General features: G+C 48.2%; 53 protein-coding genes and 1 pseudogene (2 of these 54 cut by a window edge). 28 read left to right on the forward strand and 26 right to left on the reverse strand.

What is annotated here, in order from left to right:
- Positions 1–729, forward strand: the 3' portion of a protein-coding gene (locus D4L85_RS30830; RefSeq protein WP_119757969.1) for a WG repeat-containing protein. The gene continues 357 nt to the left of window position 1, outside the view; the window shows 729 of its 1,086 coding nt (coding positions 358–1,086); its start codon lies off the left edge, out of view; its stop codon occupies positions 727–729.
- A 35-nt stretch (positions 730–764) separates the two neighbouring features.
- Here the strand turns inward: D4L85_RS30830 and D4L85_RS30835 are convergent, their stop codons facing one another.
- Entirely contained in the window at positions 765–4,550 is a 3,786-nt protein-coding gene (locus D4L85_RS30835) for a bifunctional metallophosphoesterase/BamA family protein (protein WP_119757970.1), read from the reverse strand.
- A gap of 504 nt (positions 4,551–5,054) precedes the next feature.
- Here D4L85_RS30835 and D4L85_RS30840 point away from each other — a divergent pair.
- From D4L85_RS30840 to D4L85_RS30860, 4 genes are all read left to right on the forward strand, one after another.
- The gene (locus tag D4L85_RS30840) at positions 5,055–5,870 is read left to right on the forward strand and encodes a DUF6268 family outer membrane beta-barrel protein (protein ID WP_119757971.1); all 816 of its coding nucleotides are present in this window, start codon (positions 5,055–5,057) and stop codon (positions 5,868–5,870) included.
- 281 nt (positions 5,871–6,151) lie between these two features.
- Entirely contained in the window at positions 6,152–6,919 is a 768-nt protein-coding gene (locus tag D4L85_RS30845; protein WP_335621970.1) for a helix-turn-helix domain-containing protein, read from the forward strand.
- 112 nt (positions 6,920–7,031) lie between these two features.
- Positions 7,032–7,925, forward strand: a complete 894-nt coding sequence (locus D4L85_RS34885; protein WP_228450682.1) for an SRPBCC family protein — start codon at positions 7,032–7,034, stop codon at positions 7,923–7,925.
- A complete protein-coding gene (locus D4L85_RS30860) occupies positions 7,922–8,362 on the forward strand; it encodes an SRPBCC family protein (protein ID WP_119757973.1) in 441 nt (146 codons plus the stop codon). Before D4L85_RS34885 ends, D4L85_RS30860 begins: the two co-directional genes overlap by 4 nt.
- Before the next feature lie 55 nt (positions 8,363–8,417).
- Here the strand turns inward: D4L85_RS30860 and D4L85_RS30865 are convergent, their stop codons facing one another.
- Positions 8,418–9,140, reverse strand: coding sequence for a class I SAM-dependent methyltransferase (locus D4L85_RS30865; protein WP_119757974.1), 723 nt, complete (start codon positions 9,138–9,140; stop codon positions 8,418–8,420).
- A gap of 182 nt (positions 9,141–9,322) precedes the next feature.
- Between D4L85_RS30865 and D4L85_RS30870 the strand changes: the two genes are divergently transcribed.
- The 9 genes from D4L85_RS30870 (at position 9,323) to D4L85_RS34890 (ending at position 20,205) form a co-directional block, all read left to right on the forward strand.
- The gene (locus tag D4L85_RS30870) at positions 9,323–10,126 is read left to right on the forward strand and encodes an SDR family NAD(P)-dependent oxidoreductase (protein ID WP_119759013.1); all 804 of its coding nucleotides are present in this window, start codon (positions 9,323–9,325) and stop codon (positions 10,124–10,126) included.
- A gap of 81 nt (positions 10,127–10,207) precedes the next feature.
- Positions 10,208–11,065 carry an RNA polymerase sigma factor gene (locus D4L85_RS30875; protein ID WP_119757975.1) on the forward strand — a complete coding sequence of 286 codons (858 nt, stop codon included), beginning with the start codon at positions 10,208–10,210 and terminating at the stop codon, positions 11,063–11,065.
- 83 nt (positions 11,066–11,148) lie between these two features.
- Entirely contained in the window at positions 11,149–12,027 is an 879-nt protein-coding gene (locus D4L85_RS30880; protein ID WP_119757976.1) for an alpha/beta fold hydrolase, read from the forward strand.
- Between the two features lie 37 nt (positions 12,028–12,064).
- Complete coding sequence (locus D4L85_RS30885) at positions 12,065–12,538, forward strand: GNAT family N-acetyltransferase (RefSeq protein WP_119757977.1); 474 nt, start codon at positions 12,065–12,067, stop codon at positions 12,536–12,538.
- Between the two features lie 136 nt (positions 12,539–12,674).
- Complete coding sequence (locus D4L85_RS30890; RefSeq protein WP_119757978.1) at positions 12,675–13,466, forward strand: restriction endonuclease; 792 nt, start codon at positions 12,675–12,677, stop codon at positions 13,464–13,466.
- 599 nt (positions 13,467–14,065) lie between these two features.
- Complete coding sequence (locus D4L85_RS30900; protein WP_119757980.1) at positions 14,066–14,281, forward strand: hypothetical protein; 216 nt, start codon at positions 14,066–14,068, stop codon at positions 14,279–14,281.
- A gap of 172 nt (positions 14,282–14,453) precedes the next feature.
- Positions 14,454–15,584: a flavin-containing monooxygenase gene (locus D4L85_RS30905; RefSeq protein ID WP_160144108.1), complete on the forward strand. Its 1,131-nt coding sequence runs from the start codon at positions 14,454–14,456 to the stop codon at positions 15,582–15,584.
- Between the two features lie 335 nt (positions 15,585–15,919).
- Positions 15,920–19,378 carry a two-component regulator propeller domain-containing protein gene (locus D4L85_RS30910; protein ID WP_119757982.1) on the forward strand — a complete coding sequence of 1,153 codons (3,459 nt, stop codon included), beginning with the start codon at positions 15,920–15,922 and terminating at the stop codon, positions 19,376–19,378.
- 209 nt (positions 19,379–19,587) lie between these two features.
- Positions 19,588–20,205, forward strand: coding sequence for a hypothetical protein (locus D4L85_RS34890; protein WP_228450683.1), 618 nt, complete (start codon positions 19,588–19,590; stop codon positions 20,203–20,205).
- 69 nt (positions 20,206–20,274) lie between these two features.
- Here the strand turns inward: D4L85_RS34890 and D4L85_RS30920 are convergent, their stop codons facing one another.
- Together D4L85_RS30920 and D4L85_RS30925 are read right to left on the reverse strand one after the other, a co-directional pair.
- On the reverse strand, positions 20,275–20,556 hold the full coding sequence (locus D4L85_RS30920) for a hypothetical protein (protein WP_119757983.1): 282 nt from the start codon (positions 20,554–20,556) through the stop codon (positions 20,275–20,277).
- Positions 20,557–21,090: 534 nt separating this feature from the next.
- On the reverse strand, positions 21,091–21,516 hold the full coding sequence (locus D4L85_RS30925) for a hypothetical protein (RefSeq protein ID WP_160144109.1): 426 nt from the start codon (positions 21,514–21,516) through the stop codon (positions 21,091–21,093).
- Positions 21,517–21,793: 277 nt separating this feature from the next.
- Between D4L85_RS30925 and D4L85_RS30930 the strand changes: the two genes are divergently transcribed.
- Positions 21,794–22,387, forward strand: a complete 594-nt coding sequence (locus tag D4L85_RS30930; RefSeq protein WP_119757985.1) for a dihydrofolate reductase family protein — start codon at positions 21,794–21,796, stop codon at positions 22,385–22,387.
- A gap of 163 nt (positions 22,388–22,550) precedes the next feature.
- Here the strand turns inward: D4L85_RS30930 and D4L85_RS30935 are convergent, their stop codons facing one another.
- Positions 22,551–24,404, reverse strand: coding sequence for an alpha-1,3-galactosidase-related protein (locus D4L85_RS30935; protein WP_228450684.1), 1,854 nt, complete (start codon positions 24,402–24,404; stop codon positions 22,551–22,553).
- 216 nt (positions 24,405–24,620) lie between these two features.
- Between D4L85_RS30935 and D4L85_RS30940 the strand changes: the two genes are divergently transcribed.
- A complete protein-coding gene (locus D4L85_RS30940; protein ID WP_119757987.1) occupies positions 24,621–27,215 on the forward strand; it encodes a T9SS type A sorting domain-containing protein in 2,595 nt (864 codons plus the stop codon).
- Positions 27,216–27,270: 55 nt separating this feature from the next.
- Here the strand turns inward: D4L85_RS30940 and D4L85_RS30945 are convergent, their stop codons facing one another.
- The 4 genes from D4L85_RS30945 to D4L85_RS30960 all read right to left on the reverse strand — a co-directional run bounded on the left by D4L85_RS30945 (position 27,271) and on the right by D4L85_RS30960 (position 33,413).
- Positions 27,271–27,738 (reverse strand): hypothetical protein, encoded by a 468-nt coding sequence (locus tag D4L85_RS30945; RefSeq protein WP_119757988.1) that lies wholly within the window; start codon positions 27,736–27,738, stop codon positions 27,271–27,273.
- Between the two features lie 227 nt (positions 27,739–27,965).
- Positions 27,966–30,185 carry a CRTAC1 family protein gene (locus D4L85_RS30950; protein WP_119757989.1) on the reverse strand — a complete coding sequence of 740 codons (2,220 nt, stop codon included), beginning with the start codon at positions 30,183–30,185 and terminating at the stop codon, positions 27,966–27,968.
- 53 nt (positions 30,186–30,238) lie between these two features.
- The gene (locus tag D4L85_RS30955) at positions 30,239–32,494 is read right to left on the reverse strand and encodes a CRTAC1 family protein (protein ID WP_119757990.1); all 2,256 of its coding nucleotides are present in this window, start codon (positions 32,492–32,494) and stop codon (positions 30,239–30,241) included.
- A gap of 376 nt (positions 32,495–32,870) precedes the next feature.
- Positions 32,871–33,413 carry a hypothetical protein gene (locus D4L85_RS30960; RefSeq protein ID WP_160144110.1) on the reverse strand — a complete coding sequence of 181 codons (543 nt, stop codon included), beginning with the start codon at positions 33,411–33,413 and terminating at the stop codon, positions 32,871–32,873.
- A 306-nt stretch (positions 33,414–33,719) separates the two neighbouring features.
- Here D4L85_RS30960 and D4L85_RS30965 point away from each other — a divergent pair, with 306 nt between their 5' ends.
- The 3 genes from D4L85_RS30965 to D4L85_RS30975 all read left to right on the forward strand — a co-directional run bounded on the left by D4L85_RS30965 (position 33,720) and on the right by D4L85_RS30975 (position 35,599).
- Positions 33,720–34,046 carry a hypothetical protein gene (locus D4L85_RS30965; protein ID WP_119757992.1) on the forward strand — a complete coding sequence of 109 codons (327 nt, stop codon included), beginning with the start codon at positions 33,720–33,722 and terminating at the stop codon, positions 34,044–34,046.
- 65 nt (positions 34,047–34,111) lie between these two features.
- Positions 34,112–34,705, forward strand: coding sequence for a Crp/Fnr family transcriptional regulator (locus tag D4L85_RS30970; RefSeq protein ID WP_119757993.1), 594 nt, complete (start codon positions 34,112–34,114; stop codon positions 34,703–34,705).
- A gap of 81 nt (positions 34,706–34,786) precedes the next feature.
- On the forward strand, positions 34,787–35,599 hold the full coding sequence (locus tag D4L85_RS30975) for an alpha/beta hydrolase fold domain-containing protein (RefSeq protein WP_119757994.1): 813 nt from the start codon (positions 34,787–34,789) through the stop codon (positions 35,597–35,599).
- Positions 35,600–36,019: 420 nt separating this feature from the next.
- Here the strand turns inward: D4L85_RS30975 and D4L85_RS30980 are convergent, their stop codons facing one another.
- Positions 36,020–36,559, reverse strand: coding sequence for a hypothetical protein (locus tag D4L85_RS30980; RefSeq protein ID WP_160144111.1), 540 nt, complete (start codon positions 36,557–36,559; stop codon positions 36,020–36,022).
- Between the two features lie 12 nt (positions 36,560–36,571).
- A complete protein-coding gene (locus tag D4L85_RS30985) occupies positions 36,572–37,153 on the reverse strand; it encodes a hypothetical protein (protein ID WP_119759015.1) in 582 nt (193 codons plus the stop codon).
- A 110-nt stretch (positions 37,154–37,263) separates the two neighbouring features.
- On the opposite strand from D4L85_RS30985, the gene pdxR reads away from it, so the two are divergent.
- Positions 37,264–38,736 (forward strand): MocR-like pyridoxine biosynthesis transcription factor PdxR, encoded by a 1,473-nt coding sequence (gene pdxR, locus D4L85_RS30990; protein WP_119757996.1) that lies wholly within the window; start codon positions 37,264–37,266, stop codon positions 38,734–38,736.
- A gap of 87 nt (positions 38,737–38,823) precedes the next feature.
- Here pdxR and D4L85_RS30995 read toward each other — a convergent pair whose 3' ends face one another.
- Positions 38,824–39,045 carry a hypothetical protein gene (locus D4L85_RS30995; protein ID WP_119757997.1) on the reverse strand — a complete coding sequence of 74 codons (222 nt, stop codon included), beginning with the start codon at positions 39,043–39,045 and terminating at the stop codon, positions 38,824–38,826.
- A gap of 707 nt (positions 39,046–39,752) precedes the next feature.
- Here D4L85_RS30995 and D4L85_RS31000 point away from each other — a divergent pair.
- Positions 39,753–42,827, forward strand: a complete 3,075-nt coding sequence (locus D4L85_RS31000) for a right-handed parallel beta-helix repeat-containing protein (RefSeq protein WP_119757998.1) — start codon at positions 39,753–39,755, stop codon at positions 42,825–42,827.
- Positions 42,828–43,048: 221 nt separating this feature from the next.
- Here D4L85_RS31000 and D4L85_RS31005 read toward each other — a convergent pair whose 3' ends face one another.
- From D4L85_RS31005 to D4L85_RS34570, 4 genes are all read right to left on the reverse strand, one after another.
- Positions 43,049–43,594 carry a dihydrofolate reductase family protein gene (locus D4L85_RS31005; protein WP_119757999.1) on the reverse strand — a complete coding sequence of 182 codons (546 nt, stop codon included), beginning with the start codon at positions 43,592–43,594 and terminating at the stop codon, positions 43,049–43,051.
- Positions 43,595–43,658: 64 nt separating this feature from the next.
- Positions 43,659–44,393 (reverse strand): helix-turn-helix domain-containing protein, encoded by a 735-nt coding sequence (locus D4L85_RS31010; protein WP_119758000.1) that lies wholly within the window; start codon positions 44,391–44,393, stop codon positions 43,659–43,661.
- A 254-nt stretch (positions 44,394–44,647) separates the two neighbouring features.
- Entirely contained in the window at positions 44,648–45,271 is a 624-nt protein-coding gene (locus D4L85_RS31015; RefSeq protein WP_160144112.1) for a fibronectin type III domain-containing protein, read from the reverse strand.
- Positions 45,272–45,711: 440 nt separating this feature from the next.
- Positions 45,712–46,029, reverse strand: a complete 318-nt coding sequence (locus D4L85_RS34570) for a hypothetical protein (protein ID WP_160144113.1) — start codon at positions 46,027–46,029, stop codon at positions 45,712–45,714.
- Positions 46,030–46,476: 447 nt separating this feature from the next.
- Between D4L85_RS34570 and D4L85_RS31020 the strand changes: the two genes are divergently transcribed.
- Genes D4L85_RS31020 through D4L85_RS34960 form a run of 3 tightly spaced genes read left to right on the forward strand, consistent with a single transcriptional unit; the run spans position 46,477 to position 47,321 of the window.
- Positions 46,477–46,857, forward strand: a complete 381-nt coding sequence (locus tag D4L85_RS31020) for a hypothetical protein (RefSeq protein WP_119758002.1) — start codon at positions 46,477–46,479, stop codon at positions 46,855–46,857.
- Between the two features lie 43 nt (positions 46,858–46,900).
- A complete protein-coding gene (locus D4L85_RS34955; protein ID WP_250645402.1) occupies positions 46,901–47,158 on the forward strand; it encodes a transposase in 258 nt (85 codons plus the stop codon).
- Positions 47,073–47,321, forward strand: a complete 249-nt coding sequence (locus D4L85_RS34960) for a transposase (RefSeq protein ID WP_250645399.1) — start codon at positions 47,073–47,075, stop codon at positions 47,319–47,321. Before D4L85_RS34955 ends, D4L85_RS34960 begins: the two co-directional genes overlap by 86 nt.
- Before the next feature lie 609 nt (positions 47,322–47,930).
- On the opposite strand, the gene D4L85_RS31030 is transcribed toward D4L85_RS34960, so the two are convergent.
- Positions 47,931–48,158, reverse strand: coding sequence for a SymE family type I addiction module toxin (locus D4L85_RS31030; RefSeq protein ID WP_160144114.1), 228 nt, complete (start codon positions 48,156–48,158; stop codon positions 47,931–47,933).
- A 79-nt stretch (positions 48,159–48,237) separates the two neighbouring features.
- On the opposite strand from D4L85_RS31030, the gene D4L85_RS31035 reads away from it, so the two are divergent.
- A complete protein-coding gene (locus D4L85_RS31035) occupies positions 48,238–49,497 on the forward strand; it encodes a hypothetical protein (protein ID WP_119758004.1) in 1,260 nt (419 codons plus the stop codon).
- Between the two features lie 20 nt (positions 49,498–49,517).
- On the opposite strand, the gene D4L85_RS31040 is transcribed toward D4L85_RS31035, so the two are convergent.
- A complete protein-coding gene (locus D4L85_RS31040; RefSeq protein ID WP_119758005.1) occupies positions 49,518–49,751 on the reverse strand; it encodes a SymE family type I addiction module toxin in 234 nt (77 codons plus the stop codon).
- Positions 49,752–49,847: 96 nt separating this feature from the next.
- Between D4L85_RS31040 and D4L85_RS31045 the strand changes: the two genes are divergently transcribed.
- Positions 49,848–50,174: a helix-turn-helix transcriptional regulator gene (locus D4L85_RS31045; RefSeq protein WP_228450685.1), complete on the forward strand. Its 327-nt coding sequence runs from the start codon at positions 49,848–49,850 to the stop codon at positions 50,172–50,174.
- A gap of 33 nt (positions 50,175–50,207) precedes the next feature.
- Positions 50,208–51,191 (forward strand): restriction endonuclease, encoded by a 984-nt coding sequence (locus D4L85_RS31050; RefSeq protein ID WP_119758007.1) that lies wholly within the window; start codon positions 50,208–50,210, stop codon positions 51,189–51,191.
- A gap of 170 nt (positions 51,192–51,361) precedes the next feature.
- On the opposite strand, the pseudogene D4L85_RS35185 reads toward D4L85_RS31050, so the two are convergent.
- The 3 genes and pseudogenes from D4L85_RS35185 to D4L85_RS35190 all read right to left on the reverse strand — a co-directional run.
- Positions 51,362–51,553: pseudogene (locus D4L85_RS35185) on the reverse strand (hypothetical protein); the annotation flags it as partial.
- Positions 51,554–51,558: 5 nt separating this feature from the next.
- Positions 51,559–52,452 (reverse strand): hypothetical protein, encoded by an 894-nt coding sequence (locus D4L85_RS31055; RefSeq protein WP_119758008.1) that lies wholly within the window; start codon positions 52,450–52,452, stop codon positions 51,559–51,561.
- A 158-nt stretch (positions 52,453–52,610) separates the two neighbouring features.
- Positions 52,611–52,736, reverse strand: coding sequence for a SymE family type I addiction module toxin (locus tag D4L85_RS35190; protein WP_119758009.1), 126 nt, complete (start codon positions 52,734–52,736; stop codon positions 52,611–52,613).
- A gap of 343 nt (positions 52,737–53,079) precedes the next feature.
- On the opposite strand from D4L85_RS35190, the gene D4L85_RS31065 reads away from it, so the two are divergent.
- Positions 53,080–53,727: a hypothetical protein gene (locus tag D4L85_RS31065; RefSeq protein WP_119758010.1), complete on the forward strand. Its 648-nt coding sequence runs from the start codon at positions 53,080–53,082 to the stop codon at positions 53,725–53,727.
- Positions 53,728–54,489: 762 nt separating this feature from the next.
- On the opposite strand, the gene D4L85_RS31075 is transcribed toward D4L85_RS31065, so the two are convergent.
- The 5 genes from D4L85_RS31075 to D4L85_RS31095 all read right to left on the reverse strand — a co-directional run.
- Complete coding sequence (locus D4L85_RS31075; RefSeq protein ID WP_119758012.1) at positions 54,490–55,119, reverse strand: hypothetical protein; 630 nt, start codon at positions 55,117–55,119, stop codon at positions 54,490–54,492.
- 37 nt (positions 55,120–55,156) lie between these two features.
- On the reverse strand, positions 55,157–55,843 hold the full coding sequence (locus D4L85_RS31080) for a hypothetical protein (RefSeq protein ID WP_119758013.1): 687 nt from the start codon (positions 55,841–55,843) through the stop codon (positions 55,157–55,159).
- 322 nt (positions 55,844–56,165) lie between these two features.
- Entirely contained in the window at positions 56,166–56,882 is a 717-nt protein-coding gene (locus D4L85_RS31085) for a DUF1266 domain-containing protein (RefSeq protein WP_119758014.1), read from the reverse strand.
- 14 nt (positions 56,883–56,896) lie between these two features.
- Complete coding sequence (locus D4L85_RS31090) at positions 56,897–57,586, reverse strand: hypothetical protein (protein WP_119758015.1); 690 nt, start codon at positions 57,584–57,586, stop codon at positions 56,897–56,899.
- A gap of 10 nt (positions 57,587–57,596) precedes the next feature.
- Positions 57,597–57,671, reverse strand: partial view of a hypothetical protein gene (locus D4L85_RS31095; protein ID WP_228450686.1) — the 3' portion only. 384 nt of this gene lie beyond the right edge of the window; 75 of the gene's 459 nt are visible here — the last part of the coding sequence; its start codon lies beyond the right edge, outside the window — the gene reads right to left on this strand; the stop codon is at positions 57,597–57,599.

Here is a 57,671-nt window from a genome sequence, read left to right on the forward strand (position 1 = left end):
TTGGGCCATGCGTTCGGCTACGGCGTAGATTATATACGAAACAACAAAAAGTATGGCCTCATCTCCAAAGATGGCGTGGAACTCGCGTCACCCCAATATGACTCCATGACCGTGGATTATGCGTGGAGGGAAAACAGGATCGGTGTAAGACTAAATGGAAAATGGGGATTTATAGACCTCGAAGGAAATCTAAAGGTACCGTGCCGGTATGATGCGGTCGAAGAATTCCAGGAAGGTCATGCCTTAGTGACCCTGAACACAAAAAAGGGATTTGTCAATCGCGAGGGCGTGGAAATTATCCCTCCGGTTTATGATGAAGCGACCACCTTCTACCGCTATGCGGCCGCCGTGAAACGCGATGGCAAATGGGGATTTGTCAATGAAAAGGGAGAAGTGCTTGGCAAAATCGAGTATCAATCCGTTGGTGAATTCAGATTTGACAAATTTGCAGCCGTAGAATTGGATGGCCATTGGGGTATGGTGGACACGGAGGGAAATGTGGTAGTCCCACTCCGATTTAGTAGCGTAAAAATTGTGTTTACCGATGACCAGAAAAATGTCTTTGTCGCCACCCGGCTCGGCGGCCGATGGGGCGTCGTGGACACAAAAGGAAACACGATCGCTCAACAAAAGTATGACGAGATCTACCTCGACTACGATAAGATTGCGTTTAAGCTAGACGGGAAACAAGGTTATATTGATAAGGACGGAAAAGAAGTGTGGCGATAGACGGCGCAGGACAATCATCATTCTCCTTTCATCCCTCAAAAACTAAATCCAACCCGAAACACCCCTCGCGGAGATTCTTCGTGTTCCTCTTTTGGCATAAACACACCTAAGGAAAACACCAAGGCATCTACCGGCGCAACCCAAAGCCCACCGCCATAACTGTTATGCCAGGCTTCGGATGATTCGCCGATCAGCCATACCCGGCCATAATCGAAGCCGCCAAACATACCCAGCGTAAACGGCAGGATCCGGTTGACACTGCTGCTGATCCGCCAGCGAACGTCGGTGCTTTGCCAGTAGGCGATGTCGCCATAGAACCGTTCGGTGCGATAACCCCGCAAGCCCAGCGATCCGCCAAGCGTCGGCATCTGAAAGAATTCATAACCCTTCCCGAAGTTCTGTCCATAACCAATCTGTGTTCCGATGATCAGATTCTCCTTCCGGTCGATAGCCTTGAAGACGGCGAGCTGTGAACGCAGCGACGTAAAACTTTTGGAATCCTTGATATTATCCATCCAACTCAAGGTCGTGTTGAACCGGACCCCGGCGTGCGGTGCAAACAAATTGTCGACGTTGTTGTAGTGAAATCCAAGCTCGGCCCCGGCGAAATATTTCCGGTCAAATATTTCTGCGTTTTCTCCCTGACCGTAGATCCGGATATAACGCCCGGCAGTATTCTGAATATTCGAAGCCGTAAAGGTGGGGCCGAGGGTGAAGTAGCCACCCACGCCTGCAAAACGTTTCTTAATGGCCGGATACAAGCGAATCAATCCTTGCCGCACCCGGTAGAAGTTGGGATTGTTTACCGGCCGCTGCGTTTCGTTGCCAAGGCCGGCAAAGTTGAAAGCAAAACTGGGTCCATGATACTGCGCGTCGAGATAGAAATCCCAGTTCTTCACCACGTTGAGGAAGTCGCCCTCATAGTTGGCCTTGAAGGCCAGCGTTCCCGTGGCAAACGAAGCCCCCATACGCTGAAGGGACGCATAAGGAATCTTCTTAAAGCCGTGCTTCACCAAATTCATAGTTCCTCCAAACAAGAGCTGATCGTCGGGGTTAAACCCGATGATGGGAAACGGTATGGCGATGTCATACTCGCTGTCGTAGCCGCGCCGGTCATAAATATTAAAGCGGGCGACATCGGTCCGTTTGTCGCGGGTCTCGGGTCCTGCATGGAGTGTGTTCTTGCGGAGGTCGTCATACACAAAGGTCTTCCTGCTGCCGCGTGCCACACGCGACTCGTCCGTAAATTCATCGTTCCCCAATCCACCAATGAGCCGCACGCGGATGCCCTTCGACACATCGCCTTTCACCACAAAGTCATCGTCGTCGCCGTTGCCATACACATCGATCTCGGGCGTGACGTCGTTCTCAAAGGTTCGCTGATAGAACTGCCGTTTGATCTCCCCTTTCTTGTTTATTTCATAGGCGGTGACTTTGGTATGGTCACTGTCAATGCGCTCCACTTCAAAACGTTCCCGTTCTTCCGTGCCGATGACATCAACTTTTTGCCCCAGGAACTCATAGTGTGTCCGCGCGATTTTCATCAGGTCGTTGCGGCGGGTCTTCAGGCTGGTGATGATCCCCGGCGCCGAAAGTTCACGTGCTTTTTGCGGCCAATCGCGGAACGCACCTTCGATGACTTCATCCGTGAGGTGTTCCTGTATAAATTTCACCTGCGCTTCCCACTGCGCCCAACTGAGCTCGTTCAGAAAGGTCCGGTCAAAAAGCCGCGCGCTCCACGTCGTCCATTTCATGCTGTTGATCTCCGGGCCATACGATTGAAGTTGACGAAGGAATGGCAGCGTTTGCCGGGCCATGGCCGAAACCAATCCGTCATAGGCCGAAAAAGCCTGATCGCGGTCGCGGGGAATGGGCCGGTATAGTTTTGAACCATCCTCCTGATCGAAACTCGCCCAGGTCCACTGATCATCGTGCCGGTCCCAATCGCCAAGGAGAAAGTCGAGTAGCCTGGTGCGCACCGCCCATTCTTCATCCACCTGGTACTTGCTGTCCTTCAAAAGATTGTCGACCATATCCGGCGTGCTCACGATCTTGTCGGGCGAACCAAAGAAGGGCGCTTCTTTCCAATGCTTTCCGGAAGCACGCTCTTCCACGAGGTGCATGCCTCCGCCAAAGAGCCTGTTATAAACTCCCAGTCGCGGCTGCGCTGGGATGTAGTACAATCGCGGGTTAGCGTGATAAACATCGATCGCATCCGCGAGGTAGGGAACCGCCAACGGTGCAAAGGGGTGTGTTGCCAGGAAGTTGTCCTCTACCAGGTATTTGGCCGCCACCATTTTATTAAACGGATAGGGCATAAAACGCGTGGCGTCCTTCGTCATCCCACGGAACGCGTAGTCGCGGCCGTTGGCATCTTGCACGCGAAGAGAGTTGGTCTGATTGCCCCCTCCTTGTTTGACCGGCGTGACACCCCCCTTAAACGTGTTCATGTCCAGCACGGGAAACTTATATTGCTCCAGATAAAGATCGCGGTGGTGGGCGCCGAGGAAGAATTTATGAAACCCTCCAATCGGCTTCACACTATTGCTCGTGACGGCCTGCGTCGTAGAGTCCTGGTGCTGATCGTATTCGGGAAAGGACGTCTGAAGCACTTCGTTGGCGAGCGGCAGGTTATCTTTTATTTTTTTCTGGAACACCAGTGTCTCCGTTGTCCCTTCTGCATTCACCTCATAAAACTGCACCCACGTCTCCCCTCCTTCGTAGAACGAAAGCGTACTATAGCCCAGAGCACCCGATGCAAATTCTGAACCCCGACCCAGATCGACCGGACTGGTCTTTGATGCACTTCCGCTGACAATAAACTGCTGACCGTCGCGGTCGATATATTGCAAGGCGTGTTCATGACCGCTGGCAAAGATGAAGCTTCCATTTTTATTCGCGCTGGCCAATAGTGCCGTGCGGAGTTCTTTGTAGTCCTGGTGCGCAAGATCTTGCTTCGATCCGATACTGGCTCTGAAAAAGGCGGCTAAACTGCCGATGCCCGGAAGGGGTACCCACCACTTGGGATTGATGTCGGTGAGTGGAAACAAGTGTTGCTTCACCGTAAACCCACCACCATGCGGGCCGTACGTGTAGGGCGGGTGGTGCAGGGCGATGATCAAATTCTGGTTACGGTATTTACGCACCATGTTTTCAAAAATAAAACGGAAGCTCGCCTTGTTACGGGCCGCACATCCATCATTCATTTTTGGTTCCACATCAGAATCTCCCAACCACCATTGCGAATCGACCACCAGGATCACGACGTTGTCGTTCAGTTCTATCGCTTCGGGACCCGAGCAGCCATCGTCGGGCAGGAAATAGTTTTCCCAATCGTCTTTGTCCTTCACGCCACGATGGGTGTTGAGATAGGATTCCACAAAATTCTCCTGGCTATGCAACCCGCTCTGACCCCAGCCGCGCCAGTCGTGATTTCCAGGGACAAAAACGGGGCGTCCTTTAAAATCGTCGAGCATCTGCAGTTGGGCGAGGATGCGTTGTTCCGCATCGGCGCGTTTTGCCTGCTCTTCCTTGGGCGGCATCCCGTATTCATAAATGTTGTCGCCCAGAAACAAAACGGAGCTATTGATGGATGCCGACCCGAGTTTGGACTTCAGGTATTTGATAACTCCCCCGCTGCCGGGTTCTGTTGCGTTTCCGGCATCGCCAAGCAAGTACATGGTATGTTTGAGTACCAGATTGGGAGATGGAGTTGCGTTTTTCCATTGCCGCGCTTCCTTTGAATATTGTCGTTTATAGGATGCGCAGGAGGCCAGGAACAACAGGAGTAAAAGCGTTTGGGAGGGTAGACTTTTGTTCATGTTACTTACCGTAGTCCTTAAATATGGGCTTTTTTAGTTGAATATGCAGGCTTTTCGTGTCGGCAAAAAAGCGATCAGAAGTTATCCATTCCGACCCGGTTATACAACCGGAGCAGCATTCGGCCAGCCCCGATGACAGGGCCGGGAACATCAGGCTAAAAACGGTTCGGAATTTGCCCGCACACTGGTGACTCACCAGGGGGACTTTGTTGTGAAGCTTTGTTGTGAAGCATAATTTTATCCACCGGGCTACGAAAAAACATCCGGCGGGTTGTCGTATATTGCAATTAATTCCCCTAAATATTACTCGATTGCTATTCGCGATATCTTCGCTCCGTCTCACGATCGACAGTAATATAACTTGAGGTTTTTCTGAAGGGCAAAAAGAATATGAACCGAACCGTCCGCCGATTTACGCAATGCACTTTGTTGATAAGCTTATGCTTGTGCTCGGGTCAAATAGCACGTTGCCAAAATCAAAAACGAAGACCGGGCCTTCCAGGGATGAGTCCTTCCAAATGGATCACGCTTCGACATACACAGGCGCCGGGAAAGGCATACCGGGTTGACGGTTCCCCCACGAAGACGTATACGCAAGAGGATTTCTATTTCAAGATGTGGATCCCGGTGGTTAACCTGTCGAAGTTCGCGCTGCTACTGGGTCCGCAATACCGCACCGAGCAACTTGAATTTCAAAGCGACGGAGAGAACCCCCTCCGCCCTCTGGGAGGCTGGAACCTTCGCTCGATGGGACTTGATGTACGCTCGTGCCTTAGTGTCGATAGCCTCGCCTGGCTTGCCTTTAACGCTAACATCAACCAAAGCGGAAATCTTCATGATCAACCGCATGACAACGTTCCCATCAACTATACGTTCTCATCCGTCTATCTCAAGCGCACCGCTCCGAACCGGGAGATCGGTTTTGGCTTTATGTTGAATAAGAGCTTCAACCGTTTCACCGTCCTCCCGGTTTTTATGTTTAACTACAATTATTCATCGAAAGGTGGCATTGAAATAAATCTGCCCTACAAGATCGCCTTGCGACGGAATCTTTCACCCACGGATATTCTTTATGTCAGGGCCGAAGCCGTTACGCGCGCGTATTGGATCAACAACGGCACGCAGCCCTATGCGTTCAGAAGAACGGAGGCCGATTTGGGCATTGCCTACAACAAACAATTCACAAAGTTGATCGGTGCCGAAGCCTTTGGAGGCTATCGCCGCAACATCAGCACGCACCTGCCCGGCGAAGTGACCGCGGTAAGAACCTCCGGATTTGTATTCCAACTGGAACTCTATTTGAGGTCGCCGTTCCAATAAACTTTAATCTTTAGAGCGAGAATTCATTCCTGACGATCTGGTCATCATCTTCAGTAGCCAGTAGTCAGTAGCCAGCAGTCAGAAAAGTAAATCTGCGGGTTTGGGTCTGTTGAAAGGGAATTTCGTTTCCAGGTATTCCCTGCGTATTGCAAAGACCTGGTCAATCCCTTAATTTCAGATTACCATTTTTAATTATCTGTAATCTTTCGCGAGAGACCATGCCAAATTTTCAATTCATTCCGGTCACGCCTCACCCACTGCTTCGGCCCTTCATTGCGAAGATGTGGGTCTTTGAAAGCGAGGGGCGGATGCCTGAACTGGATAAAAAATTGATCGTCCCCAATGCTAATTTCAAGTTAGCGTTTGGTTATCGAAAGGGGATCGTGAGCCACATTGGTGATCAGACGTTCACGTTAGGTGAGAATGAGATCAGGTTGTCGGGGATAATCGATTCTCCTGTCATTCTGGATTGTCAGGACGATGCGCCGACGGGTACGATCGGCGTTGAATTCAACCCGATGGGCGCCTATCGTTTCTTTCATTTATCCTACGCCGATTTCAAAAACCAAATCGTAAAGTTGTCTGACCTCATCGGCAACCGCGCCGAAGATTTGCAGGTGAGGCTCGCGGAAGCAAAATCCGTGACCCTGAAATTGCAGGTTCTCCAGGATTTTCTGATCAGGCAATTGGAAAAACACGCGGCGGACCCCATCTATGATTATTGCATCAACCGGATAGAGGACTCCAAAGGTTTAGTCACCGTGGCCCAGCTTGAAAAGGAAACCGGCTATAGCTCCCGTTGGCTCCATACGAAATTCTCGGAGCACCTGGGCACTGGACCGAAAAATCTTTCCGAGATCGTCCGGTTCAGACAATTTTACCAGGCCTTCGCGGCCGGCAGTAAACTTCAATACCTGAAGGAACAAATTTACCATCACTACCACGACCAGTCCCATTTTCTCAGGGCATTCAAAAGGTTTACCGGCACAACCCCTACCGAACTTCAAAACAGCTTAAATGAGCTGGGCACCAAGGCTTACCGGGCCTGACTTCCGATTCGTACAATACTTTTAGATCATCGCCGTAGCATCTTTACAGAAAGATCGTGCGAGGACGTACGCTCGCAATATCCGATCCATTATAAAATAAAAATTAAATACTATGAAAGGCCAAAGCTATTCGGCTACCATTGAAGTAGCATTATCGCAAAAAGATGTCTTCACGCGCATGAACGATTTCACAAAATGGTGGACCCGTCACATTGAAGGGCAGACCGCAAAACTGAATGATGAATTTATTCTCCGGTATGGAGACGCCCAGGGAGACATTCATTATTCAAAACATAAGTTGATCGAAGTTATTCCCGACAAGAAGGTCGTATCGCTGGTCACGGAGAGTAAAATCAACTGGATAGAAAAAGACAAGAACGAATGGACCAACACGAAGATGGTTTTTGAACTCACCCCGAAAGGCGACACGACCGAACTCAAGTTCACGCACGAAGGTCTTCTTCCGGAAAAAGAGTGTTATACCGAATGTGCCAAGGGCTGGGATACGATCATCAAGCAAAACCTGTATGCCTATTTGTCGGAGGGCAAAGCTCTGTCGCATGATTTTAAAGCCCGCATCGCTGCAAAGATCAGCCCGGACGAAGCCATCAAAAAGATCAGCGATATACCGGCGTGGTGGGATGTATCCTTTTCGGGAAGTGCCGAAAATCAAAATGATACGTTCATCGTAAAGATGGGCGGGGATTCCTTCTTCGACTTTACCGTCACAGAATTAATTCCCGGCAAAAGAGTGGTCTGGTTGGTGACCGATTGCCATATGCCCTGGTATTCGGATAAAAAAGAATGGGCCAACACCAAATTGATCTTCGATCTCGCCGAAAACAACGGCATCACCCACCTGACCTTCACACATGAGGGCCTCACACCGGAAGTGGAGTGTTTCAAAGACTGCGAACCCGGCTGGACCCATTGGATCAAAACAAGTTTGTTCTCCTATTTCACCACAGGAAAAGGTAATTTTAACCGCCCTTACGCCAAAAAATGAAAGATCAGAGTTACACGGCAACGATCGCGATAGCACATTCCCCGAAAGATGTTTTCGATCATCTCAAAGCCGTTTCAAAATGGTGGAGCGGCGAAGACTTTGAAGGAAAGAGTGCATCGCCAGGCGATGAGTTTACCATCCGGCATGGAGACGTGCATTACTCAAAACAGAAAGTAGTGGAGGTCATCCCCGACCGGAAAATCGTGTGGCTTGTTACAGACAGCCGATTGACATGGCTCGAAAAAGATCAGGGCGAATGGACCAATACTAAAATGGTTTTTGAGATCACGCCTAAAGGTGACCTGACTGAACTCAACTTTACGCATGAATGCCTCGTTCCGGAAAAAGAATGTTACTCCAGGTGCACACAGGGTTGGGAGACGGTGATCAAGATCGCCTTCGCTAAAGCTATGGCGACCGCGGGTCGCCCGGGATGAAGCACATTAAGTTGACCCCGCCGGGTTAGGATGGACATGACGGACGCACTAGTCACTATTTTATTGCGCCAAAGGCGGCGAAGCACGAGTGCTTGTGTAAGATATCGATCTTGGTGAATCCTACTTTTGCCAGCAAAGCAAGCTGAAAGTTCAGCGAGCGTGGGGTGTCCTCATAATTTACATAGTCCCATACTTTCTGACGGTACTCCGGCCCTCCCAGCGTCTCGAGGTAGCGGCTATACTTATCCTCAAATAACGTGGTGATGGTTTCGGAATGATGTGTGATGAAATCGGAAATCCAAAAGCTGCCTCCGGGTTTGAGTGCTTTATATATTTTGGCAAACATCAATTCCCAGTCATGGTCATCGCGCAAGTGGTGCAGGGTGGCCGCAGCGAGAATGATGTCAAAGTGATTGTCCGGCAGGTCCAGGTTTCGCATGTCGTCCTGGATCACGGTAACCCTGCCCTTTGTTTGTGGCGAGACCCTCTCCTTTGCTTTCTCCAGCATCGGCATGCTCAGATCATTCAGCGTGCAGTTCAGGCCGGGGATCTTGCCTAACATCTTCAGGGTGTAGTTGCCGGCGCCGCAGCCGATGTCCAGCAGTTCCGTTGCATGCGGGGTAGCATACTTTGCCGCCTCCGTGCACAGCTCCATGGTGAGCGGCGCGTCGATGGTGGTTTGCTGGCCGGTCTCGAGATTGGAAAAACGTTCGGTGTCCTTGTCAAATCTTTCCCGGATCTGTTGGTTGGTCGCTTTTTTTGAATAGTCCGTGTTCATGCTTAAAACTTTTTGATGGGTGCAATTACCCGGTTTAACCCCATATTTGAAAGCATCCATTTTATCCCGCCATTCTTGTCATTACGAACTGAGGATCAGTTTGTTATGAGATTGTTTCCATTTTCTTTGAAAATCCCGACCGTTTGACGGCGCTCAACCGTCAAAAGAGAAATTCAAACAAAATGAAAAATCTGAAAGACAAAGTAGCCGTCGTATTTGGCGCATCCGGTGAAATTGCCGGAGCCGTCGCACGATCGTTTTCCCAACACGGGGCAAAGGTGTACGTCACCGCCCGGAACCTCGACGCCGTAAAGGCATTAGCCCAGGAGATCAAAGCCACCGGCGGCCACGCGGAAGCCGCCAAAGTGGACGCCTTGAAGGAGATTGAAATCGACAACTTTCTGAAGAAAGTCATCGCTGACAACGGCAAGCTGGATGTCGTCTTCAATGGCATCGGCCTTAGCTATGCCGAGATGGGTGGGCGTCCACTCACCACGTTGGCAACGTTCGAACATTTTATGGCGCCCATGGAGAAGATCTGCGGATCGCAATTCCTCACTTCGCGGACAGCGGCAAAGTACATGATGCAAACCCAATCCGAGGGAACCATCTTACTGCTCACCGCTTCACTGTCCCGGTCCAAAATCCCCAACCTGGCCGGCATCACAGCCGCCAGCGCCGCCATAGAAGGGTTGACGCGCGTGATGGCCGCCGAATGGGGAGGCGACGGAATAAAGGTGATGTGCATTTGTTCCAACGCCCTCATGGAAACAACACGGATTTCCGGGGGGATCAATGCCACGGCGCAACAATACGGAGTGCCTACAGAACAGGTGGTGGCACAGTACAAGGCCTTCGACATCTTAAAGACGAGTCCGACCTTGAAACAACTCGGCGAAACAGCGGCCTTCCTCGCTTCTGAAACCGGCGTAGCATTCAACAGTCACATTGTCGACGTGGATTGCGGCAAGCTGAACATTTTATAGCACAGCAAATATTTTTTTTATAGTACATTGGTGGTTGCAGCCTTTCCCACGAAGGTTGCAATCCCATTTTAACGAAATCGAATGGAAAGAGAAGACGTCCTGAAATCGGCCATGGCCGGCGACATAAATGCGTTCCAAACCCTGTTTGCCGAATTTCAAAACCAACTGAAATCCTACCTGTACCGCTTGCTCACCGATCGCGACGATGTGGACGACCTGGCCCATGACGCTTTCATCAAAGCGTTTGCGAACATATCCACCTTCAACCAGGATGCTTCGCTAAAAACCTGGGTATTCAAGATCGCCACCAACCTTGCCTACGATCATCTCAGAAAACAAAAACGATGGCAACCCGATGCCCAGGACCGGGCGGCAGACCTGGCCATCAGCTCGGAAGAGATCCGGAAGGTCTTTTGGATGGTTCACGACACATCGCCCACCGGGGCCTACGAGATGAAAGAGCACATTGACTACTGCTTCACCTGCATCTCAAAGACCCTGCCCATCGAAAACCAGGTTGCCCTGATCTTGAAGAACATCTATGATTTTCAGGTAAATGAAATTTGCCTGATTCTCGAAAAAACGGAAGGCGTAATAAAACACTTGTTGAACGATGCCCGGAATACGCTAACCGATATCTTTGAACACCGGTGCGCGTTGGTCAACAAGAATGGCGTCTGTCACCAATGCAGCCATCTCAATGAAATTTTCAATCCCAAACAAAATCAGCAAGAAGAACTGATGAAGTTGGAATTGGTAAAAGCTTCAAAGAAATTTGACCGGGAGCAACTTTTTGCGCTACGGGAAGTATTGGTAAAGTCCATCGATCCCCTGCATGCCGCGGGCACCGACATCCACGCAGAAATGATGAAGTGTCTCAGAACGGCGATTGGTGAGAAGAGTGATTTCTTTGAGGAGCGGCAGGGCAAAGCAGAGTAGTTTGTTTTCGCGTAAGGAAAATTCTGGAGATCCGTATTTTGTAGTGAAACTTTACCTGTAAGAATATAAACCTCAAAAACACGATGAAAACCCCAGAGACATTTCATTCCGAGCCTGCCTCCCCTCCGGAAAACTTCAAACATCAAACCGCTTTCGTCAACGGCATTAATATTCACTATGTAATCGGTGGAGAGGGTCCCCCACTTGTGCTGGTCCATGGGTTCGGACAAAATTGGTTTATGTGGAATAGGTTGTTACCGGAATTTTCCAAGCACTTCACCGTCATTACCCCGGAGCTTCGGGGGCTTGGTGAATCGAACAAACCGGCCGACGGCTACAACAAGAAAACAATGGCCAGTGACATTCATCAACTCGTTGTTTCTCTTGGATTCAAGCGCATCAAGCTTGTCGGGCACGATATAGGTCTTATGGTTTCGTATGCGTATGCAGCACAGTACGGCGACGAAGTTGAGAAGCTGGCCTTGCTTGATGCATTCATTCCGGGTGTTGAACCGGTCTGGACCAGGATGTCAACGACGATCTGGCACTTTGGATTTTTCTCCAGACCGATTGCCGGTGATCTCGTCGCGGGAAAGGAAAAAGAATTCCTGTACGACTTTTGGCCCGAGCAATACGGCCTTAACAAGGCGCCCTTCACACAGGCGGAAAAGGACGAGTTTGTCAGGGCTTATGCAACCCAAGGATCGACGACGGGGAGCTTCCACTGGTTCGGCTCATTTCGCCAGGACGTAAAGGACAACCAGGAACTCACGAAGAAAAAATTAAAAATGCCGGTACTGGCCATGGGCGGAGAATTTTCCTGCGCCCCGTTCCTGGCCGATCACGCACGACTCGTCGCCGAAAATGTCGAGGAAGTGAGAATAGCAGGTTCGGGCCACTGGATGGTTCAAGAGCAAACCGAACAAGTGCAGAAAGGTCTGATGGACTTTTTACAGCGGTAACACAAATTTGAAAAGATATCCATAACTGATTTGATTCATGAAAATTGAAAAATGCACCATGCTTGAGTACGACGAAATCGTCAAAGATATCGTCGATTTTTGGGGAAGCGATAGAACACTTCATCTACATCACCCCTATTTGATCTATGAATTTGGGAATACAGCTTTTGTAATCAAGGAGCAAGGACAAGCGATTGCTTATTTGTTTGGATTTTATTCGCAGACCGAGAGTTTGGCGTATGTTCATTTGCTGGGCGTACGAGAAAAGTATCAAAGACAAGGATTGGGTGAATTATTATATGAGAACTTTATAAACATAGCGAAATCAAAAGGGATAGCGAAGATTAAGGCCATCACCACCGCATCAAACGCAAAATCAATAGCTTTTCATAAAACCCGGATTGGAATGACCTTGCTTGGACAGCCAAATGAAGCGGGGGTGAATGTTGTGAGAGATTATTCCGGGGCAAATAAACACGTAGTTGTATTTGAGAAACGAATAGACAAATAAAACGCGGCCGGGCGATAGGTTGCATTTGTGATATGATCGGCAGCGCAAGTAAAAACGCTAGAACGCGGCGGGTTTGTTTTTGGATCGTTTTTTAGAGCAAGGTTATTCAATATCTCGTATTCTAAAGAGAAATTATATGAGCATATGGATGTTCTCCGATCACCTGGACTTCGATAAAAGGGAGAAGTTTCCAAAGTATGAAAATTGCATTTATTGCAAGAGTAAATTGGAGATCCTTTCCCATGAGATCAAGCCCGCTATAAAAGGGGACTATTGGCATGGAGAAAAAATCAGAGTCAGCTTTTGCCCAATCTGCGGGTGGTGGACGGCACATCATGAACTTTATGCTCCGCCAGCTGTAGCAAATGTGGAAGGTGTTGAAAAGACCAGTGCAGCCATCTCTGTTCTCAAAAACTTGGATGTTGCAGACATCAACAGCCCAATTGACGAAGTGAAAAAGTTCTTATTGGTGAGGTACGAGTCCCGATTTTCTCTACACCCAAGAGTTTTTGAAGAAACGGTCGGCAGCGTCTTTAAATCTCTCGGGTATCACATCCAAGTCACCGGATACACCGGAGACGATGGGGTTGATGTTATCCTGGAAAATGAAAGTTCTAAAATCGGGGTTCAGGTCAAACGTTATAGGAATTCTATTAAGGTAGAACAGATCCGCTCTTTGGTTGGAGCCTTAGTCTTGAAGGGAATGACAAAAGGTATATTCGTTAGTACATCTACGTTTCAGAGTGGAGCGGCCAACACGGTTAATCGGTTCGAAGAAAAGGGTTATTCTATAGAATTGTACGATGCCAAAAGATTTTACGATGCTCTGCGATTATCACAGCGTCCCGAATACACATCTCTTGAAGATTTTCTGAGTGACCATCCAATAAATAGCTTGCCCGTTATTCACAGAGACAGCTATTACTAAGACTTAAAATCTAAGATCCCGGAAAGGAACGTAAGCTCGTCAAAACGCCTTATTAACTTCGCCATGCTCTTTCGCACTATTGAGAGAACCCCTAGTACAATTGTACTATATCCGCCAAGCCCCTCAAGTGGGGATTCTTTATTATCTTCAGTTCAAACCCCAAAACCTATGAAAATCAGGCTAGCAATTCTATTAACATTGTCTTTCTATCCTTCTCCAGGGCCAAGGAAGAGAATGGCCAGACAAAAATAAAGGATTAGGTCTCGTAGCTCATTTAGCATTCATAAAATTAAGCGCAGAACAAAAGGTAGTTTCGATCAATAGCGATGAGGCCTTTAAAAAAAGAATCCTTATCTCAAATAAAACTACGGTGGTACCCGACACCCTGGCCGTACTCAGCGTTCTAAATAAATACAACAAGTTAAAGACTGACATCGACCAATTGATCCTTCAATTAATTGTCGACTCAAAGCAAAAGAACCGGCTAAAACTTTACAGGCAGCTTGATGAATATATAAAAGGCTCAAGTTCTCAAATCCCAAAAGCTTACAAGCAAATCATGGCGAACATTGAGGATGATCTTTATGAATTAATAGCCGATGACAACCGTCCAGGGGTGTCCGCCCTTTGAATCAATTCTCTCCATAACAGAGCAAATCTCAACCGCCATCACCAGCGCACGGGATTTTAGGGAGAAGAAGGTAGGAAGCATCTGTGAAGTATTGGATAAACTCAGGCTACGTGACGTTTCAGAACTTGGCAAAAAAGAGGAAGATGACAGCGCCAAGGATGATGAAAAAACTAAGAATAAATGACTTTATCTGAAACGTTGCATGTTTCAATTATCAGGAAAGCTTTCAAACTCGACAGACTTGCGATAGATCTGGAATCATATTCACCCCATAGAATCATATTTCACCCCAAAATCGGCATGAACGCGCCCTGGAACTGGAGTTCGTATCGTATTTTAGATCTCACATGTCCACTATGGTAAAAGAAACACAAGTCCTCATTATCGGTGCCAGCATTTCCGGGTTAGCCAGTGCCGCCTCCCTTAAAAAAAGAGGAATAGCGTATAGCATTATCGAGAAGCAGCAACAAGTCGTTCCGGCCTGGAGGAATCACTATGAGCGGCTCCATTTGCATACCAGCAAGAAATTGTCCGGGCTGCCGTATCGATCTTTTGATAGATCCATTCCCCTCTACCCTTCCCGGCAGCAGGTTGTCGATTATTTAACCGGCTATCAAAAGGAGTTTGAGATCCATCCTGATTTCAACACCGAGGCGCTATCGGTCAGAAAGCAAGGCGACGATTGGATCACTGAAACGTCAAGCCATACCTATCAATCAAAATACGTCGTCGTGGCAACGGGGCCGTTTGGTAAGCCTAAGCCCATACATTTTAAAGGGATGGAAACCTTCCCCGGAAAAATTTTACATAGCTATGGCTATAAAACCGGCAAGGATTTTAAAGGCCAGAAGGTTCTGGTAGTGGGATTTGGCAATTCGGCCTGCGAGATTGCCATAGACTTATTTGAACAAGGAGCGACACCATCCATGTCCGTCCGGTCCGCAGTAAATGTGGTACCCCGCGACATCTTCGGGATTCCCATTCTGCAACTGGCGTTGCTGATGAACTTCCTCCCTCCGAGGTTGGCGGATAAAATGAATGCTCCGTTAATCCGATTGCTGGTTGGAGACATCACGAGGTTGGGTCTCAGAAAACCACCTTATGGTCCGCTCGAGCAAATTGAAAAACACGGGGCAGCTCCTGTATTGGATATCGGTACGATTGCTCTCATTCGAAAGGGGCACATCGCCATACGCCGTGACCTCGACCATATCCAGCATAAAACGGTTCACTTCGATGACGGCAGCCATGATAATTTTGATGCTATCGTGGCCGGCATTGGCTACTACAGAGACTATGCAGACATCATCGAAGTTGAGCACGCGCGGTTTGACGATCTGAAAGTCAGCCTCGACAAGCAAAAGTATTTTGGCAAAGACGGCCTGTATTTTTGCGGGTTCTGGATTTCACCCACGGGCCAGATCCGGGAAATTGCGCGCGATGCACAAAAAATAGCGCGGGACATTAGTCGGAAAATTATGTCCTGACCCACGACGAAGCCCTTTGGCTTGGTCATTCATGTTAGCAGCACGGAGAACAGAAGTGGGTGGCCAACTGTTAGAACAAAAAGCGCACATTCCCTGAGGCCGGCACGGTGGTAACATCAGACAAGGATAAGCGGTTGACGACAATGACCAAAAGGCGTTGTTGTGTTGCGGCGCTGATGGTGGCCCGGCAGGTGCCCTTCTGCCGTGACACCGGTCACATCCAGGAAGATCACATCGCTGCTCGTCAATGGTGTTACACAACGAGAAAATCGTGGCGGCGATTTTGGCGGTTTTTGACAAAAACTTGATAACTTCCAAAGCACAAACCCCCCTGTATGCCGCGCGTGTATTGCCATACATTGATCGTTGTTGCAATCATGCTCGGCGCGATGCACTCGCCGGCTGTGCGGGCACAACAGCCGTTTGTTCCCTTTCGCCATTATTCCAGTTTCCAGGGCCTGTCGCACGACAAAGTGATCTCCATCCTGGAGGACCGCCAGGGCTTCATGTGGTTTGGGACCGTCGAAGGGCTCAACCGTTTCGACGGCTACACCTTCACCTCATTCTACCACAAGAACGGCGACACCACTTCATTGTGTGACAACGCGGCCATCGCCATGCTCGAGGACCGCCACGGCGACTTGTGGATCGGCACGACCGGCGGCATGAGCCGATACAACCGTGCCTCCAACAGCTTCACCTCCTATGTCCCCGATCCGTCGCGCGAGGGCAGCATTTCCGATGGGCGCATCAACCAAATCCTGGAAGACGAAGACGGAAATTTCTGGCTCGCCTTCTCCAACGGCTACGTCGACTACTTCAACCGCGCCTCGGACCGTTTTCAACATTTTCTGATCGACGAAAACGCGCTCGACATCACATCGCTGGAATTCGACCGCAAGGGTAACCTTTGGATCGGTACGCGCATCGGTGTGGTCATCATGAACAAGGCGCGGCAAATCACCCAGCACTTCACGCACAATCCCGCCGATGCCGGCAGCCTCAGTCACAACAACGTGAACGATCTTCTCTTGGATCGCAACGGCGTGATGTGGGTGGGATCCGATGGGGGCCTGAACCGCTATGACCGCGATCGAAAAACATTCTCACACCATCGCCACCGCGCCGACGATGTCAGCAGTCTCGCGCTGGACGTGATCCGTTGCCTGGGGCAAGACAACGCCGGCAGAATTTGGGTGGGCACTGAAAACGGGGGCCTGGATATATTCGACCCCGTGGCCGGCCGCTTCTATCATTATGTAAACGACGAGCTCGACTCGCGCAGCATCAGCGACAATTCAATCTATGCGATCTATCGCGACCGGCAAAACAATGTCTGGGTGGGCACCAACAGCCGGGGCATCTGCCTTTACGATGCAAACCGGAAACCCTTTGTGATCTATCAGAAAAACCTGAGCCATCAACCCAATCTGTCCAACAACAAGATCTCGGCCATCGCAGAACAGCCAGGCGCCGGGTTGTGGATTGGGTCCGACGGCGGTGGAATAGGTTTCTTTGACGAAGGGCACGAAACGTTCACCGCCTACCGGCACGATCCGAAAGATCCCAACAGCATCCCGGGCGACTTTGTGGTCGACCTGGAGTGGGATGAAAAAGCCCAATGCCTGTGGATCGCGACGTGGGGTGGCGGACTTGGCCGGTTTGACCCTGTCACAAAAAAATGCCAGCGTTTTATGCCTCGTGAAGGCGACCCAACCGCAGTTGGGTCTGACAAGCTCTGGTGTCTTTACCTGGACGAAGAAGGGACACTTTACGTCGGCACCCTCGGCAGCGGCTTCAGCATCTACAACCGAAGCACCGGCACCTTTAGCACCTACAGTACCGACGACGGCCTGCGCGAAGAAAATGTGGTAGCCTTTTGCCGCGATGAAAACGGTTTGCTCTGGCTGGGCAGCTGGGGCAACGGTGTGAGCTGTTTCGATCCTGTGGCCCGAAAATTTGTAGCCCGGCCCGACGCCCTCCGTCTCAAGAATGCCGAAGCGATTTCAGCTGACTCCTTGGGCAGGCTTTGGATGATGGGGGCCCCGGGCTTCGAAGTCTATGACCCCGTCAGCGGCGTAGTGCAGCACTATGGCGACAAGGAGCACGTCCCCGAAACCACCATCAACAACTTTTTGCGAGACGGGCGCGGCAACCTTTGGCTCGCCACCAACAAAGGCATGGTCCGGTACAATCTCGCCACGCAAAAGGCAACCGTCTACACCGAAGACGATGGCTTGCCCACAAGCCAGTTTTACGGCAGACCCCTTTACGCCTCCAGCGGGAGAATGTACTTTGCCAGTGTTCAGGGCCTCGTCGCGTTCGATCCCGACAGCATCAAAGACAACGCGATCGTTCCGCCCGTGCTGATCACCGACTTAAAGATCTTCAATAAGTCGGTGTATGCCGATAGCAGTGACAGCCCATTGCAAGATGTGATCAGCGAAACAAAAGAAATCTCGCTATCGTCGCGCTACGATTTTATTTCGCTCGATTTTGTCGCCTTCAACTATTCGTGGCCGGAAGGCAATCAGTATGCCTACAAGCTGGAACCATTCGACAACGACTGGATCGCCGCTGCCGACGGGCAACGGTCGGCCACCTACACGAGCCTCGAACCGGGCGACTACGTCTTCCGGGTAAAAGCCTGCAACAACGACGGGATCTGGAACGAAACCGGCACATCACTGACCATCCACATCCTCCCGCGCTGGTACGAGACGGTGGCCTTCAAGCTCGCGGTGGCCGTGGCGATCGTGGCCGCGGCCTATGCTTTTTACCGTTACCGTGTCCGCGTGATCGCCAACCAGGCACGGAAGCTCAGCACGATCGTGAAGGAGCGCACGCATGAGCTGCAGGAAATGAACAAAGATATTACCGGGAAGAACCTGCTCCTGCAAGACCGGCAACAGGAAATCGAAGCGCAAAACGAAGAGCTGAAGCAAAGCGGCGACGAGATCATGGCCCAGCGCGATATCGTCTTTGCACAAAAGGAAAAGCTGGAAGAAGCATACGCCACCATTGCCCAACAAAACGAGGACATCCATGCCCGCAACGAAAACCTCGAGCAGGAAGTGCAGTCGCGTACCAAGGAGCTGCTGGCCTATAACCAGCAGCTGGAACAGTTTGCCTTCATCTCGGCCCACAATCTGCGCGCGCCTGTCGCGCGCATCCTGGGGTTGGGCAACATCCTTGGCCTCGGCGCCGTAAGCCAAGAGGAACGTGTTATGGTCTACGAAAAAATGGTTGCCACCGCACGCGAGCTCGACCGCGTGGTGCGCGACTTGAACACCATACTCGAGATCCGGAAGAACAACGAAAGCCCTCTAACAGAAGTGCGCTTCGACGAAGAACTCATGCTCGTGAAGCGCTATATCGAAAAGGAAATTGAAGATACACGCAGTGTAATCCGATCCGATTTTTCCGATGCACCTCGTATTTACAGCGTAAAGCCCTACGTAGAAAGCGTGTTGCAAAATCTATTGAGCAACGCCATCAAGTACCGTCACCCAGCCCGCACGCCGGTGATCAGTCTGAAAACAGAAACCGTAAACGGATACATACGCCTCACCGTGACCGACAACGGCCTGGGTATAGACCTCGACATGTTCCGGCATAAGATCTTCAGCCTATACCAACGATTTCACAGTCACGTCGAGGGCAAAGGCCTGGGACTTTACCTGGTGAAGAGCCAGATCCTCGCCCTGGGCGGAAAGATCGAAGTAGACAGCACGGTAGATGAAGGCACAACCTTCAAAGTATATTTCAAGAACCGCTGGACCACACCCAATTAACATGTTCCATCCCTGTCGCGAGTCGATCACCTATTTGGTGTGATTCTCACAAGCTTCAACCAAATACTGATGATGTCGCGAGGGATATTTACGAGCAAATTTTATCTTCGCCAAAAGCGCCACATAGGATTGACCGGTCTCGAAGCCGACGTTGAATCAGCTCTGGCGATCGCTCAATATGCCTTGCATAACTAAATAAAACAGAATCTATGAAAAATTTAAAATCGATACTATCGCTAATGACCTACGTGACAAGCCTGTTCTTGGCCAACTCAATTTACGGACAGACGAACACGAATTTATCAATAGGCGAATTGAAGTTTACCGCTGCCGGTGAACTTGACATTCACGCATCCGCCACTTCGTCTCAAAATGACTTTGATTATTTAGTGGGGAAATGGGTATTGAAAGACAAAAAACTTAAATCACGATTAACGAATAGCAAAGAGTGGATCGAATTTGAATCTACCGTCGAAATGCACAAGCTGCTCAATGGCATTGGCAATATGGATGTTTATAGAACGACGGTTGACGGTAAGCCCTTTGAAGGAATCGCCCTTCGATTGTTCAATCCGAAGACAAAACTCTGGAGTATTTATTGGGCAGACAGCAATGTCGGGGTAATGGATGTCCCCGTGGTAGGGTCGTTTGAAGGCAACATTGGCAAGTTTTTTTGTAAAGACAAATTCAAGGGTAAGGATATCATCGTCGTGTTTCTTTGGGACAAAACCGATCCAAACAATCCCGTTTGGAGTCAGGCCTTTTCTCCGGACAACGGCAAGACGTGGGAGGTAAATGCTACCAATACGTCCCACAGGGCAAAATGACGGACGTCTCAGTTTTTCACTTCACTATTCTACGCGAAGCGCTACCGCAAATTCTTAGCAAATCGATTATCATCGCCCCTCTTTAAAGTACCTGTTAAAATACATCAGTATCAACGTCACGGCGACAAAACTCACCGCAAACCGGAACAGGTGAGGCTCCGGTGTTTGACTATTCACCGCATACTGAAATCCCACAACAACCATATACCCCACAACCAACACCGACAAGATCATCATCATCACCGTAACGGCAGCATACACTTTCCGGATCACACTTCCTTTTTCGGAAAGTAGCGTCACGGTAAACACCAATACCAAAAGAACGATAGGCCAATATTCGATAGGGTCCACTGCGGTTACTGGTTAAGCTTTACCAATTAAAAAAATGGATCGAGGTCCGGAGATTGGTTTGATAATGGAGGGCAATCTCCGCTCCCATTTTGATCGGGAATTAAAAAAGATGTGACCCACCTGGTCACATCTTTTCCGATAAGAACTGTTTGGTGATGTCTAGAACAATGTGAATGTACGAGAATCGCACTTCCTGAATACGTTAAATCTCTCATTTAACGGTTAAAAGACTCAAAAGTAAGAGCGACTTTTTTAGCCGGTCATAGCGAATGGCGCGAGAGGTCTTTAGTTGCCGTTGCCCCTGGAGAAATTAAAAAGATGTGATCCGCCTGATCACATCTTTTCGGTTGAACTGTCTTCAGTGAAGCAAAGACGTTATATGAATCTATAGAAATTCTCCCTTTAGAATACGTTAAATCCTTCATTTAACGGTTAAACACGTACTCAGAAACGTCATATACATCCATCCCGGCCGTTAGGAACCCGGAACATTATGCTGGCGGACGACAATTGAGATGACGGGAAGTTGTTTATCTAACTAATGGGATCGGATTTATTTGCGTCTATCCTGCGATTGATGGGATAGATTTTATGATTCATAACATAATATTCAATTGCCTTTCTTAAATCACGGACTTTTATAACCAAGGCTTGTTCGCGTTCTCGCTTTGCGTCAATGGAGGATAGGATAGATGTTTCCATCAGTTCCACATGTAACAAATCGCATATGAGGTTCATTTTGCTCCGCACAGATGCCATCTGCCCGGAAAGTTCCTCACGTTCATGTTCGGTCAACATAGCCTGTTGTTTCAATGAAGATACCGAAAAATTTAAACGGTCAATCCCCCCATTATCAGGGTTTCTGAACCCTAAAGTCCAAATAAAAAAGCAGGTTGGGTCAAGGTATTTTCTGCTCAACAGCAACAATCGCATTTCCGATACTTCTTCCTTTGTCTTCACGGAGTCACCTGGTACTCCCGATCCATCCTTTTGCAGGACGCAGATGATAGGGGTCAACGGCACGCCTGGAGTGCACGGGGATCAATGACGATGGGTTGTGTATATTCAACGTCAATACCAATTAATGATCCCCTGAAAACACCAATGTTTGTCGGGATTCCCACCCAACGTTGTCGTTTTTACACAGCGTCAATCCTGAAAATGACTGTCATCTTTGTATTGTCAATAAGTCAAAAAAAAAAAAACAATTTCAATAAACTCTAAAAATTAGAAGCGTATGAGAAAGATAACGGTTATATCCATGATTTCATTAGATGGTGTCCTGCAAGCACCGGGTGGACCTCAAGAAGACACATCCGGCGGCTTCAAATATGGCGGCTGGACGGCATCCTATAGTGACGAGCTTTTTGGAAAGATCATGGAAGAAGAGCTGAAACAAACAGACTACCTTTTGGGCAGAAAAACATTTGATATTTGGACACCCTACTGGCCCCAACATGCTGACTTTTGGCCAGGCATCAACGAGGGCACCAAATACGTCCTGTCGCAGACCTTGGAAAAATCAGATTGGAAAAATAGCGTTTTCCTCAAAAGTGTGGCAGACATCGAAAAGCTTAAGCGTTCAGAGGGTGCCGACATTCAGGTCTGGGGTAGCAGCGAGCTCATTCACCTGTTGCTTCAGCATGACCTGGTGGACGAACTCCGGCTCAAAATTTACCCGTTAATTCTGGGCAAAGGAAAAAAGCTGTTCGATAACGGAGCGATCCCTGCAGCATTTACATTGACCGAAAGCCATGTGACAACAAAAGGGGTTATTATAGCCAATTACAAGCGGGATGGGAAAGTCATGACTGGCGATGTTACCATATAAAAAAAAACAATAGTTTTATTTTGGGGTGGATAAAACCATTCCAAAATAAAACGCTATGCACATCTCTATTTTGTTGATGACAAGCTCTCCAAGCTGAGGGTATTCATAATAACCCATGCCTTAGCTTAGGGCTACATGAGCCCTCTGGCCAGCTGCCTTCACATCATTCAATGACCAGTCCCTGTTTCTTATCAATTTTAACCGCCTTGCGACTGGTATTGATCAGTTTGATGTTTTTCCCCAACACATCGCCCACAAAAGAATTGCCCGTCACTTGAACATTCAAACAGTTTTCAAATGTAAAGGTCGACTGGCGTGTATGAAAAGGGTAGAAACGATGACTCCGGATAAGCGTGTTCCCGAAAAAAACCAATCCGTCAACAGACTTCGCATAAAGCACCGGGAAATCAAAGGGATGGAAGGTGTTATTTTCTATCCGGATGTTCCGATGAAAGGCATGACCCACCTGGGGCTTCGGCACTTCAGGATAAATCGAGATGATTCCTTCACAAAATTGGTACATCGAAGTCATGCAGGGGTCGTTGAACGTATTATGCCGTATCACCACATCGGTGACGGCTCCCGATTCATACCAGTTATTGGCGTCGCCGGCAATGAGAATGGCTGCCCCGCTACTTTCAAAAGTATTGTTTTCGATGATCACCCGGCCGGGCGTTGACATCAAAATTCCCCTGGCGCGATTGCTCCCAAAGAAACTGTTCTTGATGTGGACATCCGGCGTCCAGGTAAGATTCTCCAGCGCATAGCCTTCTGCCACGCTCGTGGGCACAGGTTGCTGGAACGTGATCTCAAATAACTCGGGTGTGATCGTTTTAAACGATTCGACTGTCGCGCTGCCGATCGTCAGCATGGAATTGTTTTCGATGATGCCGACCTTCTCCCCCGCCCTCGCCCAGATGAACCCTACGCTCTGATGGTGCATAAACTTGCACACCAACGTTCGATTCGTTTTCCGCTCCACAATTCTCACCGATGTTCCGTGGACGTTGATCGGATCATCCATCAATCCAAGAAACCGGCAGCTATCCACCACGATCGACCCTTTGCAATTGGAATAATGAAAGCCATCGTCGTGGCCGGCAAAGATCCGGTTCTTGGCAGGGTTGGGAATGGAGTTTACATTTTTGAACATCAGATCTTGTGAATATTGTGAGAGGATTCCAAGGCCGGCGTTATTATACATGTTCAGATGCTCAATAGAAACCCGCTTGCTGTCCACAATAAACATACCCGCATGGTCCCGATCGCTGTGCCGAAGGACAAGATAGTTGCCTTTGGCCGGCTTTCTTTTAAAAGCGTAGTGAAGCCGGACGAGACCATAACGCACCTGCTCTGCTTTATAATCCTCATAGTCCGCCCCCAAGCATCCCGCATCTCCCGTTTGTGGGGCGATCAGTTTCGTCTCTCTTTCAAATTCCATCACGCCAGTCCAGCGGCTCTTCCATCCCTCACCCACGAAGGTGAGCTTCCCCTCTTCAATGATATAAGGAGACTCCAGTACATTGATGGCGATGTCGATGTAATGATCAGTTACATCCATGATCTCCGCCTGAGCCGTCATCGGTATTTCCCAGTCGATGCTCACATTCTTGATGACGATGTCTTCGCTATGATCAACCGTAAAAGGCTGCATCCGATCATGAAAAACAAATTCCGACCCCTGACCGTCAATCACCAGGTGCTTCACATCCTCGATCAGGATGCCACACCGCCGAAGCGCGATGACATCGGTGTTGGATTCATAATATTCTTTTTCAATGGCGTATTGCGGCCAGAAATCGTATCGTCCTTTCGGAAAAATTAAGACCGGCACCTTCTTCTCCCTGCACTGCGCCAGCGCCTTCTGTACGATGCCCACAGCATTTTCACGCGTGCCGGGCATCAACGAAAAGTCACTTATCCGAAGGGTATCCTGTCCCCATACGGAAGCACATACAAAAATTGCCAACGAACTGCTAAACCATTTCAACCCTGTTCCTTTCATTTCTATTTTCATTAGAATCCATTGTGACAATACTGCCGTCTTTTTGACATCGTCGTAGAGAATTTGAAATTAAACGATTTGTTATACAAACCCTATTTTTAAAGCCCTCGTCAAGGGTGTCCGGTTTTCAACGATCCCCCTAGGGGTTACTTGGCCTTGTAAAAACCGATATAACTGCAAAATATTACACTTCCCGCAAAAATCTGTACCCAAGTACTACTTTTAACAATGCGCAAGACCCTGTTTATTTTATCGCTGTGTTATATCTCGTTGTCTGCAGCCCATGCCCAAAAGCAATTTTGGGGCTCCTCCAGTTTCGGCGGCCTTTACGGCAACGGTTTTCTTTTCAAGACCGACTCCATTGGCGACAACCTGGAGATCGTACACGATTTTCAAAGCAGCGTCGACGGCGAAAACATCAGTGCCATCCTGCTGGCCAGCAACAACAAGTTGTACGGACTTGCGTCGGCGGGTGGACAAGGAGGCACGGGGGTCTTTGCCACCGGGACTTTTTTTGAATACGACCTGGCTACCGATCGGTTTAGGGTGCTCGAGCACTTTGGTCCCAACAATGCTCACCTTCCGGGGATCACCACACCGAGGGCAGAGGGCGTTCCGTCGCTGACAGAGGTTTCGCCCGGCGTCATCTTCGGGCTGATGTATCAGGGCCGGTATGTATTCTCCTACAATGTCGCCACCGGGGTGTTTACCAAACCATTTACCGTGCCTACCTACCAGGGCGGGCCCTCCAACAGTACGTTGCAAAATCAGTTTTGCCAGGCATTTTATAAAGCGGCCGACAATTTCCTTTATGCCGCCACACCAACCAATTCAAGTTGCCCCATCGGCAATCCCAACATGGGCTCGATTGTCCGCGTGAATCCTGCCAACAACACCATTGCCATACGTTACCGGGCCAACTGCCTGATCGACTACGGCTATTCGTTTAACGGCTTCTTTGCCGAAGTGAACGGCAATCTCTATGGCACCACCAACTATGGCGGCGTCAATAACAAGGGTGTAATCTTCGCTTATAACACGGCGGCCAATACCTACACCAAAGTCTACGACTTTGCCAACAGCGTGTACAACTACGAACCCACCTCGCTGGTGCGCTCGAAAAACGGCAAGCTCTATGGCACGGCGCACGGCGGAGGCATCCCGGAACCCAACCTCGGCCTGAATGCGGGCGGCGGTGTATTATTCGAGTTCGATCTAACAACCAACACGTTTACCAAAAAGCATGACTTTACGCTTACGGGCCAGTCGATCTACGACATGGGGATCTTCCCTTCCGGTTTGATCAGCAGTACGAATGGAAAATTGTACGGGGCAACCCAATATGGCGTCTTTGAATATAATCCCGTTTCAGAAGAGATCCGCGTTGCAGGCCGTTTCAATGGACAGGGATTTGCGCCTTCCTTTGTACAAGTTTGCCGCAAGCCGGCCTACCAATCTCCGACAACAACAACTTACACGATCTGCAACAGCGCCGCCTTCAGCCTTGACCTGGTCAGTGCTAATGCCACTACGGTTACCTGGAAACACAACAACGTAGTGGACGCTTCGCGGACGACAACCGCCCTAAGCTTCTCTGCCTTTAGCGCAGCAGATGCAGGAACCTGGATCTGTACGATGACCAACGAATGCGGCACCACGGTTGCGCAGGCCATTACCCTGGTGTTTGGTCAACCTGCTCAACCGATCATTACCGCGGGAAGTACGCTTACATTTTGTGCGGGTGAAAGCGTTACCCTCTCGGCGCCCGAAGGATTTAACAGCTACACCTGGTCTACCGGAGAAACTTCGCGTCAGATTTTGGTGAGTGAAAGTGGAAGCTATACCGTAAGCGTAAGCAATGGATGCGAAAGTCCGGTGTCGGCTCCTGCTGCGGTAACGGTAAATGCGTTGCCCGAAGCAGTAACCATCGCGGCCAATGGGCCAATTGATTTCTGCGCGGGCGCAACCGTAAAGCTTTCCGCTCCTGAAGGCTTTGACGGCTACCGGTGGTCGAACGGAGAAACTTTACGGGAGATTGAAGTAAGCCAAAGCGGCGAGTATGCGGTTAAGGTAAACGACGGCTGTGAGAGTCCCGCGTCGGATGCTGTTACGGTAACGGTGCATTCCCTGCCGGTGGCAACGATCACCGCCGGTGGTCCGGTTGTCTTTTGTGCAGATGAAACGGTGACGCTATCCGCGCCTGCGGGCTTCAGTGGTTATGTATGGTCAACCGGCGCCACCACGCAAGCGATCGAAGTAAATGAAAGTGGCCACTACACCGTAAAAGTAAATGATGGTTGCGAGAGTCTGCCATCCGACGCCACGGTCGTAACGGCAAACGCATTGCCGCCAACGCCGGAGCTTGTTGCGTTGCTCTCGGGCACCGAATTAGTGGCCAGTGGAAGCGGCGGCACGTATGATTGGATGTGGAACAACGAACCCCTGAACGAACATGGCTCTGAAGTCCATGCTACAGAAACAGGCACGTATGCGGTATACAGTGTAAGCCCCGACGGATGTCGTTCCGTGGATTTTGCCTCGGTATCGGTGGTGATCAACGGAACCGAATCTGCTGCCGCCGATGCCGTATTCGTCTATCCCAACCCAGCCCAGGGAACCGTGAATCTAAAGGGTGACAACGCTTTGCGCGGCCCAGCCGATATTTCCGTATTCAACACAACCGGTAGTGTTGTGTTTTCCGAATCCATAGACTTCGGACCAGAACCTAGTACGATTCACCTCGATCATCTCCCCGCCGGGCTGTATGATTTAAGGATAAGAAAGGGCAATAAGGTTGTTCACCGGAAGATCGTTGTTCAGTAAGTCTTGTAGAAAATATTAACCGCCAAAGCCGTCGGTAGGCCTGCCCTAACCTTTATTAACCATAAGGACTAAACATCCTGCCCTCCGGAAATTTCGGGAGCATTCCAAATTGTTGAAGACTTTGAATAAAATGCTCCTTGCAAAGAACATTATTTACAAGCGCGTTATGACCACAACCCTCCTTCCGGCACGGTGTATCAGACACGACAAACTTATTCTTTTCAAAGTAATCATGCATCATCCCCGAATAAAGTAACATTTGATCAGGCCGGGCAAAGAATTCTTCCATCCAATCTGCAACAGCAATGGTTGGCACCTTAAATAAGTATTCCTTGTTTCCCCAATTCCAAGCATGGCTGCTTTGCCATAACTGCTGACATCCATCACATTTATAAAGACTATCCCCTGCCGGAGATTCTGCCACCCATTGCAATTGTTTTTTCAGTTTCTTCGTCGTGGCAATTCGTTTATCAATTGATTCTCGAATTAACTCTAAATCTGAATATGCCGAACATTCACACATCCTACGTATTATTTTTCAAGCCAAATATCAGTATATCAATGGAAATTCCGCCAAAATCATTCAGCAAAAACCACCCGCGATTTTCATGGCACACCGCTCCTGTTAACTTTGATTAGCCTTCCAAAGCTAGTCTGTGGGATTCTGAAAGTATTGTGGAAAAATGCAAACATCGCCGGGGCGCCACCTGCCTCCCTCCGGCGATGTTTGCTGTGTGGTCTAAACCCGTCTCAACTGTTCCCAACCGGAAGACACAGTTTGTCCGGCAACGTCCACATCAGGGGTTTGAGATTCACCGGTTCGGCGGTGTTGCTTCCTTCCTTGATCTTTAAGAACTGATTGACCTTAACATCTTTGAAGCGTTGCACGTCGCCCGAGCCATGCCAGCGTATTTCAATTTCGTCTATTTTCTCCGCGGTCCCCAACCCGATCTCTCTGCGCAACGTGGATGAGCCAAACGAACCGCCCGTGTTCACATCGCGATACACGCTGCGCGACACACCGTTTTCGCGGAACGTGATCTTTATGCGAGAACCGATCGCAGCGCGATTTGACTTGGTCCCTTCCAGCATCAGGCAGATCCAATTATTGTTGTTCTGGCCTGGGTTCAGGAACAACGAATTTTGATAAGCATCGCCAACGTAAGCGCCACCCAGATCGATGTAGATGTCTTGGTCGCCGTCGTTGTCAAGATCGCCAAACGAAACGCCGTGGCCTTTCTGCAAGTGTCCCACGCGGGCCGAGGCCGTGACATCGGCAAACTTTTGGCCACCGAGATTCTTAAACATTTTATTGGGCACAAGCGATTTATAGTCGGGGTTGCCCGAGCCCAGATACATGTCCAGGAAGCCGTCGTTGTCGATGTCGCCAAAGTTGGCTCCCATAGCAAACACATTGGTGTTCAGATTGGCCTCGGGGGCCACGTTGGTGAAGGTGCCGTCGTGATTGTTATGATACAGCAACATCTTCTCGGGATTGCCCGCCGGCAAATCCAGTTTCTCTGCCGCTTCATAATAGCCCAGCGATTTGCTGAAGGTATAGTCGCAGGCAAAGATGTCGAGCCATCCATCGTTGTCGTAGTCCCAGAACCAGGTGGGAAAAGAATTTCCGTGTTCATTGGCCAGACCGGCCGGTAACGTCACTTCTATAAAGGCAATCTCTTTGCCTTGCTGCCCGGTGTTCTTGAGCAATTTCCGTTCGCGGCTGGTGGTGGAGATAAAAAGGTCTTTCCACCCATCGTTGTCATAGTCGCCCGACGTCACGCCCTTCACAAAGCTGACCACATCGCAATGTGCTTCCTGGGCCACTTCCCGAAAGGTGCCGTCCTGGTTGTTGATAAACAGTTCGCACGGATGCTTTTCGGCCAATGTGTTGGTTGGCGTTTCGTTACCGATGAACAGGTCAAGCCAGCCATCGTTGTTGAAATCGTTCCAGGTGGCGGTCTGCGTCGGGTGAAAAGAGAGCAGACCGGCTTGGGTGGTCACGTCCATGAAGGTGCCATCGCCGTTGTTCTTCAGCAGCGAGTTGGGTTCTTTTCCGTATTCCATTTTCCACGCCCCCCGCAACACCAGCACATCTTTGAAGCCGTCGTTGTTATAGTCGGCCTGCACGATATTCAGTCCACCGGTAATGCCCTCCAGTCCGATCTTGTCGGAGCGATCGGTAAAGCTTCCATTACCGTTGTTTTTGAAATAGTGCATTCCTTCAGTGGTGCCCCATCCCGACGACATGATGTCGAGATAGCCATCGTTGTCAAAATCTTCCACGATGCTTCCGCCGGCCATGTTCTTCACGTCGAGTTTCAACTCGCCGGCAATGTCCTGAAACGGTTTCACTTTCACCGTGGTGTCGCCCTGGAGGTTGGGGATCAAATACTGTGGCGGCACACCCTGGGGATATTCCCCCAAGGTCATGTAGGCCAGATTCAACAACCATCCCGACTCAAGATCGCCCGGATTCAGGGCAATGAGTTTTGTAAAAATGTCGATGGCCTTTCTGGAGCCTTCCGGATCGCTGTGCACGCCCATGTCCTTCACGGGAAGGATACACGATTCGGCCGCATGATTCGAAATACAGTTCGACCGTTCACCCTGGCGCAGGTAAGCCAACGCCAGGTCTTTCCAGAACGGCAGAAATTGGTGGTTCACATCCGCGCTGGTCAATTCTTCCAGCAGTTGGATGGATTGTTCTTCCTGACCCAGTTCCAAAAGGATCCCTGCTTTCAAATATTTGCAATACCGGATCTCGCTGAGCGTGCTGTGCGGCGATTTCAAAAGCGAATCCATGTGCACGAGCCCAGCCTGCGGATACCATTGGTTGCTCGCCACGCTGGCCTCCTGATCAAATTTCTTCAGGATCGCGACCATCTCTTCATGACACGTTGGCTTGTGCTGGCACGACTGCACCACACACATGAACATGAGTATCGACAAAAGTAATTTTGGTTTCATAGTTTAGTTTTGATACGAGCTTCTTTTATTCCTTCCGATCGGCCAGCGACCGGTCAATTCCTTTTGGCTTTGCTCACCATCGGATAACACAACCGGTCGGGCAACACCCATTGGATCGCGTTGAGGTGCACCGATTCGATCGCGTCGCTGCCTTCCGTTATTTTCAGAAATTGGTTGGGCCTGATGTTGTTGAAGACCTGAACCTTGCCGCTGCCGTGCCAGCGGATTTCGATCTGGTCGATGATCTCTGCCTGTCCCACACCGATCTCGCGTCGCAGCGGCGAAGCCCCAAAGCTGCCGCCCGAATTCACATCGCGGTAAACACTCCGGGCGATGCCCTTTTCTTTGAACGTCAGCTTCACTTGTGTGCCAATCGCCGAGCGGTTAGAAGTGGTGCCTTCCAGCGTGAGGTCGATCCAGCGGTTGTTGTCCTTTTGTCCGGGGTTCAGAAAGAAAGAGTTTTGATAAGCGTCGCCCTCATAGGCACCGCCCATCTCGATGTAAATATCCTGGTCGCCGTCGTTGTCCATGTCGGCAAACGAAACACCGTGTCCCTTTTGCAAATGACCAACCCGGGCCGACGCCGTCACATCGGCAAAGGATTTACCGCCGATGTTCTGGAACATTTTGTTGGGGACGAGCGATTGATACAACGGGTTGCCACTGCCCAGGTACATGTCGAGAAAGCCGTCGTTGTCGATGTCGCCAAAGTTCGATCCCATGGCAAACACATTTTTGTTGAGCCCCACTTCGTTGGCGACATTGGTGAAGGTGCCGTCGTGGTTGTTTCTGTACAGCAACATTTTTTCGAGGTTGCCGGCGGCGATGTTCAACTTCTCGGCTGCCGAATAATAGGCCAGCGATTTTTCGAAGGTATAGTCGCAGGCAAAAATGTCGAGCCAGCCATCGTTGTCATAATCCCAGAACCAGGTGGGAAACGTGTTGCCGGTTTCTGCGGCGAGGCCTGCCGCTTTCGTCACGTTTTCGAACACGATCTCCTTTTGCTGCAGGCCCCGGTTTTTCAGGAGCTTTCGTTCGCCGTCCATGGTGGAGATGAAAATATCTTTCCAGCCATCATTGTCGTAATCGCCAGAGGTAACGCCCTTCACATAGTTGAGCACATCGCAGTGCGCCTGGCGCGCCACTTCCCGGAACGTGCCATCCTGGTTGTTGATGTAAAGTTCGCAGGGATGCTGTTCGTTGTTTCCACCGATCACAGTTTCATTGCCGATGAAAAGGTCGAGCCAGCCGTCGTTGTTGAAGTCGTTCCAGGTGGCCGTTTGCGTGGGATGAAACGAAAGCAAGCCGCTGGCGGTGGTCACATCGGTGAAAGTGCCGTCGCCGTTGTTTCTCAGGAGCGAGTTGGGTTCTTTTCCAAAGTCCCTTTTCCACGCACCCCGCAAGACCAGCACGTCTTTGTTGCCATCGTTGTCATAGTCGGCTTGCAAGAGATTTAGTCCACCGGTAATATCTTTTAAGCCCGACTTGTCGGTCGCATCGCTAAACGTTCCGTTGGCATTGTTCACAAAGAAGTGCATGGGATCGGCCAGACCCCAGCCCGACGTGATGAGATCCAGGTAGCCGTCGTTGTTGAAGTCGTCGGCGATGCTTCCGCCGGCCATGTTCTTGATGTCAAGCTTCAGGTCGCCGGCAACGTCCTGGAAGGCGTTGATCTGGAACGTGGTGTCGCCTTGCATGTCGGGCAGAAGAAACTTGGCGGGTACGTGTTGTGGATATTCCCCCAATGTCATGTAGGCCACGTTCAGCAGCCATCGGGCTTCCAGGTTGCCAGGGTCTGTCTTCAACAGGTCCTGATAAAGAGCGATCGCTTTGCGCGAGCCATCCTGATCCTGGTGAACCCCCAGACCTTGGATGGGCAGTATGCACGATTCGGCGGCATGATTAGCAATGCAATTGGAACGCTCGCCCTGGCGCAGGTAGGCCACAGCCAGCGTCTTCCGGATGGCCGGTGTCAGATAGGGCGTGTTGTCTTTGGTGAGACGCTCCAGGAGGCGGACGGCTTCCTCTTCGCGCCCCAGTTCCAGCAAGGCGATGGCTTTCTGATATTGGCTATGGCGGATCTCTCCCGCTGTGCTGTTGGGCGCGGCCAGCAACGAGTCCAGGTAAGGAAGTCTGGCTTCCGGAGCGAATATGTTTTTATGATTAAACGAATCGTTCTTCACACTTTTCAGTATGCGAATCATTTCTTTGTGACTGGATGCTTTCCTGGGCTGCAACTCCATGCTGCAGGCGACGACCAAAACAACGGTCATCGCAAAAGCCAGCATCGAAGGTATCTTTTGTTTCATTTCAGAATTCCCTCAGTTTTAAGATGGAGACCGCTCATGTCTGTGTACTTGACAAGCATTGCCGGCGATCAAAAGACGGTCGTCGTTATTGGACGCACCGCCATTCGCCGGATGATCCCCCATCGAATAAAAAAACTAATTTGAAATCGCGACGCGGTGTCGCGGAGTTGTCTTTGGCAAGGTCATGCACAAAGCAACGACCTGAGGTTGTTGGATAAACTTTTGCTACGCACGATCCATGCCGGTCATCACCGGCATGTCGTGAGCACGGACGACGCGAATGAAATACAAACGTCTTGCCGGCGCAGGGCGCGCGACGCGATCATGTGCTCATCGTCTTGTGCGGATAGAAAAAATTTAACAGAAGACCTCTGTGTCACGCAGACTTAGGAGGGTGTGTTATGGAAGGGTGATAATCTGCGGGGGTGGCCACGACCATGATTTTGTCTACCCGCTGTTGTTGCCAGCCCAGGGCCAGCGTACGGATGGAAAAGGTCTGCGCAACGTAGTCTTTGATGAACGTGGCAAATATCTTCGTTTGATGCGAAGCGTCTTGTGGCCGGTCGGTAAACGTTTTCACAAACCGGGCCAACGCCTGGTCGATGCGTTGGTCCTGAACGTCTTTCACACACACCAGGTAGAGCGTGTCGCGCTCGAAACGTTGCTTGAGCAGGCGATAGGACTCGCCGTTGTGCTCCACTTTGCCGTCCACCCGTTCAAAGTTTCGCGAGTCCACCATATAGGGAATGGCGATGGGAACCGCGATCGTGATGGTTTCGGAGGTATCGAACGCGTCGGCATCCAGTTTTTCCTGCATTTCGCGGTCGTTGGCATAGCGCAATCCGAAAAACAATCCATAGTAGCCCACCACATTAAAGAGCAGCAGGACAACGCACGCTATGGACGCTATTTTTTTCAATGTTACGGGCCTTAAGATTTGACCGACCGAATCTAGCCAAAATCCGGAGTAATGCCAAATGACGCCATGATGCAAGACACCGTCAAGGATCGACCACCAAATTATGAAGTTTATTATCAGGTTTTTTGCCATAAATTGCCAAAAACTGTACTTGATAAGTAACTATGGGATTGACGCTACAATTCGCCGCTGGAGATAAACAACAAAATCATTGACGCGGTCAAAAGGTTCGACTTTGATTTTTTAGATCAACTTGAATCTGAAAGTAAGATTGCAGACTTCAGCCTTCATATTGAACCAAAGGATTTGAATTTTCTGGTAGGTTCTGCAACTGAATTAATAAATGTCGCTGAATTTGGGCTTAGAGAATGTTTAGATACAACGAAGTTCTACTTTGATTCAGAAGAAGGCGGCGCCTATTTTGTGGACACAGCCATTATCCGTCTGTTCTCCAGATTTAATGAAATTGATGCTCGAGACCTCACGCATAAATGGTTTGAGAAAATGACTGCCGAGTATCAAGAAGATACGCCCGTTAATGACGATGCTATTAAGGCCGTAGAGGCGCTTATCGCCATTAGCAAAAATGCTCAAGAACAAAATCTAGATCTTGTTCATATCTGGTATCTCTAGGGCCTATGGCCGAATCCATTTCCTTCAAAGTGCCGTACATTTAAGTTAAAGCAATCCGACAAACCGTGTCCATAGACAAACTATTTACCAGTTTTGACAGGTACATTCCCCTGGACGAACCCGAAAGGGCAGATCTAAAAGAGCGGGTCATTGAACGGAAGATCAAACGAAGACAGCTCATTCTGACCGAGGATGAGGTGTGCCGACATCACACGTTTGTCGTCGAGGGATGTTTCAAGGTATTCCAGGTCGACAAAAAGGGCGTGGAACACAACCTGCAATTTGCCGCCGAAAATGACTGGATCATGATCGTCGACAGCTTTTATTCGGAAACGAAAAGCAAGGTAAATATTGAAGCGATCGAACCTTCCACGATTCTCCAGATCAGCCGGCCAGACTTTGTTTATTTTTTGAGAACATATCCAAAGTTCGACAGGAATTTTAGAGTGATCGTCGAGACCCGGTTTGCCGAATTGGAGAACCGGTTGTTGCAAATCGTCAGCTCCACCGCTGAAGAACGGTATCTTGCCTTTCTCCGTCAATATCCCCAGTTGTCGCAACGGTTGCCCAATACCCAAATTGCCTCCTACTTGGGGATCACCCCTGAATTCCTGAGCACGATCCGCAAGGAGATCGCACAGAGAAGAGCGCACCCTTAAACTACATTAAGCCTGTTTATTAAACTACCTTATACGTTGACTCCATGATCGGGCGCGAGCTTTGCAAATAAAAAACAAATCATGGAAAACGTACTAAAATTCAGGGAAAGCTATGACCAAAAGCCTCACCCTTATGACGCTGCGCCAACGGTATCCATAACACCGGTCATGATCGAAGGAGTAACCTGTTACTGGTTCACCCCGGAAGACCCGTCGCCAGACAGGATCATTATTTATTTACATGGCGGCGGTTTCGCTGCAGGGTCTATCCGAACGCACGGAAATATGGTCAGTCACTTTGCAAAGGAGCTCCATACGAAAATTCTTTTTATTGAGTATGCCCTGGCACCGGAGCATCCATATCCCGCCGGCCTGAACGACACATTAACAGTTTACCGGGAATTAGCCGATCGCTATCCGGGACATCAGCTAAACCTCATTGGCGACAGCGCCGGTGCCAGCATGATCATTTCCGCCATTGGAGAAATGCTCAAACAACACCTCCCCTTGCCCGACGCTGTCGTGTTGATTTCTCCCTGGGTCAGCCTGGCGTGCGACTATCCGTCGATGGAAGAAAACGCACAGCTGGATCAGACCCTAAACAAGGACATGCTTCAACGCTTTGCCCGGGCTTATACGGGGAACGTCCCCCTCGAAGTTTCGAGCCCGAAAAAAAAGTCGCTCACCCAATTTCCACCCGTGCTGGTTATGGTGGGCACGAATGAAGTATTGCTGGATGACAGTAAGTATTTTTATAATGACATAAAAAATATTCAGGGCAAGTCCAGGTTGAGTATCTATGATGATCAACCCCATTCCTGGATGAAGAAGGACATCTACAAGGAAGCCTCCCGGCGGGCATTGGCGGAGATCGCTGAGTTTATAGGGGCATGAACGAGTAGCCCGGCCCTCAGGCCTTGCCGTGCACAAGCTTAACCCCGAAAGGGGTTTTCTAGCATAGCCCCCAGTGAAACTGGGGGTAAAATGAAAAAGCACATTTGCGCCACCTGTTAAACAAATCAAGGCGCAGCGCGTTCATGGCGCATCGTCGCAGCGCCCGGATGCAGCGCACCATTGCGTGCCAGAACATTCAACGCCAGATCCAATCTTTCCTATGGCACTCCGATACATTCGTTTCGTTTACCCCGGGTTTCACCCGGGGCTATGATAGGGAACCCGCTGGCGCGGGTTGTAATGCGGCGGTGCCGGAAACTACAATTGGAGTTGAATGCCCTAATCCGATCTTAAACTTGTGCATAGGCAAGACCTTCAGGTCGGGGTTGTAACAGGAGATCACAACAAACAAACACCTGGTCACTTCATATCAACACCTTCATATTGCTTGGGCATAGGAAGATCAGCTCGCTCGTTTGTGTATTGAATGCTGATGATCCACCAGCGACCGGCATCATGAATGAGTTGAAAACTGTTTATCCCCTTTCCATTTTGTTGCGCCTTCACGCCGCCTCCCGCTCGGAATTTATAGGTGGAGAATAGACTCATGATATCCCCAAATCGTTCGGTAATACGGTGGGTCTCCTCTACATAAAAGTCGTTGGTGCGGAAAAATTCGTCAGTCCGTTTTATGTACTCTTCGGGCGTCGAACTGCTATAGGACGGGTGCCCTTGTGCGTCTATCCTTACAACACCGAGGATGGCTTTTTCATGAAAAAGGGATCTATACAATTCCCAGTTGCGCGCACCGGCAGGACCCGAAAGAACCTTATGAAGGCAAAGGATCAGAGAGTCGGGGCTTTCGAATGATCGCTGTCCATAAGATACCGATTGCAGTGTTAAGACGAACAGCGCAGCGATGAAGAGGGACTTTGTATTTTTTATTTTTTCTTGAATCATACTCATTAGAATTTAATCTTTCACTTTTGTATCTACCGCGATCCAATTCACCTCCCACGTCTTTCCACCATCTTCCGAGAACGCCTGCTCAAAGCGGGCTGACGTTGAAGTGATGTCTGAAATAATAAACCGGACAAAGATGGCACGTCCGTTCAGCGTCTCCTGGTTGTAGAACTCACCACGACCATTTTTAAATTCACCGATCGTGGGCAAGGCCATGCCACCGCCTTTTACGTTTGCAAAATTGAGGCTCCACTGGCGGGTTTCAGGATCGTAGAGCCGAAGGCTCAGCCCTTCGAAATGTCCTGCCGGGCCATCGGCCACAAGTTCAACCAGATTTGCTTTTCCATTCCAAACCTTCCGGACAACGGTGATGCCTTCATACTCTACCCAGGTAGTCGATCCGGTCAAGGGTTTCTGAAGCCGTTTCAGATGCGTTTTCCAGGTGCCGATCTCAAAATCAAAATCATGCTGTCCGCTGTTTTCGGCGGGAGATGTGCCGGGAGTTTTCTGAGCCATTCCATCAAAGGATAGCAAGGCGACAAGCAGGCAAGTGATCCACCCGTGAACAACCGGAGCCAGTAATCGTTTCATAGAAGCTTTCATTAATTAAGTGAGGAGGATCTATTGTTGACGGTAACAAAACTATATTTTTACTGGATGGTGTAGATAATCCAGTTTCAATATGTTAACTAATCCAGGGCATGCAGCTTGTAAATGAATTACTCCAGATCGACAGGTCGTCGGATACGCCGCTTTACCTGCAAATCACGAACGCGTTTATTCAAAACATCCATCTGGGAAGGCTTCGAAAAGGACTAAAACTACCCGGTTCACGGGAGATCGCGGACGCCCTGCACATCAACCGCATGACGGTGGTGGCGGCCTTTCAGGAACTGGAGGCACAAGGATGGATAGAAACGCTGGCCAGAAAGGGAACCTTTGTAAAGGTGGATCCTTCTGCGCTATCTCCAAAGAAAATAAGCGACAACCGGGGGGAATTCAGATTACCCCAAAAGACGGGATTCAAATATGATGCAAAAGAAATCTCGCCCACCCCTCTTTCTGATTTTCCTTCGGCCGGAAAAATAATTTTGCGGGATGGCGGCTATCCGGACGTGCGCATGGCGCCCATTGAAGACCTGGTCAGAAAAATAAGAAGTCTTTCGCGGATGTCGTCCAACAAAAAATACCTGATGTATGGAAATGCACAAGGGACACTTTACTTAAGAGAACACCTGGCTGCATTTTTATGCGACACCCGGGGCCTGCGGATCACACCCGATAATATTCTGATCACCAAAGGTGCCCAGATGGCCATCTATATCGCCGCGTCGCTACTGGTAAAGCCAAGCGAAGAGATCATTGTCGGGACGCCCGGATACATCGGGGCGCATTCAACTTTTGAGCAACTCGGTGCCCGGATCAATTATGTACCGGTTGATGAAGATGGATTGGACATCGACGCGGTCGAAAAGATCTGCCAGAAGAAAAGCATCCGGATGGTGTATGTCATTCCGCATCATCATCACCCCACGACAGCAACACTCACTCCTGAAAAGCGGATCCGTCTTCTGGAACTGGCGGCAAAATTCAAATTCGCCATCATGGAAGATGACTACGACTATGATTTTCATTATGCCGGCAAGCCGATGATGCCCATGGCCAGTCTTGATCTGAATGGAAATGTGGTTTATTTAGGTACGCTCACCAAGTCATTGGCTCCCGCCATCCGGTTAGGGTTTATCGTAGCGCCCGTGGAGTTTATCCGCGCGGCTACATATTTCCGAAAATATATCGACTCGCATGGAGACAGCATCATTGAAAATGCCATTGCGGAAATGTTCAAGGATGGTACCATTGTGAGACACCTCAAGAAATCCGTGAAGCTTTATAAAGAACGAAGAGATCATTTCTGCAGCCTGCTGACGAGCGAGTTGGGGAAACATGTCTCTTTTAAAATTCCGGAAGGCGGAATGCTGGTATGGGTTACTTTCTTAAAAAATAATCTGCCGTTGGTCTCTGAGAAAGCCCTTGCAAAAGGACTAGTCATGGGCAATGGCACCGACTACGATACAAAAAGAAAAAAATACAACGCCGTGGGTATGGGCTTTGCCTCTTTAAATTTTAAAGAGCAGGAGAAAGCTGTTCAGATCCTGAAAGAGATTTTGGAATAACATCCCCTTCTCGCCCATCAGAAGGCGATCTGCTCCCCTTGTTTTTGAACAGGGAGCCCAGCATTTGAGAACGTTCAAACCTTGATCTTAAACTTCTGCGAAATATTTCATGGCCAGTTCCGCATAATGCAATGAAATGGTTCTCACAGGATGCCCGGGGTCTATTTCGGTCAGTTCCCAAGGGTCATCTCCCAAAACTTCTTCTGTGTCACTCAATCTTCGGCCTACTTCGAAAAGCCGATCCGTCGCGATTTGCTTGACCACCGTTCCTGTGTTGATGGTCACTTCCGATGTGATGGGCACAAACATATTATTTAGGTTTTGCTTATATAGACTCAAACGGCATACCCAGCCTGGATGTTTACGATTTCCCGAAAAGTGGAAGGTACTCATAGTGGCATTTGATACCGTATACACCCGTAATGACGGATGTGAGTGACATTGGATGGAGCTTAAATGCTGTGATCTGTCCCAGCATTTTCGAATGAAAAAACCCAATATGTCAACATATTTGTTGCCTCCGCACACGTTGCCGATAAAAAGTAAAAACTGCTTCACGGCGGAGAATCCCCTTAAAAACTCCTTAAAAAGTGGGCAAATTCATTTGTTTACAAAATATTAACACCAAAATTTTTCTCTACATCAGAAAATGGTACACGATCAGATTCCGAGATAACTCAACAAGCACCGGAAGCTCTTCCGTTTTCCACAATGCTTCATCTTCTTTTTTTCGGTCAAGCCTTTGCCAGGCTATGCAAAGTACTTTTTCGATAGGTCTTACAATTTTTCGGGCGAAGTGTCGATTAAGACGATGGAGTTTTGACGCATCTCTATAGGATCCTTGACCCACCGGATAGGTTCTTGCCTCTGGCGTTTTAAGCTTACTAAGGTAAAGTTTAAAAGCACCTCAATTTTTGAACAAAAATGCAGCTAAAAGTTACAAGAGTGCCATTTAACCATTATCCTATATCGTGGTTTATTTGCCAATAAATAGGAGCCCAAAAAATAAAAGTACAATGAGAAGAAGGATTTTAGGTTTGTTGGGAGCCGTGCTGCTATTCCCTATGGCAGTCATTGCTCAAAGCGGCTGCAAGTTCACCATTTCCACCGCGGCAACGGAGTGGCAATTTGATGGAGCAGCCAAAGGAGTGAAACCGGGGGACAGGATCTGTTTCAAAGGGGGAACCCGGACGGGTATTAAGCTTATCAATATCCATGGCACGGCAGCACTGCCGGTTATCATCTCGAATGAAAGCAATAGTTCGGTCATCATCAGCGCACCAGCGTCGTTCGGAAACGCCGTTGAGGTCGATAACGTGACCTACGTGAGGTTCACGGGCAGCAACAATCCATCGGTTAAATACGGCATTGAGATCACCGGCGCAGAGATGGGGATCAACTTCCAACAGTTGAGCTCCGATTTCGAGGTCGATCACCTTTATGTTCATAACACGAATTGTGTGGGCATTGTGGCCAAGACCGACCCCACCTGCGACGCTTCCACCTGGAGGGGCAACTTCACGATGAAGAATACATCGTTTCACGACAACTTAATCAGCAACACGGGATGCGAAGGATTTTACATAGGGAATTCACACTACGACTCAGGCGTAGGCATGACTTGTAACGGCACCAGCCTTACCGTGAAGGAACACGATGTGGTGAACGTGAAGGTCTATAACAATACAGTACAAACCACCGGGAACGAGGGCATCCAAGTCGGGTCGGCCATTTCGGGTTGCGAAGTGCACCACAACTCCGTGACCAACTTCGGCACACATAGTGGCTATGGACAGGACAATGGCTTCCAGGCCGGCGGCGGTACCACACAAGCAAAAGTACACGACAACATCATCGATACCGGTAACGGCTATTGCGTCTGGGATTCCGGAGGCGGTGGCATCTATTACAACAACGTCATCCGCGGCGGCTTGATGGGAGGTTTCTCTTTGATCGACTATGCCGGCAATTATGCTCCGACCGGATTCATGGTGATGAACAACACCATCGTGAACTGCTCGCAATTCGATATCATGATGTACGAGGGCCCACCTACCGCCACGTCGCGGATTGCCAATAACATTTTTGTGACGGATCAGGGGAGCAGCTTCACCTATATTAAATACAACAGCCGCGCGGCACAGGCGCTCACGGTGGAAGCCAACAACCTGAAGACAAACAACATCGCCAGCGTGAAGTTTGTCAATGCGGCCGGCGGGGATTTTCACTTGCTGACGGGCTCACCGGCCATCAATGCGGGTATAGACTTGCTTTCCTATGGCGTGACCGTTGACAAGGACGGCAAGGTGCGCATTGGCGCATACGACCAGGGCGCTTTTGAATTTGGAGGGACATCATCGAATCAATCTCCTTCGGTGAATGCCGGTTCGGATAAAACCGTGAGCCTGCCCACTACTTCTGTTGCCCTTACGGGCACGGCTTCCGATCCGGACGGCTCCATCAGCAGCTACACCTGGACGAAGGTATCGGGTTCGACGGCCACATTGACGAACGCCACCACCGCCACCTTGAGCGTCACCGGCCTGGTAGCCGGCACCTACGTATTCCGTCTGACCGTGAAAGATAATGCAGGCGCCACCGCCAGTGACGACGTGACGGTGACCGTTCGTACGAACACTACGCCAATCGTAAGCGTGGGTGCATCCATACTGAACATCACCACGTCTACCACTACCATCATCGGCACGGCTTCCGACCCGGACGGTACCATTTCCACTTACACGTGGACAAAACTGTCCGGCGGCGCTGCCACCATGACCAATGCCAACACGGCTACACTGAGTCTTAGCGGCCTGGTAACCGGCACCTATGTCTTCCGTCTCACCGTAAAAGACAACAGCGGTGCCACGGCCTATGCGACGAAGACCGTTGTTGCCGTCGTCACCAGCACCAACGCAGCACCGACCGTGAGTGCGGGCAGCGCAAAAAATCTGGTGTTGCCCACCAATTCGACTTCGCTGGTGGGAAGCGCGTCCGACAAGGATGGTACCATCGCATCGTATGCATGGGCCAAAGTTTCCGGAGGTACCTGTACGCTTTCTAACACCGCGTCGTCTACGGCTTCGGTGAGTGGCATGGCGGAAGGTTCTTATGTTTTCCGTTTGACTGTGAAAGATAACAAAGGTGCTGCGGCCAGCGCCGATGCTTCGGTGAGCGTTTCCAAAGGCGCCATCACGCGTTTCAGCTTCAGGCCTGCGGCGGCCAGCATCAGCGGCTGGATCAGCGTGGCGGGTGCACCTCATGCCAGCGTGATCACAGCAACCGATCCGGCGACCACCATCACGGTGAGCAGCGTGGCTACCGGCCAGTGGAACCCTGCCAACTACGGCACGCCGACCAGTTCCTATGCCGGTGGTGTTGCCAACGGTACGGTTCAACCGGCCGCCGTGGTAAAGAACAACTGGTTCAACTACAACGCGGCGTATGGCACCACCGTGAACGGTGTGCTGCAAGGCGACAACCTGAAACTGACCCGGCTCAATCCTGCACACCGCTACACCCTGCAAATGGGTGCTTCGCGTGCTGCCGGCAGTGGGTCAACCGATCAATATGGCACATTCGAATACCGCGTAGGCGGTGTCGTGAAGACGTTGACCGTTACCAATAATGCCACGTTGCAAGTTGAATATGCCGGGCTTGCCCCGAACGCCAACGGCGAGATCGGCATCAGCGCACGCAAGATGGTCGGCAGCGCGATGAACTTTGGCTATGTCGGTTGGGTCGTGGTCATTGACCTGACACAAGAACAAGCGCTGACTGCCAAGGGCATCGCGGTCGGCCGCACGATCGACGTAGCCCTCGCGCCGGCGACGGACGATACAGCGGTTGACTCGACGACGACGGTCACCACGCCTTCGGTAGATGACTTTGTGTTCCTCGACAACCACTACCCCGGTGGCTACGACTACACGCTCGTGATCTTCGACGGCTCCGGTCGTCGCATACATCAGGGCAAGTGGAGCCCGGCCATGTACGAGGAAATCTTCATACCCGGCGAATTGTATATCTACCACGTTCTCCAGAACGGCAAGCGGATAGACACAGGCAAGACGGCGATCGTGCAACGATAACAGTTCCCCGCCCCTGGATTGGGGTGCCCGATAAATGCGCTATCGCGAAAGTCGTCAATGGCTTTCGCGATAGCTTTTTTATGGATAGCCGGCGATGCGTGGCGGCGATTGATTGGACGTAAGACTTGTCGCATCAAACAAGCCTCCCGCTACCCGCCCCTGTCGTATCGATTTCACCATGGGGTAGCCTGGAGTGCAACAATCCGGCGATGGAAGAAAAATCACCTTTCGGGTTCGTAAGTCAGCTCTACTACTCCCGACCTAAAAATTCTGGTGTCCGTTAATTTCAATCCAATCCGCTTTTTCAAATTTTCAAATAAAGGCTTACCACCGCCTAAGGCAACGGGATGAACCGATATCTTATAGGTATCAATAAGGCTCAAGTCTATAAAGGTTTTGATAAGACTTGCACCACCGTAAAGCCAAATATCTTTGCCTCCCTGTTTTTTTATTTCTGCTACGTGGTTGGCAATATCAGAAGAAATGAGGCCGGCTTTTTCGAAGGTTCGGTTTTGACCGGAAAAAACGAATTTGCGCTTTGCATGTATGGCTTGCCACATCTCCTTTTCCGCTGAACTTGCGTTCCCGTCTGGCTCAAAATCTCCCCATGCATCATAACTCACCCTTCCGTAGAACATCGTGTCTACACTTTCGAGGAATGCACCAAAGTTCATATCATCGTCCATGACGCACCAATCAATTTCTCCATTTGGTCCTTCAATAAAACCGTCCAATGTGATCGCAAGATTTAAAATTATTCTTTTCATTAGCGTTAGATTTCTCCAAAACTAAAGAAGAGCTCCCTTTCCTACTTTGGAAAAATGCGACAACCTATAGTTGGGTTGGAGCAAGACCCGTATTCCGTTTAATTTCGTTAGCAAGATGTGAATGGTCGTAGAAGCCACACTCAAACGCAATATCCAACAGACTCCGTTTATGCTCCGCGTTTTTAATTACGGTCAAAGCGTTTTGAAAACGGACAATGTTTGAATACTCTTTTGGAGAAATTCCTATTTGTGTTCTGAAATTCCGCTCTAACTGTCTTATCGATGTGTCGTTCCTTTTGGCTAGCTCGTAAATGCTCAACTGTCCCTTGGCCTTATTGATTTCTTCTAAAATGGGTTGTAGTGGGTTGTGTCTTTGTTTACTCTTATCGATGTAGAATTGGTTGAGATAATTGGCCGGGCTTTTAAGGAACTTGTCGATGGCAAAGGAATGCGCTATGTCAAGTTCAACGGTTTTGTCGATTAGTTCATTTTGTGGTGCGTAACGATAGAAATTCGAAAAAGCGGCTGGTTTCAGACACACTCCCCACAGATGCAGGTTGTCGTTGACATAACTGTCTTTAAACGAAGTCATCGCACCCACGACATAGGTTTTACCGAATTCCATAGTAAATGAGCCGTTGTCTGTGACACAAGCGTCGCCTAAATTAAAGACTAAGCCTGCACATCCGTCCGGAAAAATTCTTTCCCATTGTCCGTCGTGTTTGCCGCCCTTCATTTCCCAAAAGGAATGAATAAAAGGTTCTAATGCGTTGCATGGCTTTGTTTCGTGGTATTCCATGGGTGTGTTGATTTCGGTTTTCACAATGACCGCCAATGTCTCGCGGTTTAACGAAGGAGCATTTTTAACTCCTATGCAATATGCGAATTTTGGCCATAGTCACCGGAGTCCGCCCCAAACTGACCACACGGAAATTTGCCTGCGCTAATAGCCAGACCGTGATCGGGTTATAACCCGCCCTTTAGGGCGGGGTTATAAAAACAAACACGTAACCGTCCGCCGGACTGGCGGACGGACTTCCTCTGTGAAGTGATCTACGCCACAATCCGCGTCACCGTATCCGAATACACAATCGCCGGATCAGACCCCACTCCTGCTACCCGGAACATATACGACCTCCCCGGTTCCAGACCGTCGATGGTCTTCGAGCGCGAAGTGCCGGTGAGCGTCTTCCATTGGGTTTCGTCGGTTACGGGGCTGAGGGCATATTGGAACATGTAGCTCACGGCTCTTTCAATTTTTGAGACACTTACCTTCACCGACCCGGGCTTGTCGGTCAGGGTCACTTTCAGATCTGCGGGTTTTTCCAGCCGGCCGGCCGGTGTGGCATTTTTACGCGCCTCAAAACCGGAGGTGAGCAATATGGACAGGTCATTGTTAGACTTCACCTCTACTACACTGGCCAACGCGCGATAGGCATTTTGCAATACAACACGGGCTGCGTTCTTGGCCGCCGTGTCGGCCTTCGAACCGCTTTTTTGTTTGACCAGGGCCGCCTGAAAAGCCGTCAATGCCGTCTTCATCGCATCCAGTTCGGGGATGGGCGCAGGGAAGTTTGCATTGTCCGTCATTTCTTGGATGATGGATTGAGCCTTCACTTCCAACGCCTCGTCATTCATTTCACTCAGTCTCAAGGCTACTTTCACAATCTTGTTCATAATCGTAATGTTTAAAAATTTTGTTATGCCAGGGCCATTGCCAAACGGCATACCAAATTTTAAAACGCCGTGCCAACGTCATTTTTCTTTCTGCGCGATCAAAAACGATCGACATGTAAGTTTTGAAAACAAAAACAATGCAGTGCCGTGATTTTCTACCGTGACTGCAAATACGTTGCAGCGAATAAGTTGCTTCTTCGTTTACAATGCACTTTGCCTTGTTGAGTACGCTTATTATTAAGAGTGTCTTAAAAAGAATCTCGATCATCTTCTTCAATGTATTGCACAACCTGCGAGACTTTATGCCAAGCCTCAGAAACAATCAACCGGTGATAGAAGAAAAGACGGTCTGAGACATGAAAAAGCCAGGAAGGAGAATGCATCGGGCAACCGGGAAATAAAAAAGACCGGGCAAGAAAATGAAAAACCAGACCAGGAAATCAGAAATCTAAACGAGGAAAGTTAAAAACCCACCCCGAAAAATCTAAAGCCTCATCCGGAAAATGAAAAACCGGATCCGGAAAATCAAAGACCTCACGAGGAAAATCAAAAACCGCGCGAGGAAAATCAATAACACGACCAGAAAAATGAAAATCCTCACCCGGAAAATAAAAATCCAAACCAGGAAAAATCCATAGTCCATCCACAAAATGAAAAACCTGGTTAAGAAAATCGAAAACCGGGTTGAGAATCCAGAACAGGGACGGTTCGACAAACGGTGAACGCACAACACTTCGACCTTGCGCGGGTTGAATCACCAACTTGTTATTATTTCTAAGTTGCCTGTCGCATATTTACAACGTCCTTGAAAGAAAAAGCATACATGTTGCGAACGAAGTATGATCGGGCTTTGCCAAACGGAGGAAGGCAATGAAAAATGACACACTAAAAAATATTCTCTCTTTTTTAAAACCTTACCGGAAGTCTACCGTACCGGGGTCTTAGCCGACGATATTTCGTTGGCCCAACGATATATCGTCGGATTTCAGTAGCGCAACCACGTTTTAAGAAAGTAAATAGGGAAACGGCGGAGGAAAAAAGCCATTGGTTGTATGACAGGTACGGCGTTTTTTTATTCGGTTTGCTTTTTAGTTTCGTTGCACTATATTTCATCCAGTCAATGGTATCTGACGAAAGAGCCGGACAATCGTTAACTCCATATTTCAAGGACAAAAACTCGATATTACTGTTACACTATTGAAAGCATGATGGACTACGAAATTATTGGCGAGGGGTATTTTACAAGCATTCACAGAAGTGCCATTGAGGACATTGTAGCTAGCGGTTCTTACAGCAGGGAGTTGGTATTTAGTTCAAATCCGTGGTCTACGGCACTTCAGAATTATTTGATACTAACCCATAAGCCATCTTTGATTCAGAACATACAAATTGACGGATCACAACAGCTGTTTAACCGATACTACTGGTTTAAGAAATTTTATCACTTGTATTCCCGACGTAACGGAATGGATGCCGGCATGGAACAACAAATTTCATTGCTCATAGAATCGATCGGGAATAAGATCAAAGACTTTAATTGGAGCGAGCTGCAAAGGATTGATGGGACTATTGAAAGTCAGGATTAACTATGATAACATCACTACTTGAATAATGTCCTATGTTAACGTCATGCTTCACCTCGTTTGGTGCACCAAAGATCGCCTGCCTCTTCTCACAGCGAAGGTGAAACCCGCCATCCTCAATCACATCCGTCAGAATGCGAAGATAAAAGGTATCTTCATAGACACGATGGAGGGGCACCTGGATCATATTCACGCCTTTAATAGTATTGAATGCCGAGATGAGCGTTGCCAAAGTCATGCAGCTTATCAAGGGCGAGTCCTCTTTTTGGATAAACCGCGAACGACTATTCACTCACGCTTTTGAATGGGCCGTCGAGTACTTCGCCATTTCCGTTAGCCCATCATCGCTGGAGCGGGTACGGTTCTATATTCGCAATCAAGAGCATCATCATAAAAAGATCTCTTTTAAGGACGAGTATGAGCAATTGAAAAAACACTGCGAGACCCCTCATACGGCCACCACCTGACCCTTCTACGCATTCAGCTACGTCTATGCCTGCTATAGGAGCAGTCAGTCCGCCAGCTGGCGGACCGAGTGAGTGAGATGTCTTTGTCCCCTTTATAACCCCAGGCTTTAGCCTGGGGTTGATCGGTCGATGAAAAAAGGTGCCACAGGAAAGCCGGATCGATCTTCACGGTTCATGGCACCGGCCGTACACGCTGCCTCATGGTCCAACGTGGCGAGCCCCCTCTATCTAGCGTGACGTACCCTTGAGCGAGGTGGCCTAATGGCACTTCGGAGCCAGACGTAGTGAGGGTGCACCATGAACGTTCGTGCTACTTGTGGGATGTGAGCGTGGTGCAGTTACCATAGGTTGCATCAACCCCAGGCTAAAGCCTGGGGTTATAAGAAAACCTTTTTGAGATTGTAGAACGTGGCGAGCCTCTTTCTAGAAACCTTTTGAGATTGCAGATGAGATGCTTTCCAAGCTTAGGCATTCATATTAACCCCAGGCTTTAGCCTGGGGTTAGCGGTGTAATAAAAAAGGTGCCATAGGAAAACTGCATCGATCTTCTCGTTCCATGGCACCAACCGCATGCACCGCCTCGGACTCCGCCGTTGGCGAGCCCGCTGCTTAGGTCCTCGACTTTTCATCCAGCAGACGTTCGTCCAGCAAAGTGATCGCGATGGTGTTGTTCAAGGGCCGCACATGAATGAGCCGGCCCACTTCAAAGCCACAGGCTTCGAGCCATTTGCCGGCAAGGCGTATTTCGGAGAGCTTTGCATAGTTGTGTTTTTTTTGGGGAAAGTTCCAGCGCGATGCAACCGATACACTAGGCGCAGTGCTATTACCAATCAACACTGGCGCGTTTTTTGATAACTTAGCCGCGCGTTCCAACATTTATTCAATAGCCTGACCATCCCTTCAAAACCACCCTGATATGAGCAAAAAATTATCTCCACACCCTTATTATCGCCTGTTCACCTTGTTATGTATAAGCGCATGCCTCTCTGCCTGCTCAGACTCCGACAAGAACCTGGAGACCGCCCAACCCTTGGTCACGCTTGATCCACAGGTCATTTCGAGCTACGCGCCGGAACATTGGGTTTATGCCACCGATGCCGATGGCAACCTTCTGGATATAAAGAAAACGACCAGCCGGGAGCGCCTTGTCCTCACGACCACGAGACCGATTGACCATTTCAACCTGACCATTGTAAATGCCAGTGTCGACACTGACGGAACAACGTATTTAAGTGTAGAGACCTACGCCGATGTAGACAGAGGGTCGACGTTCGAAGTACAATATGGCGCCGGGTTAGACCTGAGAGACCTTGTTTCGGTTGCCTTTAAACTCAACGGCTACGATGGACCGCCACAGGGCGTTTGGTTTACAAACCGCGGCTCGTACACCGGCTACCAGGAAACGATCGCCGGCGGCACCCTTCATGCCAACCTGCTCATGGGCGGCTTACCTTCCGATGTGTTGCTTACCACCTATCGCCACGGCGTGCCGGTATACGCAAAGATCCAGGGTGTCAAGGGTGGCGACCAGATCGAATTGGACATGAATACCAACTTCACCCCCTTCGAACATCAGCGAAAGCTGAACTTTGATGGATACAACTCCGCGAACATAGCCGGTGCCTACCTCGACAGCAGCGGAAAACTTGCCTCTTATTTCAATATTCTCGACACCGACCGTCTTGCCGGATCCCAAGACGCCACAGGCCAGCCCCTGATCGGATACATCGACGGCTTCGACATCTACAAGATGAACTTGGTGAACTACCAGGCCTCCGGCGCTGTAGCCTACCACAAACAAGGCAACCTCGCAAGTTCATTTGAGTCATTCACCATGCCAACGTTCAACTTTAAGTTCCTGGACACCGACCTTCGCCACTTTACCTTCGAATTCTCCGAGGATTTCACGTATTACACCGCCGGCTTCACATACGACGCCGGCATAGCCTCTATGCATTGGACGCTCTACGCACCCCAGGGCAAACCAGTAAAGATTGGAAACATCCCTGCCGAAATAGCGGCAGTATACCCCATGCTGCAGCCTGAAGGTTTTCGGTATGATGGATGTGAGCTAACAAAAGTGATCAACGGCTACACCTACAAAGAAAGCATTCTGCGCCGCCACCCCACCCAAGCCGATGAATTTGAGTATTATTCGTTCATGCCTAATCCTTGACGGATCCTCACTAGGCAAATCTATTTCTTCGGCTTTTCGTCCGGCCGGGACTCGTCCAGCAACGTGATCACGATGGTATTGTTCAAGGGCCGGACGTGAATGAACCGGCCCACTTCAAAGCCACAGGCTTCGAGCCATTTGCCGGCAAGGCGTATTTCGGAGAGCTTCGCGTAGCTGTAGGAGCTTCGGGGAAAGTTTCTGTAGTATACTTTTAGGAGCCTTTCTTTTTGCTTGTTGTTTTTCCTGTCCTCCATCCTCCTCAATTATTCAACACATAAATATTTATTACATGTATAAATATCCATATTATTAACATAAATAACCATATTATGTATAATAAATAATTCAATATGATTATTTATCAAACTGAAAAACCCTGTTTATCAGCTACTTTGATTTTAGAATCTCATTTCCGTTTTCGTACTTGTAATGGATTCTTTAACCCGCTGGTTATTCAAATGGCTGAAAAAATTAACAGGCTCAAGCTCGTTCTGGTTGAAAAAGACATCTCCCAAAAAGAATTCGCAGAGAAACTCAACGTTTCATCCAACACGATATCCAGGATTTGCAGAAATGAGACGCAGCCTTCGTTGAAGTTGTTGAGAGAGATGGCTATTCTACTTGATGTGGAGTTATGGGAGTTGTTGGTGCCGATTAAGAAGCGACATGTGAGTTAGTGTTCGGTCTGTCGCATATTTTCAAAGTCTGAAATGAAACAAGGAAGAGAATTCGAGCAACTAATTGAATCTATTTACAGGGAAATCGATCCTGATTCAAAGGTGACCCGAAATGACAAAATTTTAGGCCATCAGTCAAAAACCCATAGGGAGATCGATCTTTCTATAAGGAGTAAAATTGGCTTACACGAGATTCTGATAGTGGTCCAAGCAAAAGACACTAAGAAGCCAATTGATGTAAACGTTGTGTATGAATTTGTGGGCGTCATAAACGACATCAAGGCGAACAAAGGAGTGCTGATTTCATCTAAAGGTTTTTCAAAGTCTGCGAAGTCTGTCTGCGAAAATTATGGAATCGACATGTTTACCGCGCACGATTTTGAAAATCCAAAATGGACACTGGACTTAAAAATGCCTGTTCTATTGAGCCGCTTTGAAGGAGCATTTCGCCCGGACTTTCGATTTACTGCCAATCAAGCCTATGAAAAAATGAGTAGGGAAAATAGAGCCCCGAAAATCCCGAACTGGAATGACTTTAAGTTCACCGATGACGACGGACGCTCATATTTCACCGCCAGGGAGGAATTTACGAAACTCTGTACTGAAGGTGCACTTGTTTTCAACGGCGTAGAAAACGTAAGCTCTTGTAAAAAAGAGGTCAAACTATTTATCACCGATGGCGTGCTTGTTCCAGTAAAAGAACTTTGTTTCATTTACAAAGTTACAAAAAGGGAATACTATAAATATTTTCAAGTTAAGGAATTCAGGGGTTTAATAGACTCACTGCGGAATATCCTTAAGCCTGTTAAATTCAAAGTTGAGAGCGATGACGTTGTGATAGAAGATTTTCGAGTTGAAAGTATTCAAGGGATTCGGTTAGAGACATGGAATCCCATGTCTCCAAAAGTTAAACTGATCCATCCATACAAGATTTTCTTACACAATCTCCTCATCGGGACGCCGCTTGAGCAACCTAAGTTCAACTTTAGCGGAAAAGACCCTGATTTCAAAGAGTGACAACCAGTGTGAAACAAGATTTCTAAACACTTACCCCCTGGGTAGAGCAAGTCTTCCGGATGCGCGATGGCGTCGCACGTGACTTGTGCCTAACATGTCCACAAGTCCTCTGACTTACATGTGCCGAACGACGCAAGGGAACAATTCTGCATACTTCGTATACCGGCAGTCTAAAGACTGCAAGTGTTTGGCTGCACAAGTCCCGCCTGCAATCGATTCACGCAGGAAGACTTGTGCCAACCTGGGGATACAGTAAGGCACCAATTCTGAAGGGGCTGAGTCCATTTCTTTCGGACGTTCCCATAAGCCAGATAGATCAATTTGAGCTGAGCCATATCCGAGGGAAATGCACCTTTCGTTTTCTCTTTTAATCTAGGTTCAATTTAACTTTGACAATTTCTATAGTATCAATATCGACTTCTGGTTTAAGGCCTTCTATAGTTTGTTTAAGTTCTGGCTCTATTACTCCTGAAAAATCATGTAGTTCCCGATACAAATTGAAATGATCTTCACACCAACTAACAATTAAAGGGCGAAGGTCTCCAGTTTTGCCTTCCCAAGGTGAAAATTCATAATAGTGCTCGATCTCACCCTCCTTAACGTCCTTAAACTGATCTAAATGACGCAAAATTTGATCACTCATAATAAATGGTTGACAGAAGATAAGGGTGCTTGATCTTACTGCAAAAACTATATCCTTTGTCGATTCAATTTTACTATTTTCATTATAAACCAAATCGATAGCAAGCCTTACGATATATATTCTGTCCTCTGTTAATTCAGATGTCGTGGCAAATATTAGCGAAAATCTATCAGCAGCGCCACTTTGAATAACTTGTGATACTTTACGATATATCGTGTCCGAACGTTTGGCCAAGTCAAGATTAACCATATATGATCCTGATTCTGTAAACCCATCGGCAGCCGGGCAATGTATTTCCGTGATATGTATATAGTTTATACTCTTAATTCGAATCACAGCTTCCTTAACGAATGCTACATTCTTTGAGATATTACGCAACTTAATGTCAATCTTTGCCCCATTGGCATAATTCCAATCTCCAGTCTCTGTTGAATCATTTGTCGGAACAATACCGACATCTACAATTTCGAAACCTTCAGATTTCTCAGCAAGCTTGTCATATACATCAAATATGTTTTTGAACAAGTCTGTTGTCGACATTAGAATGCCAATCACAAAAACCACTAATATATACCAAGATCTTTTTTTGATCTTACCTAGCCAGCTGCCGATTTTCATGTGGGCATAGTCGAAAAGGTTCTTAATAGCTTACCGCCAACGTCTTGCTATAAGGCGTTTGTCTTCCTAAATAAAGGTAAACAAAAGAGGGCAAATGACCTATAGCTCCTGTTTGACGCCATGTGTTCATAGCTTACTTTCGTGATGAAGCATTTAAGTCAAAATACTCCTATACACGTTCGTCCAGCAAGGTGATTACGATGGTGTTTGTTCAAGGGCCGGATGTGAATGAACCGGCCCACTTCAAAGCCACAGGCTTCGAGCCATTTTCCGGCAAGCCGTATTTCGGAGCTTCGCGTAGCTGTAGGAACTTCGCGGGAAGTTTCTGTAGCATACTTTTAGGATGCGTTCTTTTTTCGCGTTGTTCTTCCTGCTTCTTATCCTCCCTGATTTTCAATACAAAGACTCCAGCTTCTGTTCTTCTATTGTAGTTATCCCCCGTTATGTAAATGCACATTTACTTTGACAAACTCGTTCGTGAATATTCTAAAATGTCTTGACGTGATTAGCATTCATCCAATTGTCAAACAATTGCTTTAGACCTGTATTTCTCTTTTGTCATATACTTTTCATTTGAAAATAAATACCGTAGATTTAAAAAGTAGACGATATCTTTCATCATTTTCTATGCTAAAAAACGCACATAAAGTGGCCTTCCTCGATGCGGTCAAAGAAGAAGGGTTCAATCCATATGACTTTAAGCCGATCGAGAAGAAAGGAGTCTACACCTTATCATATCGAAACACATCAATGGAGTTCTCAATGTATGACTCTACCTTTGGGCCAGATTTTTTCGATATAGTCCCAACTAAATTCTCTGCCGACCAGCAATCAATTGACGATCAAAACATCCGCTTTGATAGAGTCATATATCGATTCCGATTCTGGTTGAAACAACACGTCAAAGCGTATATAAAAGATCGCGAACTTGAAGACCCTTGGAAAAATCTCGATAAAACAACAAGTGAGGAATTCTCGAATTCAGAGACGTTCACTGCTCAAGAGGTAAAACTCTTGGAAGCAAAACTTGACAACTTTCCTACATTAGCCAAATCACTTCCAATTGACCCTAGTCAAATGGAAATTTTGATAAATGAGGTCAAAGAACTTCGTAAAGACCTAAATACCTCCAAGCCCAAAAAGAAATGGTTTCGGGAGTTCACGGGCTTCCTTGTTGAAGCAGGGAAATTCATTCTAAAAGATCCGGAAGAAAGGCAAAAGGTCTTTGCATTCCTCCAAGACCTTGTCGAAACAGCCAAACATCTATTACACTGATTATACTAAAATGAAAAACCTGCTTGCCTTCGCCCTTATTTTTGATTCCTTCAAATTGTCCACGGTCAAGGAGGTATAGACGATCTATTAGGGAGGCCAAGGCATCAAATTGAAGAATTGAAACAGGATACGTTGTATACGAACGTCCTGACAGGCGACTACTATTGTCTATCATTTATGCTGGTTGATACATCAAATCCAGTAATTGGAATGAAATACTACTTCGACAAATCCGTTCCCAATAACAACACTACATGTCGTTCTATTAAGCTCGATGCGAGGCACAGTCATTTGGATTATCTAATAAAAAAGGTAAAGGGTGACTTTCCATTATATGATGCAAACACCGGAATCTACCATACCGACAAAATAGCCGCGATAATTGTTCCAGTCGATTCAAACAAAATGAAGTTCGGGGTAACGTATTTCTACTATAAAGATCGAAAGGCCTTTCGCAAATTTAAATAGTTCATCTTCGACCGTGGACGGCATTGTGGTTATATCGACTCCATTGTCACCAATCATAACCGGCATCACCCTCAGGTTGATAGCATGAACAACGCCAATATCAGCGACAGTTGAAGATCAACTCTGAACGCTCCTCGAAGAATCTAAAGCAGTCTTTAATTTTTGGGAATACCCTTCGTTTGGATTTTGAGCTGGTGCGATGCCTGCTGCAAATAGAAAAATATCGAGGCTAAAATGTTTCATTTAAATTCATATTGCGGTAGTGAGTTTATTCGTACATATTCAAATTACGTCTCAACTATTTCTAATCGCCTTTGATACAATTTCATGCAACACAAACAGTCTTTTCCTCCCATATACCGGACTATGTCTTCTGAGATCAAGCGCATTGAGAAATTCATCTGGTTCAGGAATATACTTCATTCCAAAAGACCCTTTCACCTTTTCTTTATAATCTCTTAGCGACTTTTCACTTGCATGCGCAATGCGGTTCCGTATCGCATTGAGGGTATCTAAATATTTCAGATCATCAGTTCCCTTCAAAAAGGCGAATGGATTCTTATTTTTCCCTACCAATCTGTTGCCTTGGCTAATCAAATCGGCAATTGTTCGAAAATCAAAATAGTCCTTATTTCCTCTTGTTAATACTTGCGACAATCCACGCGGTATGGACTTAATTCCTTTTATCCCATTTTCGGATATAAAATGAGTTGGGTTGTGGTTCAGGGCTACAATCAATCGCAATTCTGCATAGCGCTCCCAAATGGCATGAAGTTCAATTAGGGACATTGCGGCCACCCATCGCAACAAGAGATAATCCTTTGATCTGACTGTTACCTCGAACAATTGAAACCGCAATTTCGATAGTTCAACTTTCCTTAATGAGTTCTTCTTTAACTTAGGTAGATCGGTTTGTTTAGGCATAGGGTCGATTTTAACTAACAACTTTCAATCGCAAATTTCAATAGTTTGAGGTTTGATATAAGTTACTTTGTACAATTGCCACCATTGAATTCAACAACGACTCTAAAAGGTCACCGTTAAATGCAAATGCGAAAAAGCCTATTGGTTGTCCATTTGAAAATTGGTACTGCGTTCCACTAAACGTAACCGTAGTACTTGGATCATTGTGCACACCGTTATTATGTACAGTGTTTCTAATTAGCCGAGCAATTTTATAGGTCTCTAAATATTGTCCATTTAAATTGAAACGTGCTAAAACGGCTGGATAAATATTGCCAAATGCCGGCTTCGCCTCTGTCAAATTACAAAAATATCTTACCATTTTGCGCATTTCTGACTCAATCAGAGATACGATACTAAATAGAAAAGAAAACTTTAAGTACGTGATCTGATGATTCTGGAATGTATGAATTTGATTAATGGGTGCCATAGGCATACGAGTCTGCCAAAATTGCGGATTAAAAAATGTATCAATAGTCGCAGTTAAATTTAAAACGTAGTCCCTAAACCCCGCCAATGGTACAGCCAATCCACTCGTCTTATTAGTTCCTAAGCCAAAATTATTTTGAAGAAATTGAAGGGACGGGCCGGCCGTTTGAGTTATCCTATCGATTCTTGAAGCAAACAGTTGAAACTGCTGTTGCTGTGGGTACATTGGTGTTATCATAACGTTTTGATTGAGCATTCTAAATAAATTTACCAAAATTTTGCAATACTTAGACCCTCTATGTCATACCAATGATTTTAGTAATCCTGTATCTGATTAAGGTAGTTAGTGGTTTATTAAGTCCAGAGTGAATAAATAACTACCCCTCATTCAAACAAAAAAAGCAGATCAAAATGACCTGCTTTTGCTTGGGGTTTGTTCCCCATTCTGTTCCCCTATTTTTTCGTAACTGCGCGTGACACGTTGTCTGATGTGCCCATAAGGTCTGACCTACGCGTGTCATGCGAGCAGTTTCTGCACACCTCGTATTTGCGCCTTCATCCTCGCTACCTTTTGACACTTAAATGTTCACTCTATCTCTTAAAGGGCTTTTTCTATTACTCAACAAATCCTCCCCAATAGACATCATCCCTTCATTATGAGAACCACCCCACAAAGCTCTTCCATACACATAACTTGAAGTATACTCCTTCCAGGTCGTACAGAATTTTTTCAAACCCTGATAGCTTGCTTCCAAATATTGTTTAAGTTCATTTTCCGACAGATAGCCCATATCAAAACAACATCTGGCTATGAATGAAGCCCGGCCATAATTCCATGCTGCGTCTCTTGTTTTCTTCAGTGCAGCATAGTTTTCAAACACCCCATCTTGTGCCGTAACTTCCGGAATTACGTCTTTTAATTTCCTATAGATTTGGAGATATTGCTGGAAGCTGTCTTCGTCGCCGGGCAATCCGGATTTTAATATTTCAACATAGCGCTCATTATTCTCATACGCCTCATACACAACAGAAAGATAAGGGTCAGTGTTCCGCTCTATTAAACTGGCCAGTATTTCCCTTCCGTCTTCGCTGCTATAAATATCCCAATACTCTTCCAACAATTCCCTGATTTCGTCCTTACTTAACCCCGTCGTATAAGAGTTTAAATAGGCCGATTGTTGCGCGGCATACATGGAGCCTACCAATACAAAATCAAGTTGCTCTCCGTGTAGCGGTTGCTTATCATTTAGCTGCAAATCCGAAAAAGCCTTGAATAATTTCGTCAGAAAACCCATAAAATATCGGTTCGTTATAAATTAGAAAATCGAGATTTTAATTCCGCCAACAACCCCTCTCCCACTACCTGGTACTTGGCCCTGATCTGATGTAGTTTCATCAGATTCAACACATCCGATGGATCTACCGCATATCGTAATCGATCGTGAATTTCAAGCGTCATGGGTTGTCCGTCGATATCAAACGTGATGAGCTGAACTTTGGGCAGATCTGCTTCGGCTTGTTTTGCGTAAAATCCAAGTTGCGTTTTTAATACTCCGCCATCTTGTAGCCGGGCTTTTTCTATGCGAAAATTATCGAAGACCAGGTGCTCTTCTAAGTCACCGTCTGTATCGGCTGTAAGGAAATGCAAATCTTTGCCACTCAAAACCCAAAACGCATCGGTTTCTACCCGCCTGAGTTTTACCCCAACCGTTGACAGCGCTACATTTTTTAGTCCATCACCGATGAGGTCTTGAACTTTATCGGCTGTGCTTTGCGGTACAGACCCGGAACTGAAGGCATCAATGGCTTTGCCGCCCATCCAGGTCTTCAGAAAAGAAAAATCGCGGTTCAATAACTCATCTTTGTATGACGCATAATGCCCACGTTCCTGGTCAAGATTTATTTCAGCTTGTGCAGCACGGTGACGTTTTTTCATGATCACCATAACCACTAAACTTACAATAACTACGGCTACCGGCGTTAAAAAAATGGGGTCCATACAGGTTACGTTAAACGTTCGTAGGTCCTACTTCCTCTTCTTTTTTTGAAGGAATAACTCCCCAGATCATTGCCCCGATGATCAA

This window comes from Chryseolinea soli (genome assembly GCF_003589925.1).
GTDB classification, from domain to species: Bacteria; Bacteroidota; Bacteroidia; order Cytophagales; family Cyclobacteriaceae; genus Chryseolinea; species Chryseolinea soli.

What these genes read in the sequence shown, in the direction of transcription:
- D4L85_RS30835 (WP_119757970.1), bottom strand. Translation starts at nt 4,550, where the DNA reads ATGAACAAAAGTCTACCCTCCCAAACGCTTTTACTCCTGTTGTTCCTG.
- D4L85_RS30840 (WP_119757971.1), top strand. Translation starts at nt 5,055, where the DNA reads ATGAGTCCTTCCAAATGGATCACGCTTCGACATACACAGGCGCCGGGA.
- D4L85_RS30845 (WP_335621970.1), top strand. Translation starts at nt 6,152, where the DNA reads ATGTGGGTCTTTGAAAGCGAGGGGCGGATGCCTGAACTGGATAAAAAA.
- D4L85_RS34885 (WP_228450682.1), top strand. Translation starts at nt 7,032, where the DNA reads ATGAAAGGCCAAAGCTATTCGGCTACCATTGAAGTAGCATTATCGCAA.
- D4L85_RS30860 (WP_119757973.1), top strand. Translation starts at nt 7,922, where the DNA reads ATGAAAGATCAGAGTTACACGGCAACGATCGCGATAGCACATTCCCCG.
- D4L85_RS30865 (WP_119757974.1), bottom strand. Translation starts at nt 9,140, where the DNA reads ATGAACACGGACTATTCAAAAAAAGCGACCAACCAACAGATCCGGGAA.
- D4L85_RS30870 (WP_119759013.1), top strand. Translation starts at nt 9,323, where the DNA reads ATGAAAAATCTGAAAGACAAAGTAGCCGTCGTATTTGGCGCATCCGGT.
- D4L85_RS30875 (WP_119757975.1), top strand. Translation starts at nt 10,208, where the DNA reads ATGGAAAGAGAAGACGTCCTGAAATCGGCCATGGCCGGCGACATAAAT.
- D4L85_RS30880 (WP_119757976.1), top strand. Translation starts at nt 11,149, where the DNA reads ATGAAAACCCCAGAGACATTTCATTCCGAGCCTGCCTCCCCTCCGGAA.
- D4L85_RS30885 (WP_119757977.1), top strand. Translation starts at nt 12,065, where the DNA reads ATGAAAATTGAAAAATGCACCATGCTTGAGTACGACGAAATCGTCAAA.
- D4L85_RS30890 (WP_119757978.1), top strand. Translation starts at nt 12,675, where the DNA reads ATGAGCATATGGATGTTCTCCGATCACCTGGACTTCGATAAAAGGGAG.
- D4L85_RS30900 (WP_119757980.1), top strand. Translation starts at nt 14,066, where the DNA reads ATGACAACCGTCCAGGGGTGTCCGCCCTTTGAATCAATTCTCTCCATA.
- D4L85_RS30905 (WP_160144108.1), top strand. Translation starts at nt 14,454, where the DNA reads ATGGTAAAAGAAACACAAGTCCTCATTATCGGTGCCAGCATTTCCGGG.
- D4L85_RS30910 (WP_119757982.1), top strand. Translation starts at nt 15,920, where the DNA reads ATGCCGCGCGTGTATTGCCATACATTGATCGTTGTTGCAATCATGCTC.
- D4L85_RS34890 (WP_228450683.1), top strand. Translation starts at nt 19,588, where the DNA reads ATGAAAAATTTAAAATCGATACTATCGCTAATGACCTACGTGACAAGC.
- D4L85_RS30930 (WP_119757985.1), top strand. Translation starts at nt 21,794, where the DNA reads ATGAGAAAGATAACGGTTATATCCATGATTTCATTAGATGGTGTCCTG.
- D4L85_RS30935 (WP_228450684.1), bottom strand. Translation starts at nt 24,404, where the DNA reads ATGAAAATAGAAATGAAAGGAACAGGGTTGAAATGGTTTAGCAGTTCG.
- D4L85_RS30940 (WP_119757987.1), top strand. Translation starts at nt 24,621, where the DNA reads ATGCGCAAGACCCTGTTTATTTTATCGCTGTGTTATATCTCGTTGTCT.
- D4L85_RS30945 (WP_119757988.1), bottom strand. Translation starts at nt 27,738, where the DNA reads ATGTGTGAATGTTCGGCATATTCAGATTTAGAGTTAATTCGAGAATCA.
- D4L85_RS30950 (WP_119757989.1), bottom strand. Translation starts at nt 30,185, where the DNA reads ATGAAACCAAAATTACTTTTGTCGATACTCATGTTCATGTGTGTGGTG.
- D4L85_RS30955 (WP_119757990.1), bottom strand. Translation starts at nt 32,494, where the DNA reads ATGAAACAAAAGATACCTTCGATGCTGGCTTTTGCGATGACCGTTGTT.
- D4L85_RS30975 (WP_119757994.1), top strand. Translation starts at nt 34,787, where the DNA reads ATGGAAAACGTACTAAAATTCAGGGAAAGCTATGACCAAAAGCCTCAC.
- D4L85_RS30980 (WP_160144111.1), bottom strand. Translation starts at nt 36,559, where the DNA reads ATGATTCAAGAAAAAATAAAAAATACAAAGTCCCTCTTCATCGCTGCG.
- D4L85_RS30985 (WP_119759015.1), bottom strand. Translation starts at nt 37,153, where the DNA reads ATGAAACGATTACTGGCTCCGGTTGTTCACGGGTGGATCACTTGCCTG.
- pdxR (WP_119757996.1), top strand. Translation starts at nt 37,264, where the DNA reads ATGCAGCTTGTAAATGAATTACTCCAGATCGACAGGTCGTCGGATACG.
- D4L85_RS30995 (WP_119757997.1), bottom strand. Translation starts at nt 39,045, where the DNA reads ATGTTTGTGCCCATCACATCGGAAGTGACCATCAACACAGGAACGGTG.
- D4L85_RS31000 (WP_119757998.1), top strand. Translation starts at nt 39,753, where the DNA reads ATGAGAAGAAGGATTTTAGGTTTGTTGGGAGCCGTGCTGCTATTCCCT.
- D4L85_RS31005 (WP_119757999.1), bottom strand. Translation starts at nt 43,594, where the DNA reads ATGAAAAGAATAATTTTAAATCTTGCGATCACATTGGACGGTTTTATT.
- D4L85_RS31010 (WP_119758000.1), bottom strand. Translation starts at nt 44,393, where the DNA reads ATGGAATACCACGAAACAAAGCCATGCAACGCATTAGAACCTTTTATT.
- D4L85_RS31015 (WP_160144112.1), bottom strand. Translation starts at nt 45,271, where the DNA reads ATGAACAAGATTGTGAAAGTAGCCTTGAGACTGAGTGAAATGAATGAC.
- D4L85_RS31020 (WP_119758002.1), top strand. Translation starts at nt 46,477, where the DNA reads ATGATGGACTACGAAATTATTGGCGAGGGGTATTTTACAAGCATTCAC.
- D4L85_RS34955 (WP_250645402.1), top strand. Translation starts at nt 46,901, where the DNA reads ATGCTTCACCTCGTTTGGTGCACCAAAGATCGCCTGCCTCTTCTCACA.
- D4L85_RS34960 (WP_250645399.1), top strand. Translation starts at nt 47,073, where the DNA reads ATGAGCGTTGCCAAAGTCATGCAGCTTATCAAGGGCGAGTCCTCTTTT.
- D4L85_RS31035 (WP_119758004.1), top strand. Translation starts at nt 48,238, where the DNA reads ATGAGCAAAAAATTATCTCCACACCCTTATTATCGCCTGTTCACCTTG.
- D4L85_RS31040 (WP_119758005.1), bottom strand. Translation starts at nt 49,751, where the DNA reads ATGGAGGACAGGAAAAACAACAAGCAAAAAGAAAGGCTCCTAAAAGTA.
- D4L85_RS31045 (WP_228450685.1), top strand. Translation starts at nt 49,848, where the DNA reads ATGATTATTTATCAAACTGAAAAACCCTGTTTATCAGCTACTTTGATT.
- D4L85_RS31050 (WP_119758007.1), top strand. Translation starts at nt 50,208, where the DNA reads ATGAAACAAGGAAGAGAATTCGAGCAACTAATTGAATCTATTTACAGG.
- D4L85_RS31055 (WP_119758008.1), bottom strand. Translation starts at nt 52,452, where the DNA reads ATGAAAATCGGCAGCTGGCTAGGTAAGATCAAAAAAAGATCTTGGTAT.
- D4L85_RS31065 (WP_119758010.1), top strand. Translation starts at nt 53,080, where the DNA reads ATGCTAAAAAACGCACATAAAGTGGCCTTCCTCGATGCGGTCAAAGAA.
- D4L85_RS31075 (WP_119758012.1), bottom strand. Translation starts at nt 55,119, where the DNA reads ATGCCTAAACAAACCGATCTACCTAAGTTAAAGAAGAACTCATTAAGG.
- D4L85_RS31080 (WP_119758013.1), bottom strand. Translation starts at nt 55,843, where the DNA reads ATGCTCAATCAAAACGTTATGATAACACCAATGTACCCACAGCAACAG.
- D4L85_RS31085 (WP_119758014.1), bottom strand. Translation starts at nt 56,882, where the DNA reads ATGGGTTTTCTGACGAAATTATTCAAGGCTTTTTCGGATTTGCAGCTA.
- D4L85_RS31090 (WP_119758015.1), bottom strand. Translation starts at nt 57,586, where the DNA reads ATGGACCCCATTTTTTTAACGCCGGTAGCCGTAGTTATTGTAAGTTTA.